The organism is Pseudomonas sp. PA27(2017), from assembly GCF_001945445.1.
Taxonomy (GTDB): domain Bacteria; phylum Pseudomonadota; class Gammaproteobacteria; order Pseudomonadales; family Pseudomonadaceae; genus Aquipseudomonas.
In genome coordinates this window covers 225,675-282,987 of sequence record NZ_MSXW01000016.1, presented here as the reverse complement: position 1 = coordinate 282,987, position 57,313 = coordinate 225,675, and the positions used below count along the sequence as shown (strand labels likewise).

The 57,313-nt window shown below is 64.0% G+C and carries 51 protein-coding genes (1 of these 51 running past the window's edge); 25 read left to right on the top strand and 26 right to left on the bottom strand.

Features of this window, described 5'->3' with window-relative positions; genetic code table 11:
* Positions 1-296: 296 nt before the first annotated feature.
* The 6 genes from BVH06_RS09345 to BVH06_RS09320 form a co-directional block, all read right to left on the bottom strand.
* Positions 297-1,124 carry an ABC transporter permease gene (locus BVH06_RS09345; protein ID WP_075933866.1) on the bottom strand — a complete coding sequence of 276 codons (828 nt, stop codon included), beginning with the start codon at positions 1,122-1,124 and terminating at the stop codon, positions 297-299.
* 159 nt (positions 1,125-1,283) lie between these two features.
* The gene (locus BVH06_RS09340; protein WP_075932221.1) at positions 1,284-2,531 is read right to left on the bottom strand and encodes an ABC transporter permease; all 1,248 of its coding nucleotides are present in this window, start codon (positions 2,529-2,531) and stop codon (positions 1,284-1,286) included.
* Between the two features lie 115 nt (positions 2,532-2,646).
* The gene (locus BVH06_RS09335) at positions 2,647-3,681 is read right to left on the bottom strand and encodes an ABC transporter substrate-binding protein (protein WP_075932222.1); all 1,035 of its coding nucleotides are present in this window, start codon (positions 3,679-3,681) and stop codon (positions 2,647-2,649) included.
* A 44-nt stretch (positions 3,682-3,725) separates the two neighbouring features.
* Entirely contained in the window at positions 3,726-4,835 is a 1,110-nt protein-coding gene (locus BVH06_RS09330) for an ABC transporter ATP-binding protein (protein WP_075932223.1), read from the bottom strand.
* 444 nt (positions 4,836-5,279) lie between these two features.
* Complete coding sequence (locus tag BVH06_RS09325; protein ID WP_075932224.1) at positions 5,280-5,909, bottom strand: response regulator transcription factor; 630 nt, start codon at positions 5,907-5,909, stop codon at positions 5,280-5,282.
* A 12-nt stretch (positions 5,910-5,921) separates the two neighbouring features.
* Complete coding sequence (locus BVH06_RS09320; protein WP_075933865.1) at positions 5,922-8,324, bottom strand: PAS domain S-box protein; 2,403 nt, start codon at positions 8,322-8,324, stop codon at positions 5,922-5,924.
* 133 nt (positions 8,325-8,457) lie between these two features.
* Here BVH06_RS09320 and BVH06_RS09315 point away from each other — a divergent pair, with 133 nt between their 5' ends.
* The gene (locus BVH06_RS09315; RefSeq protein WP_075933864.1) at positions 8,458-9,438 is read left to right on the top strand and encodes an alpha/beta hydrolase family protein; all 981 of its coding nucleotides are present in this window, start codon (positions 8,458-8,460) and stop codon (positions 9,436-9,438) included.
* 5 nt (positions 9,439-9,443) lie between these two features.
* On the opposite strand, the gene BVH06_RS09310 is transcribed toward BVH06_RS09315, so the two are convergent.
* The 3 genes from BVH06_RS09310 to BVH06_RS09300 are packed head-to-tail and all read right to left on the bottom strand — an operon-like array spanning position 9,444 to position 11,897.
* Positions 9,444-10,202 (bottom strand): DnaJ domain-containing protein, encoded by a 759-nt coding sequence (locus BVH06_RS09310; RefSeq protein WP_075933863.1) that lies wholly within the window; start codon positions 10,200-10,202, stop codon positions 9,444-9,446.
* Between the two features lies 1 nt (position 10,203).
* The gene (gene murU / locus BVH06_RS09305; RefSeq protein ID WP_075933862.1) at positions 10,204-10,875 is read right to left on the bottom strand and encodes an N-acetylmuramate alpha-1-phosphate uridylyltransferase MurU; all 672 of its coding nucleotides are present in this window, start codon (positions 10,873-10,875) and stop codon (positions 10,204-10,206) included.
* Entirely contained in the window at positions 10,872-11,897 is a 1,026-nt protein-coding gene (locus BVH06_RS09300; RefSeq protein WP_075933861.1) for an aminoglycoside phosphotransferase family protein, read from the bottom strand. The genes murU and BVH06_RS09300 overlap by 4 nt, the downstream gene beginning before the upstream one ends.
* Positions 11,898-12,021: 124 nt before the next feature.
* Here BVH06_RS09300 and BVH06_RS09295 point away from each other — a divergent pair, with 124 nt between their 5' ends.
* From BVH06_RS09295 to BVH06_RS09245, 11 genes are all read left to right on the top strand, one after another.
* Positions 12,022-14,790: an LPS-assembly protein LptD gene (locus BVH06_RS09295; RefSeq protein ID WP_075933860.1), complete on the top strand. Its 2,769-nt coding sequence runs from the start codon at positions 12,022-12,024 to the stop codon at positions 14,788-14,790.
* Positions 14,771-16,066, top strand: coding sequence for a peptidylprolyl isomerase (locus tag BVH06_RS09290; RefSeq protein ID WP_371915276.1), 1,296 nt, complete (start codon positions 14,771-14,773; stop codon positions 16,064-16,066). The genes BVH06_RS09295 and BVH06_RS09290 overlap by 20 nt, the downstream gene beginning before the upstream one ends.
* Before the next feature lie 93 nt (positions 16,067-16,159).
* On the top strand, positions 16,160-17,158 hold the full coding sequence (pdxA, locus tag BVH06_RS09285) for a 4-hydroxythreonine-4-phosphate dehydrogenase PdxA (RefSeq protein ID WP_075933859.1): 999 nt from the start codon (positions 16,160-16,162) through the stop codon (positions 17,156-17,158).
* A 126-nt stretch (positions 17,159-17,284) separates the two neighbouring features.
* Complete coding sequence (gene rsmA / locus BVH06_RS09280; RefSeq protein ID WP_075933858.1) at positions 17,285-18,097, top strand: 16S rRNA (adenine(1518)-N(6)/adenine(1519)-N(6))-dimethyltransferase RsmA; 813 nt, start codon at positions 17,285-17,287, stop codon at positions 18,095-18,097.
* Positions 18,098-18,111: 14 nt separating this feature from the next.
* Positions 18,112-18,492: a Co2+/Mg2+ efflux protein ApaG gene (apaG, locus tag BVH06_RS09275; protein ID WP_075932234.1), complete on the top strand. Its 381-nt coding sequence runs from the start codon at positions 18,112-18,114 to the stop codon at positions 18,490-18,492.
* 267 nt (positions 18,493-18,759) lie between these two features.
* Positions 18,760-19,584, top strand: coding sequence for a symmetrical bis(5'-nucleosyl)-tetraphosphatase (locus tag BVH06_RS09270; RefSeq protein ID WP_075933857.1), 825 nt, complete (start codon positions 18,760-18,762; stop codon positions 19,582-19,584).
* Positions 19,581-19,910 (top strand): thiosulfate sulfurtransferase GlpE, encoded by a 330-nt coding sequence (gene glpE, locus BVH06_RS09265; RefSeq protein ID WP_075933856.1) that lies wholly within the window; start codon positions 19,581-19,583, stop codon positions 19,908-19,910. The genes BVH06_RS09270 and glpE overlap by 4 nt, the downstream gene beginning before the upstream one ends.
* Before the next feature lie 471 nt (positions 19,911-20,381).
* Positions 20,382-22,304 carry a PrkA family serine protein kinase gene (locus BVH06_RS09260; protein WP_075932237.1) on the top strand — a complete coding sequence of 641 codons (1,923 nt, stop codon included), beginning with the start codon at positions 20,382-20,384 and terminating at the stop codon, positions 22,302-22,304.
* Positions 22,305-22,370: 66 nt separating this feature from the next.
* The gene (locus BVH06_RS09255; RefSeq protein ID WP_075933855.1) at positions 22,371-23,642 is read left to right on the top strand and encodes a YeaH/YhbH family protein; all 1,272 of its coding nucleotides are present in this window, start codon (positions 22,371-22,373) and stop codon (positions 23,640-23,642) included.
* Positions 23,639-25,201, top strand: coding sequence for a SpoVR family protein (locus BVH06_RS09250; protein ID WP_075933854.1), 1,563 nt, complete (start codon positions 23,639-23,641; stop codon positions 25,199-25,201). Before BVH06_RS09255 ends, BVH06_RS09250 begins: the two co-directional genes overlap by 4 nt.
* Before the next feature lie 57 nt (positions 25,202-25,258).
* Positions 25,259-26,494, top strand: a complete 1,236-nt coding sequence (locus BVH06_RS09245; protein WP_075933853.1) for a multifunctional CCA addition/repair protein — start codon at positions 25,259-25,261, stop codon at positions 26,492-26,494.
* Here BVH06_RS09245 and folK read toward each other — a convergent pair.
* Together folK and folB are read right to left on the bottom strand one after the other, a co-directional pair.
* The gene (folK, locus tag BVH06_RS09240) at positions 26,491-27,018 is read right to left on the bottom strand and encodes a 2-amino-4-hydroxy-6-hydroxymethyldihydropteridine diphosphokinase (protein ID WP_075932241.1); all 528 of its coding nucleotides are present in this window, start codon (positions 27,016-27,018) and stop codon (positions 26,491-26,493) included. The two genes, BVH06_RS09245 and folK, sit on opposite strands and share 4 nt — an antisense overlap.
* Positions 27,009-27,365 carry a dihydroneopterin aldolase gene (gene folB, locus BVH06_RS09235; protein WP_075932242.1) on the bottom strand — a complete coding sequence of 119 codons (357 nt, stop codon included), beginning with the start codon at positions 27,363-27,365 and terminating at the stop codon, positions 27,009-27,011. Before folB ends, folK begins: the two co-directional genes overlap by 10 nt.
* A gap of 74 nt (positions 27,366-27,439) precedes the next feature.
* Between folB and plsY the strand changes: the two genes are divergently transcribed.
* Positions 27,440-28,009: a glycerol-3-phosphate 1-O-acyltransferase PlsY gene (gene plsY / locus BVH06_RS09230; protein ID WP_075933885.1), complete on the top strand. Its 570-nt coding sequence runs from the start codon at positions 27,440-27,442 to the stop codon at positions 28,007-28,009.
* Positions 28,010-28,231: 222 nt separating this feature from the next.
* Here plsY and tsaD read toward each other — a convergent pair whose 3' ends face one another.
* Positions 28,232-29,257: a tRNA (adenosine(37)-N6)-threonylcarbamoyltransferase complex transferase subunit TsaD gene (gene tsaD / locus BVH06_RS09225; RefSeq protein WP_075932243.1), complete on the bottom strand. Its 1,026-nt coding sequence runs from the start codon at positions 29,255-29,257 to the stop codon at positions 28,232-28,234.
* Between the two features lie 203 nt (positions 29,258-29,460).
* Here tsaD and rpsU point away from each other — a divergent pair, with 203 nt between their 5' ends.
* From rpsU to rpoD, 3 genes are all read left to right on the top strand, one after another.
* On the top strand, positions 29,461-29,676 hold the full coding sequence (rpsU, locus tag BVH06_RS09220) for a 30S ribosomal protein S21 (protein WP_003290642.1): 216 nt from the start codon (positions 29,461-29,463) through the stop codon (positions 29,674-29,676).
* Between the two features lie 130 nt (positions 29,677-29,806).
* Positions 29,807-31,786, top strand: a complete 1,980-nt coding sequence (gene dnaG, locus BVH06_RS09215) for a DNA primase (RefSeq protein ID WP_075933852.1) — start codon at positions 29,807-29,809, stop codon at positions 31,784-31,786.
* Positions 31,787-31,853: 67 nt separating this feature from the next.
* Positions 31,854-33,701 (top strand): RNA polymerase sigma factor RpoD, encoded by a 1,848-nt coding sequence (rpoD, locus tag BVH06_RS09210; protein ID WP_075932245.1) that lies wholly within the window; start codon positions 31,854-31,856, stop codon positions 33,699-33,701.
* 225 nt (positions 33,702-33,926) lie between these two features.
* On the opposite strand, the gene yjiA is transcribed toward rpoD, so the two are convergent.
* From yjiA to BVH06_RS09195, 3 genes are all read right to left on the bottom strand, one after another.
* Entirely contained in the window at positions 33,927-34,892 is a 966-nt protein-coding gene (yjiA, locus tag BVH06_RS09205; RefSeq protein WP_075933851.1) for a GTPase, read from the bottom strand.
* 84 nt (positions 34,893-34,976) lie between these two features.
* Complete coding sequence (locus BVH06_RS09200; RefSeq protein WP_013793040.1) at positions 34,977-35,180, bottom strand: YbdD/YjiX family protein; 204 nt, start codon at positions 35,178-35,180, stop codon at positions 34,977-34,979.
* On the bottom strand, positions 35,170-37,251 hold the full coding sequence (locus BVH06_RS09195; RefSeq protein WP_075933850.1) for a carbon starvation CstA family protein: 2,082 nt from the start codon (positions 37,249-37,251) through the stop codon (positions 35,170-35,172). Before BVH06_RS09195 ends, BVH06_RS09200 begins: the two co-directional genes overlap by 11 nt.
* Before the next feature lie 246 nt (positions 37,252-37,497).
* Here BVH06_RS09195 and BVH06_RS09190 point away from each other — a divergent pair, with 246 nt between their 5' ends.
* From BVH06_RS09190 to BVH06_RS09170, 5 genes are all read left to right on the top strand, one after another.
* Entirely contained in the window at positions 37,498-38,871 is a 1,374-nt protein-coding gene (locus tag BVH06_RS09190) for a cache domain-containing protein (protein WP_075933849.1), read from the top strand.
* Complete coding sequence (locus tag BVH06_RS09185; protein WP_075932249.1) at positions 38,868-39,494, top strand: response regulator transcription factor; 627 nt, start codon at positions 38,868-38,870, stop codon at positions 39,492-39,494. Before BVH06_RS09190 ends, BVH06_RS09185 begins: the two co-directional genes overlap by 4 nt.
* Before the next feature lie 76 nt (positions 39,495-39,570).
* Positions 39,571-39,942, top strand: a complete 372-nt coding sequence (locus BVH06_RS09180; RefSeq protein ID WP_075932250.1) for a PilZ domain-containing protein — start codon at positions 39,571-39,573, stop codon at positions 39,940-39,942.
* Positions 39,943-40,059: 117 nt separating this feature from the next.
* Complete coding sequence (locus tag BVH06_RS09175) at positions 40,060-41,247, top strand: DUF3142 domain-containing protein (protein ID WP_075933848.1); 1,188 nt, start codon at positions 40,060-40,062, stop codon at positions 41,245-41,247.
* A gap of 37 nt (positions 41,248-41,284) precedes the next feature.
* On the top strand, positions 41,285-43,414 hold the full coding sequence (locus BVH06_RS09170) for a hypothetical protein (protein ID WP_256575154.1): 2,130 nt from the start codon (positions 41,285-41,287) through the stop codon (positions 43,412-43,414).
* Positions 43,415-43,433: 19 nt separating this feature from the next.
* On the opposite strand, the gene BVH06_RS25710 is transcribed toward BVH06_RS09170, so the two are convergent.
* The gene (locus BVH06_RS25710; protein WP_168172898.1) at positions 43,434-43,607 is read right to left on the bottom strand and encodes a hypothetical protein; all 174 of its coding nucleotides are present in this window, start codon (positions 43,605-43,607) and stop codon (positions 43,434-43,436) included.
* 107 nt (positions 43,608-43,714) lie between these two features.
* Positions 43,715-45,082, bottom strand: a complete 1,368-nt coding sequence (gene radA, locus BVH06_RS09165) for a DNA repair protein RadA (protein ID WP_075932252.1) — start codon at positions 45,080-45,082, stop codon at positions 43,715-43,717.
* A 136-nt stretch (positions 45,083-45,218) separates the two neighbouring features.
* Between radA and BVH06_RS09160 the strand changes: the two genes are divergently transcribed.
* Complete coding sequence (locus BVH06_RS09160) at positions 45,219-45,704, top strand: GNAT family N-acetyltransferase (RefSeq protein WP_075932253.1); 486 nt, start codon at positions 45,219-45,221, stop codon at positions 45,702-45,704.
* A 135-nt stretch (positions 45,705-45,839) separates the two neighbouring features.
* On the opposite strand, the gene BVH06_RS09155 is transcribed toward BVH06_RS09160, so the two are convergent.
* Both BVH06_RS09155 and BVH06_RS09150 read right to left on the bottom strand, forming a co-directional pair.
* Positions 45,840-46,076 (bottom strand): YdcH family protein, encoded by a 237-nt coding sequence (locus tag BVH06_RS09155; RefSeq protein WP_075932254.1) that lies wholly within the window; start codon positions 46,074-46,076, stop codon positions 45,840-45,842.
* A 78-nt stretch (positions 46,077-46,154) separates the two neighbouring features.
* Positions 46,155-46,409 carry a DUF465 domain-containing protein gene (locus BVH06_RS09150; protein ID WP_075932255.1) on the bottom strand — a complete coding sequence of 85 codons (255 nt, stop codon included), beginning with the start codon at positions 46,407-46,409 and terminating at the stop codon, positions 46,155-46,157.
* A 287-nt stretch (positions 46,410-46,696) separates the two neighbouring features.
* On the opposite strand from BVH06_RS09150, the gene mscL reads away from it, so the two are divergent.
* The gene (gene mscL, locus BVH06_RS09145) at positions 46,697-47,110 is read left to right on the top strand and encodes a large-conductance mechanosensitive channel protein MscL (RefSeq protein WP_075932256.1); all 414 of its coding nucleotides are present in this window, start codon (positions 46,697-46,699) and stop codon (positions 47,108-47,110) included.
* A gap of 65 nt (positions 47,111-47,175) precedes the next feature.
* Here mscL and BVH06_RS09140 read toward each other — a convergent pair whose 3' ends face one another.
* The 4 genes from BVH06_RS09140 to araD1 all read right to left on the bottom strand — a co-directional run bounded on the left by BVH06_RS09140 (position 47,176) and on the right by araD1 (position 52,760).
* Positions 47,176-48,738, bottom strand: a complete 1,563-nt coding sequence (locus BVH06_RS09140; protein ID WP_075932257.1) for a TerC family protein — start codon at positions 48,736-48,738, stop codon at positions 47,176-47,178.
* Between the two features lie 314 nt (positions 48,739-49,052).
* Positions 49,053-49,826: a ferredoxin--NADP reductase gene (locus BVH06_RS09135; RefSeq protein WP_075933847.1), complete on the bottom strand. Its 774-nt coding sequence runs from the start codon at positions 49,824-49,826 to the stop codon at positions 49,053-49,055.
* A 292-nt stretch (positions 49,827-50,118) separates the two neighbouring features.
* Entirely contained in the window at positions 50,119-51,696 is a 1,578-nt protein-coding gene (locus BVH06_RS09130; RefSeq protein ID WP_075933846.1) for an aldehyde dehydrogenase (NADP(+)), read from the bottom strand.
* A 68-nt stretch (positions 51,697-51,764) separates the two neighbouring features.
* Positions 51,765-52,760: an AraD1 family protein gene (araD1, locus tag BVH06_RS09125; protein WP_075933845.1), complete on the bottom strand. Its 996-nt coding sequence runs from the start codon at positions 52,758-52,760 to the stop codon at positions 51,765-51,767.
* A 113-nt stretch (positions 52,761-52,873) separates the two neighbouring features.
* Here araD1 and BVH06_RS09120 point away from each other — a divergent pair, with 113 nt between their 5' ends.
* On the top strand, positions 52,874-53,818 hold the full coding sequence (locus tag BVH06_RS09120; RefSeq protein ID WP_075933883.1) for a LysR family transcriptional regulator: 945 nt from the start codon (positions 52,874-52,876) through the stop codon (positions 53,816-53,818).
* Here the strand turns inward: BVH06_RS09120 and BVH06_RS09115 are convergent.
* Entirely contained in the window at positions 53,805-54,794 is a 990-nt protein-coding gene (locus BVH06_RS09115; protein WP_075933844.1) for a TRAP transporter substrate-binding protein, read from the bottom strand. The two genes, BVH06_RS09120 and BVH06_RS09115, sit on opposite strands and share 14 nt — an antisense overlap.
* A gap of 311 nt (positions 54,795-55,105) precedes the next feature.
* Between BVH06_RS09115 and BVH06_RS09110 the strand changes: the two genes are divergently transcribed.
* Entirely contained in the window at positions 55,106-56,227 is a 1,122-nt protein-coding gene (locus tag BVH06_RS09110; RefSeq protein WP_075933843.1) for a class I SAM-dependent methyltransferase, read from the top strand.
* Positions 56,228-56,320: 93 nt separating this feature from the next.
* Here the strand turns inward: BVH06_RS09110 and BVH06_RS09105 are convergent, their stop codons facing one another.
* Positions 56,321-57,172: a phosphodiesterase gene (locus tag BVH06_RS09105; protein WP_075933842.1), complete on the bottom strand. Its 852-nt coding sequence runs from the start codon at positions 57,170-57,172 to the stop codon at positions 56,321-56,323.
* On the bottom strand, positions 57,165-57,313 hold the end of the coding sequence (locus BVH06_RS09100) for an ABC transporter ATP-binding protein (protein WP_075933841.1). The gene runs 883 nt beyond the window's last position; the window shows 149 of its 1,032 coding nt (coding positions 884-1,032); the start codon falls outside the window, past its right edge — the gene reads right to left on this strand; it ends in the stop codon at positions 57,165-57,167. The genes BVH06_RS09105 and BVH06_RS09100 overlap by 8 nt, the downstream gene beginning before the upstream one ends.

Sequence of the window (57,313 nt, the reverse complement as noted above, 5' to 3'; positions counted from 1 at the left end):
AGCCGGCCCCCGGAGCGGCGCCGGAGCGAGGGAAGTTTCGCGCAGCGAAACCCGGATGTCGGGGTGCCCTTCTTTGGCACACCTTTCTTGGGCAAGCAAGAAAGGTGTGGCGCCCGTAAGGGGCGCAACACAATGGGTCAGTAGATGCGGTGATGGATAGTGCCAGGCCAGTAAGTGACACGCACACAAACTTGCCAGTCCGGTGTCAGCCCGCACCTTCCCAAACTATGCGAAGAACACAAAAAACCGCCGCCACCCAGAGGGCGGCGGCGGTGACGGCTACGCCGCGAAAACGCTTATTCGCTGACCTGAGTGCGCATCTTCTCGCTACGCCCGCGCAGCCATTCCAGGGTCAGCAGCAGCAGGATCGAGAAGCCGATCAACAGGGTCGCCGCGGCGGCGATGGTCGGGCTGAGGTTCTCGCGGATGCCGCTGAACATCTGCCGTGGCAGGGTGACCTGCTCGGGGCCGGCGAGGAACAGGGTGACCACCACTTCATCGAACGACGTGGCGAAGGCGAACAGCGCGCCGGATATTACGCCCGGTGCGATCAGCGGCAGGGTCACCCGGCGGAACGCGGTGATCGGCGAGGCACCAAGGCTGGCCGCCGCACGCACCAGGTTGTAGTTGAAGCCCTGCAGGGTCGCCGACACGGTGATGATCACGAAGGGCACGCCCAGTACCGCGTGCACCACGATCAGCGACAGGTAGCCGTTGGCCAGGCCCAGCGGTGCGAAGAACAGGTAGCTGGCAACGCCGACGATGACCACCGGCACCACCATGGGCGAGATCAGCAGGCTCATCACCAGCGCCTTGCCGCGAAACTCCGAGCGGGTCAGGCCGATCGCAGCCAGGGTGCCGAGAATCATCGCCAGCACGGTCGCCGCCGGGGCGATGATCATGCTGTTTTTGAGGGCGCGCATCCAGCCGGCCGAGCCGAAGAAGTCCTCGTACCAGCGCATCGAGAACCCTTGCATCGGGTAGATCAGAAAGGTGCCGGAGTTGAACGACAGCGGCACGATGACCAGGATCGGCAGCACCAGAAACAACAGCACCAGGCCGCAGAGCAGGCGCAGACCGTAGTACCAGGCGCGCTCAACAGGAGACATGTAGGGGCTCAGCATTTTCTATTCTCCATTCCATAAGCAGGTCGCTGAAAAACTACCTGCGTTGCCGCTACTTCGTTGAACCTTCCTCGAAATGCTCATGTACAAAAGTACACTCCGCTTTCTCGTCTCGTTCGCCTCGTAGCGGCTGCCTCGCTAACGTTTTTCAATCGACTGCTAACCCAGACGCAACCGACCCGCACCCACCAGCCAGCTGTAAACCACGTAGAGCAGCAGCGTGGCGACCAGCAGCAAGCCGCCCAGCGCGGTGGCCATGCCCCAGTTGATGGTGGTGTTGGTGTAGAAGGCGACGAAGTAGCTGACCATCTGGTCGCTCGGGCTGCCGAGCAGCGCAGGCGTGATGTAGTAGCCGATGGACAGGATGAACACCAGCAGGCAACCAGCGCCGACACCGGCCAGGGTCTGCGGGAAGTACACCCGCCAGAAGCTGGCGAATGGGTGACAGCCCAGGGAAATCGCGGCGCGCATGTAGGTCGGCGAAATGCCCTTCATGACGCTGTAGATCGGCAGGATCATGAACGGCAGCATGATGTGCACCATGGAGATGTACACCCCGGCGCGGTTGAACACCAGCTCCAGCGGCTGGTCGATCAGCCCCAGCTTGATCAGCGCCGAGTTGATCAGCCCGCCGGACTGCAACAGCACGATCCACGCCGCCACGCGCACCAGGATCGAGGTCCAGAACGGCAGCAGCACCATGATCATCAGCAGGTTGCCTTGGCGGGTCGGCAGGTTGGCCAAGAGATAGGCCAGCGGATAGGCCAGCGCCAGGCAGATGGCGGTGATCACCGCGCCCATCCAGAAGGTGCGGGCGAAGATGTCGAGATAAATGGCCTGGTCCGGTGTGGTCTTGACCACGGCGCCGGAGTCGTCGATGCGATGGTCCAGCGCAGCGAGCAGGTAATAGGACGTCCAGGAACTGCTGTTACGGCGAATCACCTGCCAGTAGGCGGGGTCGCCCCAACGCTCGTCGAAGGACTCCAGCGCATCCTTGTAGGAAGCAGGCTCGGCTTCGAACGGCAGCGAGCGGCCGGTCTTGGCCAGCAGGCTGCGGTAGCCGGCCAGCTCCATGTTCAGGCGCTTGGACAGGTCGCCCAGCTTCTGCTGTTCGCGGGCGTCGGCCAGGTCCAGCGCCAGTGCCTTGTAGACGGGCTCTTCGGGCAGGCCGCGGCCGTCCCAGCCGTCGATGGCTTCGACGGTGCGCGGCAGCGAGCCGACCACGTCCGGGTTATCCACGCTGCGGTTGAGCAGCGCCACGATCGGCACCAGAAAGGTGAACACGAGAAACAGCACCAACGGCAGGATCAGGGCCTGGGATTTCAGGCGATTCATCCGCTCGGCGCGCGCCAGCCGCTGCTTGAGCGTAGGGCCGGCGACCTCGGCATTGGGCACTGCTAGGGCCATGGGGATAACTCCGGTGAAGCCAATAAGAATTCGGGGGTAAAGCCGGAGCGCCGATACGCCAGCGCTCCGTGAAGCGAAGGGGCAAGGCGCTCACGCCCTGCCCCGCTGCGCGCCGTTACTTGGCGGCCCAGGCGTTGAAACGCTGCTCCAGCACTTCGCCGAAGTCGGCCCAGAAGGTCACGTCCATGGCCACCTGGTTGGCGATGTTCTGCGGTGCGGTCGGCAGGTCGGCGGCGACCTTGGCGTCAAGCAGGTCGACCGCTTTCGGATTCACCGGGCCGTAGGCGATGTTTTCCGAGTAGGTCTTCTGGTTTTCCGGCTGCAAGGTGTAGGCGATGAATTTCATGGCCTCGTCCTTGTTCTTGGCGCCCTTCGGGATGGCCCAGGCGTCGAAGTCGTAGATGCCACCGTCCCATACCACTTTCAGGCTGCTGCCCTCTTTCTGGGTGGCGGCGATGCGGCCGTTGTAGGCCGAGCTCATGACCACGTCGCCCGAGGCGAGGTACTGCGGCGGCTGGGCGCCGGCTTCCCACCACTGGATGTAGGGCTTGAGCTCGTCGAGTTTCTTGAACGCGCGCTCCTGGCCGTCCTTGCTCGCCAATACCTTGTAGACGTCTTTCGGCGCGACGCCGTCGGCCATCAGGGCGAATTCGAGGGTGTACTTGGCGCCCTTGCGCAGGCCGCGCTTGCCCGGGAATTTCTTCACGTCCCAGAAATCCGCCCAACTGGTCGGCGCGGTGCTCAGCTTGTCGGCGTTGTAGGCCATGACGGTCGACCAGACGAAGAAGCCGACGCCGCACATCGAGGCAGCGCCCGGCACCAGGGCCTTCTTGTCACCGACTACCGCGTAGTCGATCTCTTCGAACAGGTCTTCGTCGCAACCACGGGCCAGCTCGGGGGATTCGACCTCGACCAGGTCCCAGGATACGCTGTTGGTGTCGACCATGGCTTTGACCTTGGCCATCTCGCCGTTGTACTCGCCGGCGATGATCTTGCCGTTACCGGCCGCTTCCCACGGCTGGTAGTAGGCCTTGACCTGGGCGTCCTTGTTGGCGCCACCGAAGTTGATGACGGTGAGGTCTGCAGCGTGAACCTGTGCAGCGCAGACCAGGCCCAGTGTCAGCGCGGAAAGGGAGAATATCTTCGACATTTTTATGTTGGCTCCAAGTGCTGTGGTAATGCGCAAAACGCCGATCATTCCGCCGACAGCGGATCGAGGGCGCGAACGTGCTCGACCTGCCAGCCGAGCGGGATCACATCACCGACCGCGAGCGCAGGATCGAGCTCGGCAATCGGCTGTTTGACGAAGAAGTCGGTCTTGCCACAGACCTCCAGGCGCACACGCACGTGGTCGCCCAGGTAGATGAATTCCGATACACGGCCGGAGAAGCGGTTATCGCAGCCCTCGGCCGCAGCGTTCAGGCGGATGCGCTCGGGGCGGATCGACAGGCTGACGGCGTCGCCGGGCTGGCCGACGTTGACCGCCAGTGCCTGAACCTTCTCGCCCCGGCCCAGTTGCACGGTGCAGGTGTCGCCCGTGCGCTCGACCAGCTCGCCGGCGAAGCGGTTGTTCTCGCCGATGAACTGCGCCACGAAGGTGTTGCGCGGCGACTCGTAGAGCTCGCGCGGCGGGGCGATCTGCTGGATTTCGCCCTGGTGGAACACGGCGACGCGGTCGGACATGGTCAGCGCTTCGCTCTGGTCGTGGGTCACGTACACCACCGTCACGCCCAGGCGCTGGTGGATGTGCTTGATCTCCATCTGCATGTGCTCACGCAGTTGCTTGTCGAGCGCACCGAGGGGCTCGTCCATCAGCACCAGCTGCGGCTCGAACACCAGCGCACGGGCCAGGGCCACACGCTGCTGCTGGCCGCCGGAGAGCTGTGCGGGATAGCGACCGGCGAAGGCGTCCAACTGCACCATGGACAGGGAGCGCTTGACCTTCTCGCCGACGTCGGCCTTGCTCATGCCGCGCACGCTGAGCGGGAAGGCCAGGTTCTCGGCCACCGTCATGTGCGGGAACAGGGCGTAGTTCTGAAACACCATGCCGATGTCGCGCTTGTGCGGCGGCACGTTGTTCAGGCGCTTGCCGGCCAGGGTGATCTCACCGGCGGTGGGCGTCTCGAAGCCGGCCAGCATCATCAGGCTGGTGGTCTTGCCGGAGCCGGACGGCCCGAGCAGGGTCAGGAACTCGCCCTTGCGAATATCCAGATTGAGATCTTTGACGATCAGGTTCTCGCCGTCGTAGCTCTTTTGCACGCCACGAAAGCTGACCAGGATGTCGCTCGAAGAAGTGTCGCCCATCACCGCACCTGCCTGTTGTTCTACCGTGCCCCAAGACTAGAACTGGCGTTTGAAGCTGGAAATCGGGCGTGCTGACACTTTGCTATAAGGCAGGCGGAAAGACGCTTGTAGGGCAATCCCTACAGCGATGTCGCGATTGGATAAGTACCGGCGTGACAGTGATGGTGCCATGCGGCGCCGCGCCGCAGAGCATGTCGCGGATGGATATGCGGCGCGCTCAGAGCCTGTTCAAAGTCTCGCGAGCTAGAGCAATGCAAGGCCTAGGCGGCCCCGCAAAAACAGGCGAGGACCGGTCGGAGTCGCGCTCGACTTTACGAACTGTAAATGAGCAGTACTCGCTTCGCTCGCCCTCCGGGCCGCGCTAAAGCGCGTTAGCCGCAAGCGGCTTGCCGAGCCTGTTTTTAACGCGGCAGTGCCGAAGTGCAGCAGACTTTGAACAGGTTCTCAGACCAGCTTGTGCTCGACCGCGTAACGCACCAGATCCGCCACCGAATGCAGGTTGAGCTTCTGCATCAGACGAGCCTTGTGGGTGCTGATGGTCTTGCTGCTGAGCGCCAGGTGGGCGGCGATCTCGTTGACGCCCTCGCCCTGCACCAGGCGCTCGAACACCGAGAACTCGCGCTCCGATAGCAGCGCATGGGGAGGTCGGGAGTCGGTCAGGCCGACCTCGAAGACCATGCGGTCGGCCAGCTCGGGGTCGATGTAGCGCCCGCCGCCGGCGACCTTTCGGATTGCGGTGAGCAGCAGTGCCGGGTCGCTGTCCTTGGTGGCATAACCCGCCGCACCGATCTTCAGGGCGCGGGCGGCCATCTGCGCCTCGTCGTGCATCGACAGCACCAGAATTGCTGGTGCCTGGCTCAACGCACGAATCCGCGGAATCGCCTCCAGGCCGTTGACGCCGGGCATGGAGATATCCAGCAGCACCACTTCGCACGGCGTGTGCCGCAGGGTTTCCAGCAACTGCTCGCCATTGCTCGCTTCGCCGACCACTTGCAGGTCACGGGCCATGCCGATCAGCTGCTTGATGCCCTCGCGGACGATGGTGTGGTCTTCGGCCACCAGTACTCGGATCACGCGCTCAACCTCCTATTCATCGGCTGCACACTCGTTCAGCGGCACCCGTACGCGCAACAGAGTACCTTCGCCGGGCCGGCTGTCGAGGCTCAATTGCCCGCCGAGCATCAGCACCCGCTCGCGCATGCCCACCAGGCCGAAGGAGTCGGCGCGTATGGCGGCCGGATCGAAGCCGCGACCGTCGTCGCTGATCGACAGGCGCAGGCTGTCGCCCAGCAGCTCCAGGCGCACCGTCACCGTGTGCGCCTGGGCATGGCGCATGACGTTGGTCAGCGATTCCTGAAGGATGCGGAACAGCCCGGTAGCCTTGGCGTCGCTCAGCGGCGGCACGTGCTCGGGCACTTCGACCAGGCACGGGATCTGCGTGCGCGCTTCGAAACGCCGCGCCTGCCATTCGATGGCCGAGGCGATACCGGCGTCGAGAATCGGCGGGCGCAAGGCAGTGGCCACGTCGCGCACCAGTTGGAACAGGTTGGCGATCAGCTTTTTCATGTTGTCCAGGCGCTCGCGCAGGCCGGGGTCGAGGTCGGCGAACCCCAACTCGCACATCGAGGTTTCCAGCTTGAGTACGGTGAGCACCTGGCCGAGTTCGTCGTGCACCTCGCGGGCGATTCGCGCCTTTTCCTCTTCGCGCACGCTTTCCAGGTGCGCGGACAGATCGCGCAGGCGCACCTGGGATTCGGCCAGCGCCAGCTCGTTGCGCTTGTTGTCGCTGATGTCCCAGACCACGCCGTCCCAGATCACCCGGCCGTCGGCCAGGCGCCGGGCCATGGCTTTGATGTCGACCCAGCGCGACTCGCCGGTGTGGGTGAGCATGCGCCCCTGCCAGTGCCAGTCGCTGTCGCTGTCGAAGGCCTGTTCCTGGACGCGATGGTAATCGGCCTTGTCGTCCGGGTGCACCAGGCTGCGCAGGCCGTGATCGGGGGCCAGGAGGGTGGACGCCCGATAGCCGACCAGGCTCTCGCTGCCCTCGCCGATAAAGGCGAACAGCGCCGGATCCCCCGGTCGCGCGCGCTCCAGGCGAAACACCACGCCGGGCACGTTGGAGGCGATACCCTGCAGGCGCGCCTCGCTCTCCTGCAAGGCAGCCAGGGCGCGGCGACGCTCGGTGACATCGGTGATGAACACCACCAGGTACTCGGTATCGCGGTACTGCAGAAAGCTCAACGACACGTCCACTGGCAGGCGGCTGCCGTCGGCGCGCAGGCATTCGGTCTCGAAACTCGGCGGTCGCTCGTCGCCCCTGCGCGCCAGACGCCACAGGTTGAGCCAGCGGTCCATGCTCATCCCCGGTTCGAAATCGCTGAGCGGCCGATCCACCAGGCCGCCACTGCGATAACCGAGCATGGTTTCGGCGGCGTGGTTGGCGTAGCGCACGTGGCTGTCCCAGTTGACCCAGAGGATGCCTACCGTGCTGTTGTCGATGGAGAACTGCGACAGGCGCAGGGCATCGCGGGCGATCTCGCGCAGCTCGACCTCATGGCGCGCGGCAAGCAGGCGAAACTCCAGGGTGTCACGCTGGCGCCGCAGCCACAGCGCCAGCAGCAGCGCAAACACCAACAGCAGACCGAGCAGCAGGCTGATGCCACGCCAGAAGCTCGACGAGCTTTCCTGCTGCAGGTAGCTCGGCGGCAACCAGCGGTTGTGCAGATCATCGAGCTCCCGCGCCGAGACGCTGCGCAGGGCGACGTCGACGATCGCCGACAGCTCAGGCAGATCACGCCGGGTGGCTATCCGCAGCAACTGCGGAAAGCCGATATCGCCAACGATGGCCAGGCCGAGAAACTCCGGTTCCCTGGCCAGGCGCCCCAGCTGGGCTTCGTCGAGCACCGCATAGCTGGCCTGCTGGTTGAGCACCCGCTGCAGCGCCTGGCGCGGTGAGTTGGTGACGTCCAGCTTGAGTTTCGGGTAGCTGCTGCGCAGGTAGTCGAGCACCGCGTCGGAAACCTTCAGGGCAACCGGTGAGCGGGCGTCGAGCTGCTCGAGGTCGACCGCGCCGCCGCTGTCGCGCTCGCCGATCAGCAGATGGGATACACGCAGAAACGGGTCGGAAAACACCCAATGTTTCAGCCCGGCCGGCGTCTGGCTGAGGCCCGCAGCCAGGTCGAGCTGGTCGTTACGCAGCGCCTGCTCCAACTCCTCAAGCGTCTGGAAGGTGCGCCAGCGCACCTGTACGCCCATCAGCGCGGCCAGGGTAGTGACGATCTCCACATTGGCGCCGGTCAGGCGATGCAGGCGGCGGTCGAGCTGGGCATAGGGTGGCTGCAGCACCACGCCGGCGCGCAGTACAGGATGGTCGGCAAGCCAGCGTTGCTGCGTCGTATCGAAGATCGCCGCCGGCGCCGCTGGTGGCTGATCGGCCCACAGCGCCGTGGGCAGGCTCACTATCAATAGAAACAGCCAACGGTGGATCATGCACAGGCACCGGAAAGATTGAGAGGCCGCCGGGCGAGAGGACCGGGGCAGACGCTGCCATTAAGCACCATCAGAATCTGACAAATCCACGACAAGTGATTAGGCTGGCCTCATTCCCCTTGCAGGCCTTGCCATGATCCGTCTTCGCCACCTGCCCCGCTATGCCCTGTGCCTGTGCCTGAGCCTGCTGGCCGGCGCCCTAGTCGTGCATGCCGAACAGAGCCCGCCCGCCGAAGGCGCCGACAAGGGCGAGGCCAAGCCCGAGCAACGGGCGCCGCTGACCGAGCGCAGCGACCTGGAGGCCTCGGCCCTGGAGCGCCAGCTGGCAGCCAGCGAACAGCAGCAGCTCGACGCCGCCGGCTCGACCTTTCTGGCCCTTTGGCGACCGGCCAACGACCCGGCGCCCATGGGCGCGGTGATCCTGCTGCCAGGCGACGATGAAAGCGCCGACGCGCCACCGACCGTCGGGCCGCTGCGCCGCAAAATTCCGGACGCCGGCTGGCATAGCCTCAGCCTGACCCTGCCGGACCCGCAGGGCGCCAACCTGCCCGTGCGCCTCGTCGAGCCAGCCGCGGGCGGCGCCGACAAAGCTGCGCAGCCCGGCGCCGAGAAAGCGCCGGAACCCACCGCGCCAGCGCCCGCCAACGAGGCGCCATCGCCTGACGCCGAAGCGGCCCGCGCGGCTCACGTCGAGCGGGTCTTTGCCCGTATCGATGCCGGCATCGCCTTTGCCGGGCAGCAGCAGGCCAAGGTCGTGGTGCTGCTTGGCCACGGCAGTGGCGCCTACTGGGCGGCGCGCTACATCGCCGAGCGCAAGCCCGCCAACGTGACCCACCTGGTGTTGGTGGACACCCGCCAGCCGGAAGGCTTCGACGCGCCATTCAATGACCTGCTGGCGCAGCTCACTGCCAAGGTCGGCGACTTCTATTACCGCGACAGCGCCAGCGCGCGGCAAGCGGCACTGGCACGCAAGCAACTGAGTCAGCGCCAGAAACAGCCCGCACTGGTGCAGATCAGCCTGGATGCCTTGCCGGGTAATCCCGATGTCGCCCAGGAACAGCTGTTCCGACGCCTGCGCGGCTGGCTGGACAAGCACGCCGGCGGCGCCAAGTAGCCGCCCTAGCGGAAGCCGCGGCGCTGACGAATCAGCGCATAGGCATTGTGCAGCTCGCGGGTCGCCTCGGTGGCCTCGCGCACTTTCTCGGGCGCCGCGCCGCTGCCGGCCATCTTGTCGGGGTGATGGCGGCTGAGCAGGCGGCGATAGGCCTTTTTGATCTGCTGGACGTCACTATCGGCGGTCACGCCAAGCAGGCGCAGTGCCTGTTGATAGCTGTCGGCAGCTGCGGTCGGCGGGCCGCGGCGCGGTGAGTAGGCGTCGCTAAGCGCCTCCTGGGCCTCGACGGCGATCCCCAGCCACTTGCCCCACAACAGGATCAGCTCGCGCTCGGCCTGGCCCACCTTGCCGTCGGCCCAGGCCATACGCCAACACGCGCGCAGCAGTTCCTGGGCCTCGTCACGGCGGCGCAGTAGCGGGCCACGCAGGTTGTCCTGACCGGTCTTGCCCCGCGAGAACGCTTCGATGGCTGCCGCCCTACCGGCTTCGCCTAGCGCCAGGCGCTGCATTTCTGCACGGGCCTGGCGAATGTGCGCCTGCTGAACCACGCCATCGCTCTTGGCCAGACGGCCGAGCATGACGAACAACAAGGCGTCATCGCGTACGGCGGGCTTGCCGACCAGCCGCTCGCCCAGGGTCTTCCAGCCACGCAAGCCGAGGCGTCGATCCAGCACCTGGCCGAGCAGGCCGCCGAGCAGCAGCCCAGGAATGCTCGCCAGGGCGAAGCCGGCCAACGCGCCCACCAAGGTCAGCGGCCAGTACATATCAGCGCTCGCCCTGCAGCAGCGATTCCACCTCGGCCAGGCGCTCGTGGGTGCCGACATCCACCCAGCGTCCGGTGAAGAGCTCACCCGTCACGTGCTGGCAGGTCATCGCTTCCCTGAGCAGCGGCGCGAGCTTGAATGCACCAGGCAGGCAGCCCGCGAACAATGCTGGGCTGAGCACGGCAATACCGCTGTAGGTCAGGCTGGCGTCACCGGCTCCGGCATCCGCCACGAGCCCCTCTGCAAGGCGGAAGTCGCCCGCTGGATGGTGGACCGGGTTATCCACCAGCACCAGGTGCGCTGTTTCGCTGAACGGCCTGCGCAGGGTCGAAAAATCGAAATCGGTGAAGATATCGCCGTTGACTACCACAAATGGCTCGTCACCGAGCAACGGCAACGCCTTGAAAATGCCGCCACCGGTTTCCAGCGGCTCACCTTCAGCCGAGTAGCGAATGCGCATGTCGTAGCGCTCGCCATCGCCCAGATAATCTTCGATCTGCTGGCCGAGCCAGGCATGATTGACCACCAGTTCGGTGAAGCCGGCGCGCGCCAAAGCGCGCACGTGATATTCGATCAGCGGCACGCCGGCAGCGCGTACCAGCGGCTTGGGCGTGTGCAAGGTCAGCGGTCGCAGCCGCTCGCCCTTGCCGGCAGCCAGAATCATCGCCTTCATCGATTGGCCTCCGCGGCGCCTTTCAATTGCCCGATCAGCTGGCCGAGCTCGGCCAACTCCGGGCGCCGCACGAGCACGTCATCTATATAGGCGAAGAAGCGCGGCACGTCGGCCAGGTATCGTGGCTTGCCGTCACGATGGCAGATGCGCGCGAAGATGCCGATCACCTTGAGGTGGCGTTGCACGCCCATCAGGTCACTGGCACGCAGGAAGTCCGCCAGCTCACCGTGTACGGGAACGCCGGCAGCGCGGGCCTTGTGCCAGTAGCCTTCCAACCAGCCCTGCACGCGCGCCTGGGGCCAACTGAGGAAAGCATCCTTGAACAGACTGGTGATGTCGTAGGTGACCGGCCCGTAGACGGCGTCCTGAAAATCCAGCACGCCGGGATTGGGCTCGCTGATCATCAGATTGCGCGGCATGTAGTCGCGGTGCACCAGCACCTTGGGCTGCGCCAGGGCGCTGTCGATCAACAGCGTGGAGATACGCTGCCAGACGGCCTGCTGATCGGCATTCAGGGTAAGGCCGAGCTCGCGGGCAACGTACCAATCCGGAAACAATTGCAGCTCGCGGCGCAGCAGGGCGTCGTCGTAGTGCGGCAAGTCGGCGTCCATCGGCAATTGCTGATAGGCCAGCAAGGCATCGATGGCGGGCGCGAACAGCTGATCGGCATTGTCGCTATCGATCACGTCCAGGTAGGTCTGGCGGCCCAGATCACTGAGCAACAGAAAGCCCTGTTCGAGATCCGCCCCGTGGATCTGCGGCACGTTCAGGTCGGCACGGGCCAGCAGATTGGCCACCTCGACGAATGGCTGGCAGTTCTCCTGCGGCGGCGGCGCGTCCATCACGATCAGGCTGCGTGCGGCCGCCTCCCAGCGGAAATATCGGCGAAAACTGGCATCGCTGCTGGCCGGCTGCAGCACCGCATCCGGCACCTGGCCCCAGCCATTGGTAGCGAACAGAGCCTGCAGCTGCGGCTCGAGCCATTGCTGCAGGCGTTGCAAACGTACATCGTGATCAGGCATTGCAAGGGTCTCCGACGGCGCTAGCCGTTGCGCGGGTCATGCTTTATTATCCAGCATCTTTTTCAGCCCATCGAGAGGCGTGCGGCCCCTGGGCCAAAAGCGCACAGGAAGCCCGGAAAACAAGATGGCAGTAAAATACCCCGCTTTTCGCAAGAAATTCCCGCTTCTGGTAACGGGTGGCCTGTTGGCCCTGCAGCCCTTCGCCAGCCCATTCGCCACCGCTGCCGAACAATTCGACTGCCAGGCATCGCCAACCGGCGGCTGGGCTTGTGCGCCGAAAACCAGCAACGCCGCCCTGCCGAGCCGGCCGACCCACAGCGCCAACTCGGTAAGCGCAGGTACCGCCACGACTGCGGCGGCTGCCAAGCCTGATACCAAGGCCGCGCCGACGCAAGTGACCGAAGCCGGTGGCCGTGCCCTGGCATCGCGCAGTGCCGACTACAGCCACCTGGACTGGGTGCCGCGTGAAAAACTCACCAGCGCGCAGCTGGCAGAGATCGGCCCGGCTTGCTCCGGCGCCTACATCGAGCCTACCCGCCCGGGCATGAACGACACCACGCCGATGAGCGAAGCGCCGATGTTCGTATCGGCCAAGGCGTCGCGCTACCAGCAGGAAGAGCAGGTCGCGACCCTCGCCGGTGACGTGGTCGTACGTCAGGCCGGCATGCAGGTCGAAGCCGACGAAGCCAACCTGCACCAGGCCGAGAACCGTGGCGAGCTGGTCGGCAACGTCCGCCTGCGCGACAAGGGCGCCCTGGTGGTCGGTGACCGTGGCGAGCTGCAGCTCGACAACGGCGAAGCACGCATCGACAACGCCGAGTACGTGATGCACGCTGCCCACGTGCGCGGCAGCGCCGCCTACGCCAAGCGTGAAGAAACCGCGATCATCCGCCTCAAGGATGGCACCTATACCAGCTGCGAACCGGGCAGCAACGCCTGGCATCTGACCGGTAACAACATCACCCTGAACCCGGCGACCGGTTTCGGCACCGCGACCAACGTCACGCTGCGGGTCAAGGATTTTCCGGTCTTCTACACGCCGTACATCTATTTCCCGATCGACGACCGTCGCCAGTCCGGTTTCCTGCCGCCGAGCTTCGGCAGTTCGGGCAGCAACGGCCTGACCCTGCAGACCCCGTACTACTTCAACCTGGCGCCGAACTTCGACGCCACGCTGTACCCGACCTACATGGCCAAACGCGGCCTGCTGCTCGAAGGCGAGTACCGCTACCTGACCCGCAACAGCGAAGGCCAGGTCGGCGCGGCCTACCTGGACGACCAGGAAGACGAGCGTAAACTGCAGTCGGGCTACAAGGACCAGCGCTGGATGTACAGCTGGCAGCACACGCAGGGCCTCAACGACCGCCTGCTGGCCGAGGTCGATTACACCGATATCAGCGATCCCTACTACTTCCAGGATCTGAAGACCGATCTGGGTATCGAAACGTCCAGCTACGTCAACCAGCGCGGTACGCTGACCTGGCGCGGTGACAGCTACACCGCTCGTCTGAACGCCCATGCGTACGAGCTGGCCACCATCACCGATGTCACGCCTTATGATCGCCTGCCGCAGATCACCCTGGATGGCAAGCTGCCGTTCGAGCCGGGTGGCCTGAACTTCACCTACGGCACCGAACTGGTTCGTTTCGAGCGTGACCTGCGCAACGGTAACTACATCGATCAGAATGGCAACGTCGAAGGCCCGTGGAACGATTTCAACGTGCAGGGTCTGGCACGCGCCAACGGCACCCGCCTGCATGTGGAGCCAGGCGTAAGCCTGCCGCTGGACTGGAGTTGGGGCTACGTCAAACCGCAGATCAAGTACCTGCAGACCAACTACGACCTGGATCTAGATCAGCGCGGCAAGCAAACGCTGCTGGCCGACGAACAGTACAGCAGCAGCCAAAGCCGTGGTGTCGGCCTATTCAGCGTCGACAGCGGCCTGTACTTCGACCGCCAGACCTCCCTGTTCGGTCGCGAGGCTCGCCAGACCCTCGAGCCGCGCCTGTTCTATCTCTACGTGCCGGAAGAAGACCAGACCGATATCCCGGTCTTCGACACCAGCGAGAGCACCTTCAATTACTCCTCGCTGTGGCGTGAAAATCGCTTCAGCGGCAAGGACCGTATCGGCGACGAGAACAAGATTTCCCTCGGCGTGACCAGCCGCTGGATCGAGCCGAATGGCTTCGAGCGTCAGCGCTTCAGCATCGGCCAGGCCTTTTATTTCGAAGACCGCAAGGTGCAGATGCCCGGTATCGACTACCGCACCCGCGATGAGGCGCAGTCATCGGTATCGCCCTACGCCCTGGAATACATGTACCGCTACAACCAGGACTGGCGCTTCACCTCGGACTTCAACTGGGATCCGGATAGCCGCCGCACCCGTTCCGGCAGCGCCATGTTCCACTACCAGCCGGCCGACAACCCACGCAAGATCGTCAATGCCGGTTATCGCTACCGCAACGATACCCTCAACTACGACCAGAGCACCGGTCGCTGGGGTTATGGCAGCGATTACGGTACGCCAGGTACGGACACCTTCATCAAGGACTACTACAAGATCAGCCAGCATGACTTCTCGGTCATCTGGCCAATCGGCCCGCAGTGGAGCCTGATCTCGCGCTGGCAGTACGACTACGGTCGCAACCGTACCCTGGAAGCCTTTGGCGGCTTCGAGTACGACAGCTGCTGCTGGAAACTGCGCGTCATCAACCGCTACTGGATCGACTACGACGAGGTCAGCCTCAACCCCTCGCGCAACGACGAACCAGACAGCGGCATCTTCCTGCAGATCGTCCTCAAAGGCCTGGGTGGCGTGACTGGCAACAACGTTGAGACATTCCTCGACCAAGGCATTCAAGGTTATCGTGAACGTGAAGAGCAAGCTCGCTGAGTGCGTGCGCCCGCTGCTGCTGGGCGCACTGTTTCTGGGTACGGCGGCGCATGCCGACGTACAGCCTCTCAACCGCGTGGTGGCGATCGTCGATAACGACGTGATCATGCAGACCCAACTCGACGCCCGGGTGCGCGAGGTGCAACAGACCATCGCCAAGCGCGGCTCCGAAGTACCGCCGGCCAACGTGCTGACCCAGCAGGTGCTGGATCGCCTGATTCTGGAGAACATCCAGCTGCAGATGGGCGAGCGCTCCGGCATTCGCATCAGCGACGAAGAGCTCAACCAGGCCATGGCCACCATTGCCCAGCGCAACGGCATGACCATCGAGCAGTTCCGCGATGCCCTGGCGAAGGACGGCCTGTCGTTCAACGACGCCCGCGATCAGGTTTCCCGCGAGATGATCATCAGCCGTGTGCGCCAGCGTCGCGTGGCGGAACGCATTCAGGTCACCGAGCAGGAAGTGAAGAACTTCCTCGCCTCTGACCTGGGCAAGATGCAGCTGTCCGAAGAGTTTCGCCTGGCCAATATCGTCATCCCGGTCCAGGAAGACGCTTCCTCCGACGCCCTGCAAGCCGCCGAGCGCCGTGCTCAGGATCTCTACCAGCAAGCTCGCCAGGGCGCTGATTTCGGCCAGCTGGCGATTGCCAACTCGGCCAGCGAAACCGCACTGGACGGTGGCGACATGGGCTGGCGCAAGGCCGCGCAGTTGCCACCACCGTTCGACAGCATGATCAGCGCCATGGCCGTTGGCGACGTTACCGAGCCGATCCGCACTCCAGGCGGCTTCATCCTGCTCAAGGTGCTGGAGAAGCGTGGCGGTGAAGCGGCGGCCGTGCGTGATGAAGTGAACGTGCGCCACATCCTCATCAAACCAAGCGAAATCCGTACCGACGCCGAGGCCAAGGTACTGGCCGAGCGCCTGTATCAGCGTATCGAGTCGGGGGAAGATTTCGCCGAGCTGGCGAAGAACTTCTCCGAAGACCCGGGCTCGGCCCTCAACGGCGGCAGCCTGAGCTGGATCGACCCGAATGCCCTGGTGCCGGAATTCCGCGAGGTGATGAACAACACCGCCAGCGGTGAGGTTTCCAAGCCGTTCAAGAGCCAGTTCGGCTGGCACGTGCTGCAGGTCATGGGCCGCCGCGCCACCGATAGCAGCGAGCAGGTTCGCGAGCAACAGGCGCTGAACCTGCTGCGCAACCGCAAGTATGAAGAAGAGCTGCAAACCTGGCTGCGCCAGATTCGCGACGAAGCCTATGTGGAAATCAAGCTGTAACCCAGCCTGAACGCCACCCGAGCCCGGCCCAGCGCCGGGCTTTTTCATTTATGCCCGGACTAGACTCATAGTCGCCCGCCTAGAGACCGAATCATGCCAGACAGCCTGCGCTTCGCCCTCACTCCAGGAGAACCTGCCGGCATCGGCCCGGACCTGTGCCTGTTGCTCGCCCGTCAGCGGCAGGCCCATGCACTGATCTGCGTCGCCAGCCGCGCACTGATGCAGGCGCGCGCGGCAGAGCTGGGGCTGGAGATCGAGCTGATCGATGTAGCAGCCGATGGCTGGCCAACCCAGCCCGCCCCCGCCGGCAGCCTGTACGTGTGGGATACGCCGCTGGGTGAACCGGTGGTCGCCGGCCAATTGAGCAAAGCCAATGCCGCCTACGTTCTGCAAACACTGACCCGAGCGGCCGAGGGCTGCGTGGACGGCAGCTTCGATGGGCTGATCACCGCCCCCGTACACAAGGGCATCATCAACGAGGCGGGCATGGCCTTTTCCGGCCATACCGAATTTCTTGCCGACCTGACCGGCACGCCCCAGGTGGTGATGATGCTGGCGACCCGCGGCTTGCGGGTCGCGCTGGTCACCACCCACCTGCCGCTCAAGGACGTTGCCAGCGCCATCACCGCCGAGCGCCTGCAGCGCGTGACCCGTATCCTGCAGGCCGATCTGCGCGACAAGTTCGGCATCGCCAGGCCGCGCATCCTGGTTTGCGGCCTCAACCCCCATGCCGGCGAAGGCGGCCACCTGGGCCGCGAGGAGATCGAGATCATCGAACCTGCCCTCAAGCAGTTACGCGCCGAGGGTATGGATCTGGTCGGCCCACTGCCGGCCGATACGCTGTTCACGCCCAAACACCTGGAACATTGCGACGCGGTGCTCGCCATGTATCACGACCAGGGTCTGCCGGTGCTCAAGTACAAAGGCTTCGGCGCAGCCGTCAACGTGACCCTGGGCCTGCCGATCATCCGTACGTCGGTCGACCACGGCACCGCCCTGGATCTTGCCGGCACCGGCCGCATCGACTGCGGCAGCCTGCAGGTCGCCTTGGAAACCGCCTACGAGATGGCGCATAGCCGCCTGCTCCCGTGAGCGATCGGCGAGGAGCGGCGAGCGCCGCCGCTCGACGGGCGTTCCCTGCTAAACTGCGCGTTTTCGCCTGACCGCTTTACGCGCTTGCTTGATGCTTGCAGCTTGAAGCCTGGAGCTGCTTTTCAGATGTCCGAGCCTTACCAACACCGCGCGCGCAAGCGCTTCGGCCAGAACTTCCTTCATGACGCCGGGGTGATTCACCGTATCCTGCGCGCCATCCATGCCCGCGAAGGCGAGCACCTGCTGGAGATCGGTCCAGGCCAGGGCGCACTGACCGAAGGCCTGCTCAACAGTGGCGCCCAACTGGACGTGATCGAGCTGGATCTGGACCTGATTCCGATCCTGCAGGCCAAGTTCGCCGACCAGCCGCGCTTTCGCCTGAACCAGGGCGATGCCCTGAAATTCGACTTCTCGAGTCTGCAGGCAGCGCCCAACAGCCTGCGGGTGGTCGGCAACCTGCCCTACAACATCTCCACGCCGCTGATTTTTCATCTGCTGGACAACGCCCACTTGATCCGCGACATGCACTTCATGTTGCAGAAGGAAGTGGTCGAGCGTCTGGCCGCGGGCCCAGGTGGCGGCGACTGGGGCCGGCTGTCGATCATGGTGCAGTACCACTGCCAGGTGGAACACCTGTTCAACGTCGGCCCGGGGGCCTTCAACCCGCCGCCCAAGGTCGACTCGGCCATCGTGCGCCTGGTGCCGCACAAGGTACTACCGCACCCGGCCAAGGATCATCGCCTGCTCGAACGGGTGGTTCGCGAAGCCTTCAACCAGCGCCGCAAGACCTTGCGCAACACCCTCAAGGCACTGCTGCCGGCCAGCGAGATCGAAGCGGCCGGCGTCGATGGCAGCCTGCGCCCCGAGCAGCTGGATCTGGCCGCTTTCGTGCGCCTGGCCGACCAGCTGGCCCTGCAACCCGCGCCTTCGCCCACCTGATTGATCGAGTGCCCATGTCCGACCCTCGTTACCAGATCGACGTCAACATCGTCACCCGCTACCTGCCAGCGCAGTCGCAGCCCGAGCAAAACCGCTTCGCTTTCGCCTACGACGTGACCATCCACAACGCCGGCGAGCTGCCGGCGCAATTGCTGGCGCGCCACTGGGTGATCACCGACGGCAACGGCCAGGTTCAGGAAGTGCGCGGCGCAGGCGTGATCGGCGAACAACCGCTGATCGCTCCGGGCGAAAGCCACCGCTACAGCAGCGGCACGCTGCTGGCCACCCAGGTCGGCACCATGCAGGGCAGCTATCAGATGCTGGCTGACGACGGTCAGCGCTTCGATGCGCCGATCGCGCCCTTCCGCCTCGCCGTTCCAGGCGCCCTGCACTAAGGGTCTACCCCCGTTTCGTTCGTGGCCGCGCCGGAGCCACTATTTGCGCGAGGCAAGGCATGAGGAGAGAAGTTTGGTTATTCCAAATGAACGACGAATAACGCAGCATCGCGCAAAAAGTGGCCCAGCCCTTCGGGTTGCGCGAAAAATTGCACCATGCTGCGTTGCGAGGCTTGCCAAGGGAGCGACCATTACCTGCGCCTCGCGCCTTACCTGGTGCAATTTTTCGCAGCAACGCGGCTCACGACGAAACGGGGGTAGACCCTAATGGCTACCTATGCCGTCGGCGACCTGCAGGGTTGCCTGAAGCCGCTGCAGTGCTTGCTCGAACGCGTGGCCTTCGATCCGGCCCGTGACCGACTGTGGCTGGTGGGTGACCTGGTCAACCGCGGCCCTGCCTCTCTGGAGACCCTGCGCTTTCTGTACGGCATGCGCGATGCGCTGGTCTGCGTGCTGGGCAATCATGACCTGCACCTGCTCGCCGCCTCGCGCAATATCGAGCGCCTCAAGCGAGGCGACACCCTGCGCGAGATCCTCGAGGCGCCGGATCGTGACGAGCTGCTGGACTGGCTGCGCCAGCAGAAGCTGCTGCATTACGATGAACAGCGCGACACCGCCCTGGTGCACGCCGGCATACCGCCGCAGTGGCACATCGGCAAGGCGCTGCGCCGCGCGGCCGAAGTCGAGAACGCGCTGCGCGACGAGGCTCTGTACCCAATGTTCCTCGACGGCATGTACGGTAACGAGCCGGCGCGCTGGGACAAGGAATTGCAGGGCATCGCCCGGCTGCGGGTGATCACCAACTATTTCACCCGCATGCGCTTCTGCAAGGCCGACGGCACCCTGGACCTGAAGAGCAAGGAAGGCCTGGATACCGCACCAGCCGGCTATCTACCCTGGTTCAGCCACAAGCACCGCAAGACACGCGACCAGAAGATCATCTTCGGCCACTGGGCGGCCCTTGAAGGCCACTGCGACGAACCCGGCGTGTTTGCCCTGGATTCGGGCTGCGTCTGGGGCGGCAGCATGACCCTGATGAATATCGATAGCGGCGAGTACCATCGCTGCGACTGTAGCGAGGAAACAGCATGAGCGAGTTCAAACGCATCGCCCCCGAGCAGGCGCAGGCACTGCGCGAAAAAGGCGCCGTGGTGGTCGACATCCGCGATCCGCAAAGCTTCGCGGCCGGCCACATCAGCGACTCCCGGCACCTGGATAACTATTCGCTGGCTGACTTCATCGCCAGGGCAGATCTCGATGCCCCGCTAATCGTCACCTGCTATCACGGCAATTCCAGCCAGAGCGCCGCAGCCTATCTGGTCGGCCAAGGGTTCTCTGAGGTCTACAGCCTCGACGGCGGCTTCGAACTGTGGCGCAGCACCTATCCCCAGGACACCGAAGCCAGCCAGGCCGAGTGACATGGCCACAGGCCATCTTCCGCGCCGCCGCGGCGCCCGGAAGATGGCTCGGCATAAATATTTTCCTTCGCCAGCCCCCCGCCAATGCTGGGCTTGGGTGCCTGCGCGGCGTCGCCATGACGTTTCGCACGGCAATTGCGCCTTGACCTTGCCGATTACCAACTATCCTTGTCTAAGGCCATCCCAATTCAGGTAGCCGGCCAACCGGCCGAACGGGCCATCGGTACTCACCTTCAGCAGCCAGCCAGAGCCACGCGACACAGGGTCAGGCGGGAGAAGGCAGCCGATACGCCTTGCGCGAGACACGCAAGGCGGCTGTCCTCAACCTGCCATGCGACGGACAGCCGACCATGAGGTTCTGACTGACCAAAGGGGTGTTTGGGGGATTCATCTCGGCAGCGCGAGCGCCGAGTCTGCATGCACCCGCTCGACCGATCCCGGCCGGCTCCCAGCATCGAGCGAGGTGAAGTCATGAGCATTTTCAGTCACTTCCAACAACGATTCGAGGCGACGCGCCAGGAGGAGTACTCGCTGCAGGAGTACCTCGAACTGTGCAAGCAGGATCGCAGCGCCTACGCCAGCGCGTCCGAGCGCTTGCTGATGGCCATCGGCGAACCGGAGCTGCTCGATACTTCCCATAATCCGCGGATGTCGCGCATCTTTTCCAACAAGGTGATCCGCCGTTATCCCGCCTTTGCCGACTTCCACGGTATGGAAGAATGCATCGAGCAGATCGTTTCCTACTTCCGCCACGCTGCCCAGGGCCTGGAAGAGAAGAAGCAGATCCTCTACCTGCTCGGGCCGGTCGGTGGCGGCAAATCCTCGCTGGCCGAGAAGCTCAAGCAGTTGATGGAAAAGGTGCCCTTTTACGCCATCAAGGGTTCACCGGTATTCGAATCACCACTGGGCCTGTTCAACGCCGCCGAGGACGCCGCGATCCTCGAAGAGGACTACGGCATTTCCCGGCGCTACCTGGGCAGCATCATGTCGCCCTGGGCCAGCAAGCGCCTGGCCGAGTTCGGCGGTGACATCAGCCAGTTTCGCGTGGTCAAGCTCTACCCGTCGATCCTCAACCAGATCGCCATCGCCAAGACCGAGCCGGGCGACGAGAACAACCAGGACATCTCCGCGCTGGTCGGCAAGGTGGATATCCGCAAGCTCGAGGAATTCCCGCAGAACGATGCCGACGCCTACAGCTATTCGGGCGCGCTATGCCGTGCCAACCAGGGCCTGATGGAATTCGTCGAGATGTTCAAGGCGCCGATCAAGGTGCTGCACCCGCTGCTCACCGCCACCCAGGAAGGCAACTACAACAGCACCGAAGGGCTGGGCGCCATTCCCTACAACGGCATCCTGCTGGCCCACTCCAACGAATCGGAGTGGCACACCTTCCGCAACAACAAGAACAACGAGGCGTTCATCGACCGCATCTACATCGTCAAGGTGCCGTACTGCCTGCGCGTCAGCGACGAGATCAAGATTTACGACAAGCTGCTGGTCAGCAGCTCCCTGGCCAACGCCCATTGCGCCCCCGACACCCTGAAAATGCTCGCCCAGTTCTCCACCCTGTCGCGCCTCAAGGAGCCGGAGAACTCCAACATCTACTCGAAGATGCGCGTCTACGACGGCGAAAACCTCAAGGACACAGATCCCAAGGCCAAGTCGATCCAGGAGTACCGCGACGCAGCTGGCGTGGACGAAGGCATGAACGGCCTGTCGACCCGCTTCGCCTTCAAGATTCTCTCCAAGGTCTTCAACTTCGACCCGCACGAAGTGGCCGCCAACCCGGTGCACCTGCTCTATGTGCTCGAGCAGCAGATCGAACAGGAACAGTTCCCGGGCGAGGTACGTGAGCGCTACCTGCGCTTCATCAAGGAATACCTGGCGCCGCGCTATATCGAGTTCATCGGCAAGGAGATACAGACCGCCTACCTGGAGTCCTACAGCGAGTACGGCCAGAACATCTTCGACCGCTATGTGCTGTACGCCGACTTCTGGATTCAGGATCAGGAATACCGTGATCCCGAGACCGGGGAAATCCTCAACCGCGTGGCCCTCAACGAGGAACTGGAGAAGATCGAGAAGCCGGCCGGCATCAGCAATCCGAAGGATTTCCGCAACGAGATCGTCAACTTCGTGCTGCGCGCCCGGGCCAACAACAACGGCAAGAACCCGACCTGGCTCAGTTACGAGAAACTGCGGGTGGTGATCGAGAAAAAGATGTTCTCCAACACCGAGGATCTGCTGCCGGTCATCAGCTTCAACGCCAAGGCCAGCAAGGAGGATCAACAGAAGCACAACGACTTCGTCAAACGCATGGTCGAGCGCGGCTACACCGAGAAGCAGGTGCGCCTGCTGTCCGAGTGGTATCTGCGCGTACGTAAATCGCAGTAAGCGGCTTCTGCTGCGGGCCACGGTCATCTCGCCGTGGCCCGCATCAGCAGTGCCCGGAGGGCTTGTATGAGCTACGTGATCGACCGTCGCCTCAATGGCAAGAACAAGAGCACGGTGAACCGCCAGCGGTTCATTCGTCGCTATCGCGACCACATCAAGAAGGCGGTGGAGGACGCCGTCAGCCGTCGTTCCATCACCGACATGGAGCACGGTGAGCAGATCAGTATTCCCGGCCGCGACATTGACGAGCCGGTGCTGCACCACGGCCGCGGCGGCAAGCAGACCGTCGTGCACCCCGGCAACAAGGAGTTCGTCGCCGGAGAACGGATTCCACGCCCACAAGGCGGTGGCGGCGGCCAGAGTGCCGGCAAGGCCAGCAACTCCGGCGAGGGCATGGACGAGTTCGTGTTCCAGATCACCCAGGAAGAGTTCCTGGACTTCATGTTCGAGGATCTGGAGTTGCCCAATCTGGTCAAGCGCCATCTGACCGGCGCGGAAACCTTCAAGACCGTACGCGCGGGCATCAGCAGCGAAGGCAACCCGTCACGCATCAACATAGTGCGCACGCTGCGTTCGGCCCATGCCCGGCGCATCGCGTTATCGGGCAGCAGCCGGGCCAAGCTGCGCGAGGTGAAGGCCGACCTGGAGCGCCTGCGCCGCGAAGAGCCGGACAACTTCAGCGACATCCAGCTGCTCGAAGCCGAGATCGAGCGCCTCAGCGCGCGCATTCATCGCATCCCGTTTCTCGACACCTTTGACCTCAAGTACAACCTGCTGGTCAAGCACCCCAACCCCAGTTCCAAGGCGGTGATGTTCTGCCTGATGGACGTCTCCGGCTCGATGACCCAGGCCACCAAGGACGTCGCCAAGCGCTTCTTCATCCTTCTGTACCTGTTTCTCAAGCGGAACTACGACAAGATCGACGTGGTGTTCATACGCCACCACACCAGTGCCAAGGAAGTGGACGAGGAAGAGTTCTTCTATTCCCGGGAAACCGGCGGCACCATCGTCTCCAGTGCATTGAAGATGATGCAGGAGATCATGGCCGAGCGTTACCCGGCCAACGAATGGAACATCTACGGTGCCCAGGCTTCGGACGGCGACAACTGGAACGACGACTCGCCGATTTGCCGGGATATCCTGATCAAGCAGATCATGCCCTTCGTGCAGTACTTCACCTACGTGGAGATCACCCCGCGCGAGCACCAGGCGCTGTGGTTCGAGTACGAGCGAGTGGCCGAAGCCTTCGGCGAAACCTTCGCCCAGCAGCAACTGGTATCGGCGGGTGACATCTACCCGGTATTCCGCGAACTGTTCCAGCGGAGGCTCGCCACATGAGCAGCAACAAGAAACGCCAGCCCCTGTCCACCGGCTCGGAATGGACCTTCGAGCTGATTCGCGACTACGACCGGGAAATCAGCCGGCTGGCCGAGCGCTATGCCCTCGACACCTACCCCAACCAGATCGAGGTGATCACCGCCGAGCAGATGATGGATGCCTACGCGTCCGTCGGCATGCCACTGGGTTATCACCACTGGTCGTATGGCAAGCAGTTCCTCAGCACCGAGAAGTCCTACAGCCGCGGGCAGATGGGCCTGGCGTACGAGATCGTGATCAACTCCGACCCGTGCATCGCCTACCTGATGGAGGAAAACACCATCACCATGCAGGCCCTGGTGATCGCCCACGCCTGCTATGGGCACAACAGTTTCTTCAAGGGCAACTATCTGTTCCGCACCTGGACCGACGCCAGCTCGATCATCGACTACCTGGTGTTCGCCAAGCAGTACATCACCCAGTGCGAGGAGCGCCACGGCATCGATGCGGTCGAGGACCTGATCGACTCCTGTCATGCGCTGATGAACTACGGCGTGGACCGCTACAAGCGCCCCTACCCCATTTCCGCCGAGGAAGAGCGCCGTCGCCAGAAGGATCGCGAAGAGCACCTGCAGCGGCAGATCAATGACCTGTGGCGCACTATTCCCAAGAGCGCAAGCAAGGCCGACGAGAGCGACAACAAGCGCTTTCCCGCCGAGCCCCAGGAAAACATTCTGTATTTCCTGGAGAAACACGCCCCGCTGCTCGAGCCCTGGCAGCGCGAAGTGATCCGTATCGTGCGCAAGATCGCCCAGTATTTCTATCCACAACGCCAGACCCAGGTGATGAACGAAGGCTGGGCGACCTTCTGGCACTACACGCTGATGAACGATCTTTACGACGAAGGCCTGGTCACCGACGGTTTCATGATGGAGTTCCTGCAATCGCATACAAGCGTGGTGTTCCAGCCGTCGTTCGACAGCCCCTACTACAGCGGCATCAACCCCTACGCCCTGGGTTTTGCCATGTACCGCGACATCCGCCGTATCTGCGAGGAGCCCACCGAAGAAGATCGCCGCTGGTTCCCGGACATCGCCGGCAGCGACTGGCTGAGCACCCTGAAATTCGCCATGACCAGCTTCAAGGACGAAAGCTTCATCCTGCAGTACCTGTCGCCCAAGGTGATTCGCGACCTGAAGCTGTTCAGCATTCTCGACGACGACCAGAAAGACGAACTCAGCGTGCCGGCCATCCACGACGAGCCAGGCTATCGGACCATCCGTGAAACCCTCGCTGCTCAGTACAACCTCGGCAATCGTGAGCCCAACGTGCAGATATGGAGCATTGATCGCCGCGGCGACCGCTCGCTGACCCTGCGCCACTTCCAGCACGACCGCAAGCCGCTGGGCAGTTCCACCGAAGAAGTGCTCAAGCACCTGCACCGCCTGTGGGGTTTCGACATTCACCTGCAGACGCTGCAGGGCGATCGGATCGTCAACACCCAGCACGTGCCACCGAGAAACGATGCCGCACAGGATGGCGACCACCCACGTCTGGATCTGCATATCCCTACGCTGTAACCGCGCGACGACAGCCTCCGGCACAGCGGGTATCCTCTGCGCATGACGGAGACTTCTATGCAAATCTACAAAGTCGGTGGCGCCGTGCGCGACCGCCTGCTCGGCCGCCCGGTGACCGAGATCGACTGGGTGGTGGTCGGCGCCACGGCCGACACCCTGCTGGAACAGGGCTATCGCCCGGTCGGCGCCGATTTTCCGGTATTCCTGCACCCGCAATCGGGCGAGGAGTACGCCCTGGCCCGCACCGAACGCAAGAGCGGGCGCGGCTATGGCGGCTTCACCTTTCACGCCAGCCCCGAGGTGACGCTGGAGGAGGACCTGATCCGCCGCGACCTGACCATCAATGCCATTGCCGAAGACCAGCAGGGCAACCTGATCGACCCCTACGGCGGCCAGCGCGACCTCCAGGCCAAGCAACTGCGCCACGTTTCGCCTGCCTTCGCCGAAGACCCGCTGCGCGTGCTGCGCGTCGCCCGCTTCGCGGCCCGCTACGCGCCACTGGGCTTCAGCGTGGCACCCGAGACGCTCGAGCTGATGCGCCAACTGGCCGAGTCCGGCGAGCTGGATGCCCTGACCCCGGAACGCAGCTGGAAGGAGATTTCCCGGGCACTGATGGAGCCGCGCCCGGACGTTTTCATTCAGGTACTGCGCGAGTGTGGCGCCCTGGCCGCCATGCTGCCGGAGGTCGACCGGCTGTTCGGCGTGCCCCAGCCCGCGGCCCATCACCCGGAAATCGATACCGGTGAGCATGTGTTGGCGGTGCTACGCCAGTGCGCCAGGCACGAGCAGCCACTGCCCGTGCGCTGGGCCTGCCTGCTGCACGATGTCGGCAAGGGGCTGACCGATCCCGCCGAGTGGCCGCGGCATATCGCCCACGAGCACCGTGGCATCGCACCGATCGAGGCGATCAACAAACGCTGCAAGGTGCCACGGGAATGCCAGGAGCTGGCCGAGCTGGTCGGCGAATTTCACACCCACGCCCACCGCGCTCTGGAGCTGCGTGCTTCGACGTTACTGGAGCTGATGCAACGCTTCGACGTGTTCCGTCGCCCACAACGCTTCGTGGCCTTCGTGGCGGCGTGTGAAATGGATGCCCGGGGTCGTCATGGCCTGGAGGATCGTGACTATCCCCAGGCGGCCTATCTGCTGGCCGCCATGGCCGCGGTACGCGAGGTGGCCGTGCAGCCGCTGCTGGAGCGCGGCTACAAGGGCGCAGAGCTGGGTGAGGCGCTCAATCGTGAGCGCCTCACCGCGCTGAAAGCCTTCAAGCAGGCCAGCGAGAAAACCCGTTAAGGCGAAGGTAGAAGCTCGGGCGGCGTCAGCTCCACGCCGCGCCATTGGAACGAGACCGGCCACAGTTGCTGCTCGATTCGCGCGTCTCGCCAAAGATCGGCAAAGCGCCGGCCTGCGCCCGGATGTTCGGCCTCGGGCACCAGCAAGGCCAGCGGCCGCAGCACGAAGGCATTCTTGAGGATTTCCGCCCGGGGCAGCACCAGGCCATCGAAATTGCCCACCAGCTCGCCATAGGTCAGTACGTCGATATCCAGCGGCAAGCCCTTGCGGTCCGGCGCATAACGACCGTTGTCGGCCTCGATGAATTTCAACCGCCGATCCAGCTCGGTCAGCGGCAGCGCCGTGCGCCCGGCGATCACCAGGTTGAAGAACGGGCCGCTCTTGATGCCCACCGCCAGGCTTTCGAAGACCGGCGAGCAGCGCATGTCGGTGACGATTTCGGCCAGGGCATCGAGCCCGGCGCACAGGTGCGCCTCGCGCTCGATATTGCTGCCCAGGCCCAACAGGATTGGCGTTAGCGACATCCGCGCTCGATCTCCACACCGACACCACCACGGGCCGCCGGCACAGCGCCCGGCTTGGTCACACGCAAGCGCACCCAGGGAATGTCGAATTCGCTCATCAGCAGCGCCACCAGGCGCTCGGCGAAGGTTTCCACGAGGATGAACTGGGATTCGCTGGCGAAAGCCTGGATGCGCGTCGACAGCGTGGCGTAATCCAGGGCCTTGCTGAGGTCATCGTCCAAGGCGGCCGGACGATTGTCCCAGCCCAGCCACAGATCCAGCTGCAGGCATTGGCGGATGGTGCGTTCCCAGTCGTAGGCACCGATGACGGTGTCGACTTCCAGCCCTGCGATAAACACTGTGTCCAAGCATGCTCTCCACGGCACGACAAGCTCGCCGCACCTCGTTAGAATCGGCCATCCCCCGGCGCGGAATGGATACCATGTTTTGGTTACTGGCGACCCTCGCCTACCTGCTCGGCTCGCTGTCATTCGCTATCCTGCTCAGCCGCATGACCGGCCTGGCAGACCCGCGCGCCAGCGGTTCGGGCAACCCCGGCGCCACCAACATGCTCAGGGTGGCGGGCAAACGCTTAGCCATTCTCACGCTGATTGGCGATCTGTTCAAAGGTTTGCTGCCGGTACTGATCGCCGCCTACCTCGATTTCACCATTCGAGAGCAGGCCTGGCTGGGCTTGGCCGCGGTGATCGGCCACCTCTACCCGATCTACTTTCGCTTTCGCGGCGGCAAGGGCGTCGCCACGGCAGCCGGCATGCTGCTGGGGCTCTACCCACCGGCCGCGCTACTGGCGCTCGGCGCCTGGCTGCTGACCTTCACCCTGACCCGCACCAGCTCCCTGGCGGCACTCACCGCCGCGCCCCTGACACTGCCGCTGCTGGCCTGGCAACAACCGGCGGCGCTGCTGCCGATGTGCGTACTCAGCGGGCTGATCGTCTGGCGCCACCGCCGTAACCTGCGCGACCTGTGGGCCGGCCGCGAACGGCATTTCTGATCAGCGCCTGCTCGTGACAGCACAGGCTTACCATTCGATGAAAAAAAATGATGCAGAGTGGCGAAAGCGGCCTGTCGCCGAGCCACTGCGGGAGCGCGCCATGCGCGCGAAAAATCGCGGGCATGGACTGGGCGTCCCCGCCCGCTCCCACAGATAATGCGCCGATATACGCTTTTGCTTTCTAGCCGCCCCTTCACCCGCACATCACCAACACACCAACTCTCACAACGCCGGCAACTGCTCCATCGGCCAACGGGCCTGTACGGTGATCGCCAATTCCTCATGCTGCCCGGCCAGCAAACGCTGGCAACCGGCGTAGGCGATCATTGCACCATTGTCGGTACAGAATGCCGGACGCGCATAAAACACGTTGCCCTTCAGCGCTGCCGTCATGTCTTCGAGCGACGTACGCAGCGCCCGGTTGGCACTCACTCCGCCCGCGATCACCAGGTTGCTCAGGCCGGTCTGCTTGAGCGCGCGACGGCATTTGATGGTCAGCGTCTCGACCACCGCCTGCTGGAAGGCCAATGCCACGTCGCAGCGGGACTGCTCGCTGTCATCACCGCTGTCCTGACACTGCTGCCAGGTATTGAGGGTGAAGGTCTTGAGGCCACTGAAGCTGAAATCCAGGCCCGGGCGATCGGTCATCGGTCGCGGGAACACGAAACGCCCCGGAATGCCGCGCTCGGCGAGGCGGGCGATTTCCGGGCCACCGGGGTAACGCAGGCCCATCAGTTTGGCGGTCTTGTCGAAGGCTTCGCCGGCCGCGTCGTCCAGGGACTCGCCAAGCAGCTGGTACTGGCCGATGCCGTCGACGCGCACCAACTGGGTATGGCCGCCCGACACCAGCAGGGCGACGAACGGAAACGCCGGCGGCGTCGGCTCGAGCATGGGCGCCAGCAAGTGGCCTTCCATGTGGTGCACGCCAATGGCGGGAATGTCCCAGGCGAACGCCAGGGCCTGGGCGCAGGAGGCCCCCACCAGCAGCGCACCGACCAGGCCGGGCCCGGCGGTGTAGGCGATGGCGTCGATATCCGTGGCCACGCAACCCGCCTCGTCCAGCACCTGGCGGATCAACGGCAGCATGCGCTTGACGTGGTCACGCGAGGCCAGCTCCGGCACCACACCACCATAGGCGCGGTGCAGGTCGATCTGACTGAACAGCGCATCGGCGAGCAGGCCGCGTTCGCTGTCGTAAAGCGCGACACCGGTCTCGTCGCACGAAGTTTCCAATCCCAGAACCAGCATGGTTTCGCCTTCTCTGCCGCTTGCCCAGCGTAAAAGGCCGGCATGATAATCGCCGCTCGGCGGCCCAGACCAGTGCTTTTCGATCAGAGGCTTTGCATTCCGCTTGACGAGGCGGTAACATCCGCAACCCTTAAAAACCTGTGATCTTTCCGTGCCGTTGCCAGGAAGACACAAACCTCCGGTAATAAAGAAGGTAGCCCTGGATGCCAGCCGTCAAAGTTAAAGAGAACGAACCCTTCGACGTAGCTCTGCGTCGTTTCAAGCGCTCCTGCGAAAAAGCCGGTGTTCTGGCCGAAGTTCGTAGCCGCGAATTCTACGAAAAGCCGACCGCCGAGCGTAAGCGCAAAGCCGCTGCCGCTGTTAAGCGTCACGCCAAGAAAGTGCAGCGCGAACAGCGCCGCAGCGTTCGCCTGTACTAATAGCGTACACGCAACGCCCGAATGCCCGGCTCGGCCGGGCATCATCGCCAAGAACTCCGCATCGCCTACTGGCGAAATGGCGGAGTTTTTGCGTTTGTGCCGCTACATCTTCTGGACACCCTGAGCGTCTATGGCCGGCCTGATCCCGCAATCCTTCATCGATGACCTGCTCAACCGCACCGACATCGTCGACGTGGTGAGTTCGCGCATCCAACTGAAGAAGACCGGCAAGAACTACAGCGCCTGCTGCCCGTTCCACAAGGAAAAGACCCCATCCTTCACGGTCAGCCCGGACAAGCAGTTCTACTACTGCTTCGGCTGCGGCGCTGGTGGCAACGCCCTGGGCTTCGTGATGGATCACGACCAGACGGAATTTCCCCAGGCCGTCGAGGAACTGGCCAAGCGCGCCGGCATGGAAGTACCTCGCGAGGACAGCGGCCGCGGCGGCAAACCTCGCCAGGCCACCGACTCGCCGCTTTACGCGCTGCTCAAGTCGGCTGCCGACTATTACCGCCAGGCCCTGAAAAGCCATCCGCAGCGCCGCGCCGCGGTCGAATACCTGAAAGGTCGCGGCCTGTCCGGGGAGATCGCCCGGGATTTCGGCCTCGGCTTCGCCCCGCCGGGCTGGGACAACCTGCTCAAGCATCTGGCCGGTGACAGCCTGCAGCACAAGGCGATGATCGATGCCGGCCTGCTGGTGGAGAACCCGGACAGCGGCAAACGCTACGACCGCTTTCGCGACCGGGTGATCTTCCCCATTCACGACAGCCGCGGCCGGGTGATCGCCTTTGGCGGCCGCGTGCTGGGCGACGACAAGCCCAAGTACCTGAACTCGCCCGAGACCCCAGTGTTTCACAAGGGCCAGGAACTCTACGGCCTGTTTGAGGCGCGCAAGCACAACCGCAACCTCGACGAGATCATGGTGGTCGAGGGCTACATGGATGTCATCGCACTGGCCCAGCAAGGCCTGCGCAACGCGGTGGCGACCCTGGGTACCGCCACCAGCGAAGAGCACCTCAAAAGGATCTTCCGCCTGGTACCCAGCGTGCTGTTCTGTTTTGACGGCGACCAGGCCGGGCGCAATGCGGCCTGGCGCGCTCTGGAAGCCGCGCTGCCCAACCTGCAGGACGGTCGCCGCGCACGCTTTCTGTTCCTGCCCGACGGCGAAGACCCGGACACCCTGGTGCGCAGCGAAGGCACCGATGCCTTCCAGGCGCGCATTCATCAACACGCCCAGCCGCTGGCCGACTACTTCTTCCAGCAACTGAGCGAAGAGGCCGACCCCCGCTCGCTGGAAGGCAAAGCGCATCTGGTCACCCTGGCTGCGCCGCTGATCGACAAGATCCCCGGCAACACGCTACGCGCCCTGATGCGCCAGCGCCTGACCCAGATTACCGGCCTGGATGCCAGCGCCATGGGCCAGCCACAGGCGGCGCCTGCGCGGCAATCGAGCGCGCCCGCCCAGCAAAGCCACGACCATCACGCACCGCCCTTCGAAGCCATCCCGGACAGCGCCTATTACGACGCACCACCAGGCTATGAAGAACATGCCGCGCCCGCCCAGGCGTTTGAACGCCCGGCGCGCAAACCCGGCAAGGGTGAATGGAAGAAAGACGGTGGCAAGTGGAAGAAAGGCCGCGAGGATTACCACCCGCCGCGCACCGCGGTGAGCGTCGAATCGCCCCACCTGAGCGCCCTGCGCAGCCTGCTGCATCATCCAGAGCTGGCGCAGAAAGTCGAGGATGTCAGCAACTTCGCCGCCGAAGACGACACATACGCCCAACTATTGGTGGCCCTGGTGGGCACTTTGCAGAAGCAACCGAACCTGCGTTCGCTGCAGCTGATCGCCCGCTGGCACGGCACCGAACAGGGCCGCCTGCTCAAGGTTCTGGCAGAAAAAGAATGGCTGATCGATCACGACAACCTTGAACGGCAGTTTTTCGACACCATAACTACACTTGCCCGTAGCCAGTCGCTGAGGCGACGCGAAACCGCTCTGCGCAGCATCATGCAAAAAAGCCCGAGCGAACTCACCGACGAGGAAAAGGCTCTGTTACGTGAGCATTACAGCAGCCTGAACTCGCCCAGTAAGACCCCAACTGGCGCCTGAGCGCCGAGCTGAGGTATAATCCTCGGCTTGTTTTCAGCCCGCCAAGACCTTAAGTGGATAGGGTGTTATGTCCGGAAAAGCGCAACAGCAATCTCGTTTGAAAGAATTGATCAGCCGTGGTCGTGAGCAGGGTTACCTGACTTACGCGGAGGTCAATGACCACCTGCCCGAGGATATTTCAGATCCGGAACAGGTGGAAGACATCATCCGCATGATCAACGACATGGGGATCAACGTATTCGAGAGTGCTCCGGATGCGGACGCCCTGTTGTTGGCCGAAGCCGACACCGACGAAGCCGCCGCCGAAGAAGCAGCCGCTGCTCTCGCGGCCGTTGAGACCGATATCGGCCGTACCACCGACCCGGTGCGCATGTACATGCGTGAAATGGGTACCGTGGAACTGCTGACCCGCGAAGGCGAGATCGAAATCGCCAAGCGTATCGAAGAAGGTATCCGAGAAGTCATGGGCGCTGTCGCTCACTTCCCGGGCACCGTCGACAGCATTCTCGCCGAATACACCCGCGTCACCACCGAGGGTGGCCGTCTGGTCGAAGTCCTCAGCGGCTACATCGACCCGGACGACGGCAGCGTGCCTGCCGAAGCTGCGGCACCGGTTCCTGCCTCCTCGGACGACAAGGCCGAAGACAAGGACGATGACGAAGAAGACGGCGACAGCGACGACGAGGAAGAAGAAGGCGATGGCGGCCCGGATCCGGAAGAGGCCCTGCGCCGCTTCACCGCGGTAGCCGATCAGCTGGAAGTCGCCAAGAAAGCGCTGAAGAAGCACGGTCGCGACAGCAAGCAGGCCATCGAAGAGCTGCGCGTACTGGCCGAGCTGTTCATGCCGATCAAACTGGTGCCCAAGCAGTACGACGCACTGGTGGTGCGGGTGCGTGAAGCCCTGGACCGCCTGCGCGGCCAGGAACGCGCCATCATGCAACTATGCGTGCGTGACGCCCGTATGCCGCGTGCCGACTTCCTGCGCCTGTTCCCCGGCAACGAAGTGGACCTGGACTGGGCTGCCAGCCTGGCCAAGGGCAAATCCAAGTACGCCGAGGCCATCGGCAATCTGCAAGCCGACATTCAGCGCTGCCAGCAGAAGCTGATCGCCCTGCAGGATGAAAGCGACCTGACCCTGGCCGAGATCAAGGACATCAACCGTCGCATGTCGATCGGTGAAGCCAAGGCCCGTCGCGCCAAGAAGGAAATGGTCGAGGCCAACCTGCGCCTGGTGATCTCCATCGCCAAGAAGTACACCAACCGCGGCCTGCAGTTCCTCGACCTGATCCAGGAAGGCAACATCGGCCTGATGAAGGCGGTGGACAAGTTCGAATACCGCCGCGGCTACAAGTTCTCGACCTATGCCACCTGGTGGATTCGCCAGGCGATCACCCGCTCGATCGCCGACCAGGCGCGCACCATCCGTATTCCGGTGCACATGATCGAGACGATCAACAAGCTCAACCGCATCTCCCGTCAGATGCTCCAGGAAATGGGCCGCGAGCCCACGCCGGAAGAGCTGGGCGAGCGCATGGAAATGCCCGAGGACAAGATCCGCAAGGTGCTGAAGATCGCCAAAGAGCCGATCTCCATGGAAACCCCGATCGGCGACGACGAGGATTCGCATCTGGGCGACTTCATCGAGGACAGCACCATGCAGTCCCCGATCGACGTAGCCACCGTGGAAAGCCTCAAGGAAGCCACTCGCGAAGTGCTGGCCGGCCTCACCGCCCGTGAAGCCAAGGTTCTGCGCATGCGCTTCGGCATCGACATGAACACTGACCATACCCTCGAGGAAGTGGGCAAGCAGTTCGACGTCACCCGCGAGCGTATCCGCCAGATCGAAGCCAAGGCACTGCGCAAGCTGCGCCACCCGACCCGTAGCGAACACCTGCGCTCGTTCCTCGACGAGTAAGGTTTCACGGGAATGAAAAATGCCGGTCACTGACCGGCATTTTTTTGCCTGCGTTTCGGGGCTCATGGAGCGGCTTTGCGCTCCACCGCATTGATGGATGAACGGAGCGCCCTTGCTCTACTGGGATGGAAACAGGCTGCAGGGCGGACCGGGCGCGTAGTCAACGCGAAGCTCGTCCACCTGAGCCCAGCGACGCAGCCACCGGGCAATCCTCGCAAAGGTAGCTCAGCCCGCCAGCTCGGCAAAGCCTTGACGAATCGCTTCCTCGGGCAGGTTGTCGCCGATGAACACGATCACGCTTTCGCGCTTCTCGTCGGCGCCCCACTCGCTGTCCCAGTCGAAGCCATAGAGCCGCAACACGCCCTGAAAGACCATGCGCCGGTCTTCACCGGCGATGCTCAGCACGCCCTTGTAGCGCAGCAGCGAATTGCCGTGCTGTTCCAGCAGGTTCTCCATGAAGCCACTGAGGCGATCCAGCCCCAACGGCTTGTCGCCCGTCAGCACCAGGGTGGCGATGCGGTCGCTGCTCCTGCCAGGCAGCACCGGCCGCAGGCTCGGCGCCACGTCGGCATTGAGGTTGAAGCCGCGCACATCCAGCAGCTCGCTCAAGTCGATGCGGCCGTGCTCGACCACGCGGATCGGCGCCCGGCGGTTGATGCGTTGCAGGCGCGCGGTAAGCGCTTCACGGGCAGCGTCATCGACCAGATCGGTCTTGCTCAGCAGAATGCGGTCGGCGAAACCAACCTGGGCCTGGGCGATGGTTTCCTGCAGATGGCGCTCGGCATTGGCCGCGTCCACCAGGGTGATGATGCCGTCGAGCACGTAGCGCTCGCAAAGCTCCTCGGTGGCGAAGAAGGTCTGGGCGACGGGCGCAGGGTCGGCCAGGCCGGTGCACTCGATCACCAGGCGGTCGAAATCCAGCTCGCCGCTGTCGCGCTTTTCCAGCAGCACGAACAGTGCCTTCTCCAGCTCGACGTGGATGGAACAGCACACGCAGCCGTTGGCCAGGGTCATCACCTGTACCGGCTCGCTGCCGAGCAGTTGGCTGTCGATGGGCGTTTCGCTGTATTCGTTTTCGATCACCGCGATCTTCAGGCCATGTTCGGCCTTGAGGATATGCCGCAGCAGAGTGGTCTTGCCGGCACCGAGAAAGCCGCTGAGCACGGTGACCGGAATGGGGGAAAAGGACATGAATGCATTCCTCTGAAAGACACACGCCACGACGAGGCGTGGCGTGTGGTGCTTGAAGCGGGCCCCAAGGCCCGCATGCTGATGTCAGCAGCAGCGGATCGGCCGCCCCTTGCCGCCACCATAACGTGCTTCCTGACGCTCACGGAAGAAGGCTTCGTAGCTCATCACTGGCTGATCGGGATGCTTCTTGGCCATGTGCTCGACGTAGGTGTCGTAGTCGGGCATGCCCACCAGCATCCGCGCAGCCTGACCGAGGTACTTGCCCATCCGGCTGAGATCATTGAACACGGGCAACCTCCGGCGCGTCTGCAGGCAGCGCTTCATAGGTGGCCTCACGGTCGGTACGCAGTTCCTTGCGCCAGGCAGCGCGGCCGACCTTGATCGCGTAGAACAGCACGCTCAGCACCACGAACAGGAACAGCACGGTGAGCGTGGCGTTGGTGTAGGCGTTGAAGATAACGTGCTGCATCTGGCCGATGTCCTTGGCCGGGGCGATGACCTGACCGGCGTCAAGCGCGGTCTGGTACTTCTTGGCCAGGGCCAGGAAGCCGACGGCCGGGTTCGGGTCGAGCAGCTTGATCAGGCCGGCGGTGGTGGTGCAGATCAGCAGCCAGGTGGCCGGAACCAGCGTCACCCACACGTAGCGCTCGCGCTTCATCTTGATCAGCACCACGGTGCCGAGCATCAGGGCGATACCGGCCAGCATCTGGTTGGAGATACCGAACAGCGGCCACAGGGTGTTGATGCCGCCCAGCGGATCGATCACGCCCTGGTACAGCAGCCAGCCCCACAGGGCCACGCAGCCGGCAGTGGCGATCACGTTGGCGGTCCAGGACTCGGTTTTCTTCAGCGAAGGTACGAAGTTGCCGAGCAGGTCCTGCAGCATGAAGCGGCCGGCACGGGTACCGGCGTCCACCGCGGTGAGGATGAACAGCGCCTCGAAGAGAATCGCGAAGTGGTACCAGAACGCCATGGTGTTCTCGCCTGGCAGCACGCTATGCAGGATCTGCGCGATCCCTACGGCGAGCGTCGGCGCACCACCGGCACGGGCCAGAATGGTGTTCTCGCCGATATCACGAGCGACCGCCTCGAGCTGCTCGGGCGTGATCATGAAACCCCAGCTGCTGACCGTGGCGGCTACCGATTGAACGTCCGAGCCGACCAGGGCTGCCGGGCTGTTCATGGCGAAGTAGATGCCCGGCTCGATCACCGAAGCCGCGACCATGGCCATGATGGCCACGAAGGATTCCATCAGCATGCCGCCGTAACCGATGTAGCGGGCATGGGTTTCGTTGGCCAGCAGCTTGGGCGTGGTGCCCGAGCTGATCAGCGCGTGGAAACCGGATACCGCGCCACAGGCGATGGTGATGAACAGGAACGGGAACAGCGTACCCTTCCACACCGGGCCAGTGCCGTCGGTGAACTGGGTCAGCGCCGGCATCTTCAGCTCGGGCATGACCACCAGGATGCCGATGGCCAGGGCGATGATGGTGCCGATCTTGAGGAAGGTCGACAGGTAATCGCGCGGTGCCAGGATCAGCCACACCGGCAACACCGCGGCGACGAAACCGTAGCCGATCAGCATCCAGGTGATCTGCACGCCGGTGAAGGTGAAGGCCGGACCCCATACCGGGTCAGCGGCGATCACGCCACCCAGCCAGATCGAGCCGAGCAGCAGGATCACCCCGATCAGGGAAATCTCGCCGATGCGGCCTGGCCGGATATAGCGCATGTAGATGCCCATCAACATCGCGATGGGAATCGTCGCCATCACGGTGAACATGCCCCAGGGGCTTTCCGCCAGCGCCTTGACGACGATCAGCGAGAGCACCGCGAGGATGATGATCATGATCAGGAAGGCGCCGAACAGCGCGATGGTACCGGGGATCTGGCCCATTTCCTCGCGCACCAGCTCGCCCAGGGAGCGGCCGTTGCGGCGGGTGGAAATGAACAGCACCATGAAGTCCTGCACGGCACCGGCCAGCACCACGCCGGCGATCAGCCAGAGGGTGCCCGGCAGATAGCCCATCTGCGCGGCGAGGACCGGGCCGACCAGCGGGCCGGCGCCAGCGATGGCGGCGAAGTGGTGACCGAAGAGAATGTGCTTGTTGGTCGGGACGTAGTCCAGGCCATCGTTGTTGAGCACAGCGGGGGTGGCGCGGGTGGGGTCGAGCTGCATCACCTTGGTGGCGATGAACAGGCTGTAGTAGCGGTACGCGACGAGGTAGATCGCCACGGCAGCGACGACGATCCACAAGGCATTGATCGATTCGCCGCGATTCAGCGCCACGGTGCCTAGCGCGAAGGCGCCCAGCAACGCGACCGCAAACCAGGCGATATGGCTGGCCATTCTGGTCATTTGGACATCTCCGGCCGCAAGCCTCGGCCTGCGACACTCATTGTTATTGTTGTGCTCTGTCGAGCCCCCCAACTATCCATCTAAGTACGCTTTGTAGTAATTCGCAAAACTACCCACGGCCCTCTACGTAGAACTACGTAGAAGCGTGCAGATCGCGTCAGCCGGGTGCTGCAGCTTTGTGTATGCTCTGCCCGCCGTTCATCCGCCACAGCGTTGCCCGCCCAGCCAGGCAGCCCGGAGTGACCCATGCAACTCAAGCACAAGATCGTCGCCCTGAGCCTGCTGCCCATGCTCCTGGCCGTGGCCGTGGTGTGCCTGCTGGTGCTGATCCAGAACCAGCGCCTGGGCAACCAGCAGGCCCAGCTGATCGAGCACAGCATCCTGGGCAGCAAGCAGGCCGAGCTCAAGCACTACGTGGAAATGGCCATGAGCACCATCGCGCCGCTTTACGACACCGGCCGCGACGACGAGGAAACCAAACGCCAGGTGCTGGCATTACTTGCGCGCATCAATTTCGGCAGCGACGGCTACTTCTTCGTCTACGACCGCAGCGGCAAGAGCCTCATGCACCCGCGCCAGGCCACACTGGTGGGCAAGGACCTGTGGAACATGACCGATCCCCACGGCCTGCTGGTGATCCAGGCACTGATCCGTAGCGCCACGCAAGGTGATGGTTTCCAGCGCTACGGCTGGCAGAAACCCTCCACCGGTCAGGTCGCTGAAAAGCTCGCCTACGTGAACATGCTCGACCGCTGGGGCTGGATGCTCGGCACCGGCATCTACCTGGAAGACGTCGACAACGCCATCGCCCAGGTTCGTCACGACGTCGGCAGCGGCATTCGCACCACCATGCTGGCCATCGCCATCGTCGCGCTGATCGCCGTGCTACTGGTGTTCGCCAGCGGCCTGACCCTCAACGTCAGCGAACACCGCCTGGCCGACCGCAAACTGCAGCAACTGACCCAGCGCATCATCACCTCCCAGGAGGAGGAGCGCTCGCGCCTGTCGCGAGAGCTGCACGATGGCATCAGCCAGTTGCTGGTATCGATCAAGTTCAAGTTCGAGCTGGCCGGCCACGAGCTGGAAGCCGGCAAGACCAGCGCCGCGCAAACCTTGCGCCAAGGCATCGAGCGCTTGGCCGGGGCGATTGGCGAAGTGCGGCGCATCTCCCACGACCTGCATCCCTCGCTACTCGACACCCTCGGCCTGGCCTCGGCGATCGGCCAGCTGGCCAGCGAGTTCGAGCAGCGCAGCGGACTGCGCGTGGCCTACGACAACAGCCTGGGCGATACCCGCCTGAGCGACGACATGAACGTGGCGCTGTTTCGCATCCTCCAGGAGGCGCTGACCAACATCGAGCGCCACGCCGGCGCCGGCCAGGTGACCATCCAGCTGACCGGCAACCCGCGGCGGGTCAACCTGCGCATCAGCGACGACGGCACGGGGTTCAGCCCACGCCAGGCCGAGCAGAGTGGCGGCATCGGCCTGCGCAACATCCGCGAGCGGGTGGAGCATTTCGGCGGCGACTTCAACATCGCCTCCACATCCGCCGGCACCGTTCTGACCGTCGCCCTGTTACTCTCCGCGGACGCGACACAATCCCGGACCGAGCCCGCATGAAGACCATCCGCATCGCCCTCGTCGACGACCATATCCTGGTGCGCGAAGGCATTCGCACCCTGCTGTCGATGGTCGACCACTTCGAGATCGCCGGGGAAGCCGGCAGTGGCAGCGAGGCGCTGGAACTGGTGGCCCGCGAACAGCCGGACATCCTCCTGATGGACATCGGCCTCAAGGACATCAACGGCCTGGAGCTGACCGGCATCATCAAGAAACGCCACCCGGCCACCAAGGTGCTGATCCTCAGCATGTACGACAATCAGGAATACGTGAGCAGCTCGCTGCGCATGGGCGCCTCGGGCTACGTGCTCAAGGAAGCGCCGTCCCAGGACATCATCTCCGCCATCGACGTGCTGGCGGTCGGCGGGCGTTTCTACAGCGGCGACGTGGCCCACAAGCTGGCCCAGGAAGAAACCGAGGAAGGCGAGCTCACACCGCGCGAACGCCAGGTGCTGCTGATGATGGCCCAGGGCCTGAACAACAAGGCCATGGCCCGCGAGCTGGCGATCAGCGTGCGCACCGTGGAAACCTACCGACTGAACATTCGCCGCAAACTGGACATCGAAAAGCCCGCCGACCTGGTCAAGCACGCCATGGAGTACGGCTGGTCGCCGCAAAACTGACAACCACGCCAGCGCGCTCGGCGACGCCGCCCCGCGCCTTGGCTATAGTGGACTAAATCATCAGAGGACAGCTTCCATGAGTGACAACCACGAACGTCGGCGCTTCCAGCGCATCGCCTTCGACGCGCCCGCCGAGATCATTCAGGGCGAGCAGAGCTGGCAAGTGGAGTTGCACGACATCTCGTTTCGCGGTGTGCTGGTGCGCAGGCCGTGGAACTGGGAGGGCGAGACCGGCCAGGATTACCTGCTGCGCATCGCCCTGGACGACAATCTGCAAGTGACCATGCAGGTCGAGCTGGTACACCGCGAAGAGCGCGTACTGGGCTTTCTCTGCCACCACATCGACCTGGATTCGATGAGCCACCTGCGGCGCCTGGTGGAACTCAACCTGGGCGACGAAGCCCTGCTCGAACGCGAGCTGACAGCGCTTTGCGAAGACGATAACTGATTCTTCGCATCCAGAGGCCTGCGACCTCACGAGACGTGGCTTCACAAAATCAGCGCGCAGCTAATTCGGGCGAGGCGTATCGTTTACACCGCCCCGCTGCGCGACGATACCGACCGAATGCATCAATTACTTAACTGTTTGTGCCTGTCGCTGCTGACGCTGCTTTGCGTTGCCTGCTCGCCGCCGCCATCAGCACCACTGGAGCAGCAAGTCTACATCTGGCAACGGCAATGGCAGCCCGTCCATCATCACGTACTGGCTCAGACCAAGGATGACTTCACCGCCTTACGCGTACTGGCCCTGCAGTTTCACCCCAAGGCTGGCTGGGCCAGAGCCTACCCCAACCTGCAGCAGTTGGTCGCCGACGGTCGGCCGGTGATGATGGTGATACGACTCGATGGACAGTTGCCACAACTGAATCAGGAGCAGATTCTCAACCAGACAAAGAGCCTGCTAGATGAATGGCAGGCCCGCGGAATCAATCTGCAAGGTGTGGAAATCGATCACGACTGCGCAAGCGCGCGCTTGCCCGCCTATACAGAGCTGCTGGCAGCACTGCGCTCCGCGTTGCCCACCGGCCTGGCACTGAGCATCACCGCCCTGCCCACCTGGCTGAATAGCCCGCACCTGAAAGCCCTGCTGCGCCAGGTCGACAGCTCGGTACTACAGGTGCACGCCATCAACGATCCACGCGACGGTTTGTTCGACCCACAGCAGGCACAACGTTGGGCCGAGGCTTATGGCAAACGCAGCGAGAAAGCCTTCATGCTGGCGCTGCCCGCCTACGGCGTCGCCATGATCGACTCCTCACGACAAGTCGAGAGCGAAGCCCCGCTGGATGTTGGCGGAAGCCGCCGTGAGCTGCTTGTCGATCCCCAGCAAGTTGCCAACCTTCTGACGACCCTGGACGAGCGCCGGCCGAAAAATCTGCACGGCATTATCTGGTTCCGCCTGCCGCTGCCAGGGGACCGTCGTGCCTGGCCGCTGGCGACTTTACAAGCGGTGCTACACAGGCAGCCCCTGAGCGCCTCGATCACCGTGGATGTGAAGCAGGCCGGCCCGCTGCGAGAGTTGACGCTGGTGAGCAATGGCAATCGCGACGTTGAGCTGCCAGTACGGATAAGCCTTCGTGGCAGCCACTGCGAAGCGGCCGACGCCATCGCAGACTATCGCCTGGAGCAGAGCGAAAATGGCCCGACTTTCCTTCGCAAGCAAACTGCACGCCTCGCTGCGGGGCAACGCCAGGCACTGGGTTGGGTACGCTGCAGCCTGTTCGAACAAGGAGCAATTCATGTATCACCCTGAGTGGCAACGCCGACTGTTCAGTGCCGGCATTGGCCTGTTGCTGCCGCTGTCCCCTGCCATCGCCTGCGGACCGGATTTCCCCTACCTGCTGCTCAATGATCGCCAGAACGCGCTGGCAAAAATGCCCGAAGGCAGCTTCGTTCAGGAAATTCGTAAACTCGGCGCCACAATCCCTGGCCTGGGTAGGGCCAGTGAAGCGACGCTCCAGCAGTACCCGGGCACCAACGACCGACTGCCGATTCAGCGAGAAGAGGTGGAAAAATCACAGCTACAGGACGGTCTCTTCGAGCGAGTTCAACAGTTGCGTGCACTCACCGAAGCGGCCCAGGTAGAAAGCCAGGGCGCCGAATTGCCAGCCGAGCTGCGCCTATACACCGCTGGCGCCGTGGCCTTCGCCCAAGGTGATCACTGGCAGGCTGCAGAACACTTCCAACGCGTACTGGCCTTGCCGGCCGAACAACGCAAGTTGCGCAGCACATGGGCGGCTTACTCTCTGGGCCGTAGCTTGGCCCTTATGAGCGGTGAGGCTAGCGACACCAATGAGCCCAACCTGCCGCGACGGGCGGCCGCGGCCTTTGAGCTGACGCGCCAGCTAGCGATCGAGGGCTTTGACGATCCGCTCGAACTGGCCTTGGCCAGCCTCGGTGAGCAGGCGCGACTGTATCTGCACGCCGGCGAATGGAGCCAAGCCATCGCGCTCTATGCCAGCCAGGCCATCCATGGTTCCGAAACCGGCACCAGTTCACTACGCGAGGTCGGCGCATCGCTCGCGGCTCTGGATGACCAGCACCTGCGGCCGCTGCTGCATCAGCAAGCGGTGCGCCAGTTGCTCAGCGCCATGTTGCTGGCTGGCATCCAACATTCGTCGCTTCCCGCAGAGCGCCTGCTGACGCTGATCCAGCAGACCGATATCCAGCAGTTGGATGATGCCGACCGCCTCGCGGCCATCGCCTACCGCGAAGGCAACTACGCCTCAACCCAGCGTTTTCTCGACCGCGCCACCGATAGCGGTCTGAACTGGTGGCTGCGCGCCAAGATGGCGCTACGCGCAGGCGACAGCGAAGCCGCCAGCCAGGCCTATGCCGAAGCGGCCAAAGGTTTTCCGGAAGACGAGAACTGGGGCTGGCGACGTAACGGCGATTGGCTGAACGAAACCCTGAAGCCCAAGTGCCGCATCGAAGGTGAGTCGGCGATTCTCGCCCTCGAGCGTGGTGACTACCTGCAGGCCTTCGAGCAGCTTTATCGCGGGGGAGATATTTACTGGCAGGACGCCGCGGCTGTGGCTGAACGCGTACTGACAACCGATGAACTCAAGGGTTACGTCGACAGCCAAGTTGCCAGCGCTCCGCAGCCTGTGGACAGCGAGCCATGGAATTACTGGGACCGTCCAACGGCAATGCGCCTGCGGGAGCTGCTAGCACGCCGCCTAATGCGCGACGGCCGTTACGACGAGGCGCGTGGCTACTTTGCCCAGGCCGAGCAACAGCAGGCCGCGGCCGACTATCAGCAAGCGCGCGAGCGGGCGCAAAGTGCCTGGACCGACATTGGCCGCGCCGAGGCCTATTTCGAGGCAGCGAGCCTCCTTCGCCGCCAAGGCATGGAACTGCTGGGCTACGAACTGGGGCCGGATAACTACGTTTATGCAGGTAACTATCCAGAACGCTACAACAGCGCTCAAATGATCTCGGATGCAGAGCCCATTGAAACTGGTGGCCTGCTATCGGCAGCCGAGGCACAGCGCTGGAACGCCACTGCTGCCGCCCCCTATCGACGCTTTCATTACCGCTGGATAGCGGCGGATCTGGCCAGCAGCGCGGCAGACCTGCTGCCGGAGCGCAGTCAGGCGTTCGCCAGCACCTTGTGTGCGGTCACCGACTGGATGATCAATGTCGATCCGCAACGTGCACAGAGCTACTACCGTCGTTATGTGGAACAAGGCGCTCTGCGCCTGCCGCCTGCTCCGGCCTTCGTGTTCGGGGTGGGCGCCTGCGAGACGCCGGATTTCCGGGCAGCCCGCAAAAGGCAATGGATCGAACGCGGACAGGCCGTCAGGCAAGTCGCATACGAACACCAAGGTGCGCTGACCGCACTCTCGATAGCCGTGGTCGGCGTCGCCATCTACTGGCGCCGCCGCGCCAAAAAAGCGGTTGCCAAGATGAAAGAGTGAGGGGCAGTGCTCACACTGCTCAGTGGCCGATGCCAAAATCGCAGCAGGCCGCATCGGCCTCGCGGCGACGGGCACGGCGCGCCTTCACCAGTTGCGGCAGCACATCGAGTAGCGGCTGACGCTTGCGCTCGACGCCCAGGCGGTCGACTGGCGAGAAACTGGCTTTGGCGATGATGTCGTAGAACAGCAGCATGATGGCGACTCCTCTGTGGGTACGCCTTCATCCTGCGACTGCCGCCCTGCCCACCCATTGACGCGGATCAATGGCCGCCAGGCGCCCCTAGCGGCAGAACGCCGCAGCTACTCGAACAGCGCGTCGAGCGCCTGCTCCAGCCGCGTCACGGCAACCACCTGAAGGCCCGACGGCGACTCTTTCGGCGCATTGCCCTTGGGCACGATGGCGCGCTTGAAGCCGTGCTTGGCTGCCTCTTTCAGGCGCTCCTGACCACTGGGCACCGGGCGGATTTCGCCGGACAGGCCCACCTCGCCGAACACCAGCAGATCGTGGGGCAGCGGCCGATTGCGCAGGCTGGAAATCACCGCGGCCATCAGCGCCAGGTCGGAGGCGGTTTCCAGCACCTTCACGCCGCCTACCACGTTCAGAAACACGTCCTGGTCATAGGTGGGGATGCCGCCGTGGCGGTGTAACACCGCGAGCAGCATGGCCAGACGGTTCTGATCCAGGCCCAGGGTCACGCGGCGCGGGTTGGCCATATGGCTGGTGTCGACCAGCGCCTGCACCTCCACCAGCATTGGCCGGGTGCCTTCCCAGGTGGCCATGACGATGCTGCCCGGCACTTCCTCCTGGGCGCGGGTGAGAAAGATCGCCGAAGGGTTGCTGACTTCCTTGAGGCCCTTGTCGGTCATGCCGAACACGCCCAGCTCGTTGATCGCGCCGAAACGGTTCTTCACCGCACGCAACAAACGCAGGCGACCATCGGGGTCGCCCTCGAAGTACAGCACGGTATCGACCATGTGCTCGAGCACCCGTGGACCGGCCAGGGCGCCCTCTTTCGTCACGTGGCCGACCAGGAAGATCGCCGTGCCGCTCTGCTTGGCAAAGCGCACCAGCAGCGCCGCACTCTCGCGCACCTGGGCGACGCCGCCGGGCGCGGACTGCAGCTGTTCGGTGAAGATGGTCTGGATCGAGTCGATCACCATCACCTTGGGCTTTTCATGGCGGGCGGTGGCGATGATGCTTTCGATGCAGGTTTCGGTCATCACCTTGAGTTTGTCTTCCGGCAGGCCCAGGCGCCGAGCGCGCATCGCCACCTGCTGCTGGGATTCCTCGCCGGTGACGTACAGCGCCGGAAAACGCTGGGCGACGTTGCACAGGGTCTGCAGCAGGATGGTCGACTTGCCGATACCCGGGTCGCCGCCGATCAGCACCACCGAGCCATCCACCAGACCGCCGCCGAGCACGCGATCGAGCTCGGCCGACGCGGTGGAAAAGCGCGCAACTTCCTCGACGCTGACTTCGGCCAGGGTCTTCAACTGCGCCTGCTGCCCGGCCCAGCCGGTTCGCCCGCTGGGAGCCGCAGCGCCGCCGGCTTCGATCATGGTTTCGGTGAGGGTGTTCCAGGCGCCGCACTCGCCGCATTGCCCGGCCCACTTGGGAAAGGTCGCGCCGCACTCGGTGCAGCCGTACAAGCGTTTGGCCTTGGCCATGGGGGTCGTCCTGCCTGATCGATCGAGGCCGAACGATACCGAACAACTGGATAAATTTACAGACCTGCGCACACGGCCTATCCCTGCCGGGCCACCCAGGTCGATAATGCGCCGCTCCCCTGCCCCGAGGCCCAGCATGTCCATCGAACTGATTCCCGCCAGCGCCGAGCAGTTGCCGCTGATCCGCAACCTGTATCAGTTCTATGCCTACGAATCGTCAGGCTGGGAGCAGGAAGACGTCGAGGTCGACGGCCGCTTCTACGTGCACGAGCCGCACCTGCAACGCTACTGGCAGGACGCCGGCTGGAGCGCCGGGCTGATTCTGGTCGACGGGTTCATTGCCGGTTTTCTGCTGCTGGAGGCCTGCGAGGACCAGCGCCTGGCCGACATGGAGTTCGCCGATCTGTTTCTGCTCAAGAAATACCGGCGCCTGGGCATTGGTCGCGCGCTGCTGCAACAGACGGTCAGCGACGGGCGTCGTTGGCTGCTGTGCTGTTATGCACAGGATGAGCTGGCGAACGCCTTTTGCCGGCAGGCGCTGAGCGAGCTGCCATTCGTGGTGCGTGAGCTGGAAGACGACGGCGCTGAACCGGGGCTGCAACGATTCGTGGTGCAGGCCTGAAGGTTGACGGGTAGCAATAAAGAACCCGGGTTACGCCTGCGGCTAACCCAGGCTACGCAAAACTCGTAGCCGGCGTTGGGCGCAGCGATACCCAGGAATCCGTCACACATCGCTGCACCCAATATCGACTGAGGCTCAGCGCTCGGTGAGCTCCTGCACGATCTTGTCCTTGAGCAGCACTCGCTCGCGGCGCAGGCGGCCCAGGGTTTCGTCATCGAAGGACTGGTTGCCGGACTCGAGTTCGACGATGCGTTTGTCCAGATCCTGGTAGCGGCCCACCAGGCCGTCGAACCCCGGATGGCTTTTGCGACGCTCGGTCAGGGCGTCGCCGAACTCACGAAATTCTTCGCGCAGATTGTGCTCGGCGGTCATGGGGCGCTCCTCTGTGTTGGGGTGATGATGCATTGACCTTAGCCCACCGCCGCCGACCCGACCGCCCGACGAGCTGCATCAGCCGCCGCAGTTATTGCCGCAATTGCAGCACCCGCCCTCGGCCTTGCGCTGCTGGCGCGCCAGATCCTCGCGCAAACCGGAACGACGCAGCTTCAGAGCCGCCAGGCTCAGCCCTTCAGGTCGCTCCAGGCCACTTTCGATACGGGCGATGCGGCGATCGACGTCATCGTGCTGCTCCACCAGCGCGGTGTAAGCAGGGTTGCTGCGCAGCAGCGAAACGGCGTTGGATTGGGCGCAATAGTCGATATGCATGGCCGAACTCCCGATAGATGAATAAGCGCACTCTAGTCGGGTGTAGCGCCCTGGCCGTTGATCCCCGTCAATGCTGGACGGCGCCCCGCAACCGCCTATCGCCGGCACCCAAAGCCTCGCCGTAGAGCTCCGTGATGGAGCGGCCCTGAATGATTGGCCGGTAATAAATTTGGACAATGCCGCCGCACGGGGGTCACAGACCTTGTGCCAGCCAAACGGCAGCACATGGCAGATCGACAGCAGTGCTTTACACTTCAGCGCACCAAATCAGATCCAGGGGGTTGCATATGAGCATCATCAACGAATTCAAGGCGTTCGCGGTCAAGGGCAACGTCGTCGACATGGCGGTCGGTATCATCATCGGCGCGGCCTTCGGCAAGATCGTCTCGTCCTTCGTCGGCGACGTGATCATGCCGCCTCTGGGGCTGCTGATCGGCGGGGTGGACTTTTCCGACCTGGCCATCACGCTCAAGGCCGCGCAAGGTGATATCCCGGCAGTGGTGCTGGCCTATGGTCGCTTTATCCAGACGGTGATCGACTTCGTGATCGTGGCATTCGCCATCTTCATGGGCGTCAAGGCGATCAACCGCCTCAAGCGTGAAGAAGCCGCGGCGCCTTCGGTACCGCCGGCGCCTAGTACCCAGGAAGTGCTGCTGACGGAAATCCGCGACCTGCTCAAGAGCGGGCAGCACAAGGAATGACCGGCACACGCCGGACATGAAAACGGCGCCCCTAGGGGCGCCGTTTTCGTTTCACTGCCGCGCCGTTACGCAGCCGACTCGCTGCCCGGCTTGAGCAGCACGCGGGTGATGCGGCGCTCCTTGACCTCGATCACCGTCAGCTCCCAGCCCAGGTACTCGACCTTGTCGCCGATCAGCGGCAGGCGGTCGAGCAGGCTCATGGCCAGGCCGGCCAGGGTCTGGTAATCGTCGGTCGGCTTGGCAGCGAAGTTCATCCGCTCGCGCAACACCGCCAGATTGACCGCACCGTTGACCCGGTAGCCACCGTCCACTTCCTCGACGTCCGGGCCATCCACTTCGCTGGCGTCCGGCAGCTCGCCGGCAATCGCTTCGAGGATGTCGGTCAGGGTCAGCAGGCCTTCGAAGCCGCCAAACTCGTTGACCACGAAGGCCACGTGGGTCGAGCCCTGGCGCATCTGCTCGAGCGAGCTGAGCACGCTGGAGCTGTCCGGCAGGTTGATCGGCGCCCGCACCAGGCTCTCGATATCCGGCTGCTGGCCCTTGAGCAATTCCTTGAACAGCTCCTTCTTGTGGATGTAGCCCAGGGGCTCGTCACGCGAATCATTGCGAGTCACCACCAGACGCGAGTGCGGCGAGTCGAGCAGCGCCTGCTGGATCTTCTCAGGCTCGTCATCGAGGTTGATGCGGTCGACTTCCATGCGATCGGTCATGACCTTCTGAATCGACATCTCGGCCATGTTCAGCACGCCGCTGATCATCACCCGCTCACGGCGGTCGAACAGCGCGGTTTCGCCCTGTTCGCCCTCGAGCATGTCGGCGATGTCCTCGCCGACTTCATCGGCCTGCACCTTGCCGCCGAGCATGCGCATCACCGCATGGGCGGTTCGGTCACGCAGGCCACGCTGGCCCTGCAGGCTGCGCTTACGGCGCGAACGAGCGACTTGGTTGAACAGCTCGATCAGGATCGAGAAGCCGATGGCGGCGTACAGGTAACCTTTCGGGATGTGGAAGCCCAGGCCTTCGGCGGTCAGGCTGAAGCCGATCATCATCAAGAAGCCCAAGCACAGCATGATTACCGTCGGGCGGGCGTTGACGAAGGCGGTCAGCGGCTTGCTGGCGACGATCATCAAGCCGATGGAGATGATCACCGCGATCATCATCACTTCCAGGTGCTCGACCATGCCGACGGCGGTGATGACCGCATCCAGCGAGAACACCGCGTCGAGCACGATGATCTGCGCGACCACCGGCCAGAACTTGGCATAGGTGCGCGCGCCGCCGGGCTGGTGCACGCGGCCTTCCAGGCGTTCGTGCAGCTCCATGGTGGCCTTGAACAGCAAGAACACACCGCCGAACAGCATGATCAGGTCACGCCCGGAGAAGGACTTGCCAAATACTTCGATCAGCGGATCGGTGAGGGTCACCAGCCACGCCATACTGGCCAGCAGGCCCAGGCGCATGATCAACGCCAGGCTCAGGCCAATCACCCGCGCGCGGTCGCGCTGATGTGGCGGCAGCTTGTCGGCAAGAATGGCGATAAACACCAGGTTGTCGATGCCCAGGACGATTTCCAAGACGATCAGGGTCAACAGGCCCAGCCAGGCCGTCGGATCAGCCATCCATTCCATTTAGTGTGTAGCTCTCTCTAGGGGAAAACGAAGACGGCCGAATGCGCCACGCATGCAAGAAGCAGGCGCGTGGAAACTCGGCTGTCGGAAAGAAGGTGCAGCTGGGTGCTGCACGTTAAGCGCACGCCGGGCGGCGTGGCCTTTGGGAAGTACCGCCCTCGTCCATAACGGCGAGGGCGATCGTCTACTGTCGCTGTCCATGAAGACCGGATAATGGGAAACAGACCACGCAATCTACTGGAGCGCGAGTCACACTGAAAGCGGCAAGTTTGTAACCGTGCTTTACATGGTGATGAGCGCGTCAGGTTGCAGGTTTACCAGTAGTTCTCCACGGCCACTTGCCCGGGCCGCCGGGTCAGGCTCAGATTCAACCCGCGGGCCTTCAGGCGCTGGCGAATGTCGTCGATCATCTGCGGGTTGCCGCAGATCATCAGGCGCGAATACTCGGGCGTGAGTTGCAGACCGGCGGCACGCTCCAGCTCGCCATTTTCGAGCAGTTCGGTGATACGCGCGTTCAGGCAACCGGGTGCCTGCTCACGAGTGACCACCGGCAGATAGGTGAGCTTGTGAGTGAATTCGGCCAGGTGCTCCAACTCGGAAAAGCCGTGGATCATCTCCTGATAGGCCAGCTCGGCCACAGTGCGCGCGCTGTACACCAGCACGATGCGTTCGAAACGCTCCCAGACCTCGAAATCCTGCAGCATGGACAGAAAAGGCGCGATACCGGTGCCGCTGCCCAGCAGCCACAGGTCGCGGCCATCGACGAAGCGATCCAGGGTCAGGTAACCGGTGGCCATCTTCTCCACCAACAGCGTGTCGCCGACACGTAGACGGCTCAGTTCGCTGGTGAACTCGCCGCCGGGCACCACGATGGAAAAGAACTCCAGGTGCTCGTCATGGGGCGCGGAGACCAGCGAATAGGCGCGCCAGACCACCGAGCCATCGGCCTTCTCCACACCCAGGCGCACGAACTGCCCGGCGCGAAAGCGAAACCCGGCATCACGGGTGGTACGCAGAGTGAACAGCGTGGGCGTGAGGGTCTGTACGTCGAGAAGGGTCTGGCGGGTGAATTTGTCTTCGCTACTCATCGGCGGCTCCAGCAAGGCTCATGGGCCTAGTGTGGCGCAAAGCGGCAGCTGGAAACACCGGTAAAGATCAGGGGAAAACGCGCAGCTCACCGGTGGAGGCGCCGACCTCGGCGCGATGGGATGGTGGCCAGTCAGCAGAACCTGCGGTGCACCTGCCTTTCACCGCGGGTCGCGGTTCCCACAGTTCGGTAGCCCGGGTCGAGCGCAGCGACACCCGGGAAAACACCGCCGCCTACCGCCCATAAGAAAGCCGACCCTGAGGTCGGCTTTCTCGTCGCAGCGAAACGGGCGCTTACAGCGCGTCGCGGCTGCTGGCACCGTCCACCAGACGGGCGATGCCCAGCGGGTTGGCGTTCTTCAGGGCGTCGGGCAGCAAGGCGTCCGGGCAGTTCTGGTAGCACACCGGGCGCAGGAAACGGTCGATGGCCAGGGTGCCGACCGAGGTGCCGCGGGCGTCGGACGTCGCCGGGTACGGGCCGCCATGCACCATGGCATCACAGACTTCCACGCCGGTCGGGTAGCCGTTGAACAGTACGCGGCCGACCTTCTGTTCGAACAGCGCGAGCAGTTCCTCGCTGCCGGCCAGGTCGCCCGGTTCGGTGATCAGCGTGGCGGTCAGCTGACCGTGCAACCCCTCGATGGCCTTTAGCAGCTCGCCCTTGTCAGCCACTTCGACGACGATGGTGGTCGGCCCGAAGACTTCTTCCTGCAGGCGCTCGTCACCATCGAGCAACAGGCTGACATCGGCCTTGAACAGTTGCGGGCGCGCCTGCTTGCCTTCCTGCGCGGCACCAGCCAGTTGAGTGATACCCGGGTGTGCGGAGAGCGCAGCGATGCCTTTGCCATAGCCCTCCAGGCCGCCGGCATTGAGCAGCGTCTGCGGCGGCTGCTCGGCCATCTTGGCGGTCAGGCTGTGCAGGAAGGTGCTGAACTCCGGCGAGCGAATACCAAGCACCAGGCCAGGGTTGGTGCAGAACTGCCCAGCGCCGAGCACCACCGATGCGGCCAACTCGCCGGCAACCTTCTCGCCACGAGCCTTGAGGGCTTCGGGCAGGAGGATGACCGGGTTGATGCTGCTCATCTCGGCGAACACCGGGATGGGCTGTGGGCGCGCCGCGGCCATGTCGCACAGGGCACGACCGCCACGCAGCGAACCGGTGAAGCCGACCGCCTGAATGGCCGGGTGCTTGACCAGTGCGGCGCCGACGATGCCGCCGTAGATCATGCTGAACACGCCTTTGGGCATGCCGGTTTTCTCCGCTGCGCGCAGCAGCGCCGCGCCCACCAGGGCGGTGGTGGTCATGTGACCGGGGTGGGCCTTGAACACCACCGGGCAGCCGGCAGCCAGGGCCGACGCGGTGTCCCCCCCCGCCGTCGAGAACGCCAGCGGAAAGTTGCTGGCGCCGAACACGGCGACCGGGCCGAGGCCGATGCGGTACTGGCGCAGATCCGGGCGCGGCAGCGGCTGGCGATCCGGCAGGGCGCGGTCGATGCGCGCGCCGAGGAAATCGCCGCGGCGCAGCACCTGGGCGAACAGGCGCATCTGCCCGCTGGTACGCCCGCGCTCGCCCTGGATACGCCCGGCCGGCAGCGCGGTTTCCCGGCAGACGACGGCGATGAAGTCCTCGCCCAGGGCGTCCAGCTCGTCGGCGATGGCATCGAGAAACTCGGCGCGCCGGGTCGCCGGCAGGCTGCGATAAGCCGGGTAGGCGGCAGCGGCGGCGTGGGCAGCGGCATCGACTTCCTCGGCCGTGGCCTCGACGAAGTCGTGGGGCAGCGCTTCGCCCGTGGTGGCATCGACGCTCTGCAGCTTCACACTGCCGCGGGCACTGTAGGCGCCGCCGATGATGTTGTGGCCGTTTACGGACATGAATATTTCCTCCTGGTCAGAACCAAGCGGGGCCAAAACTGGCCCCGGCATGGATAAAGGTGGATGGTTCAAAGGGCAGTGACGCCACCCGGCTCGAGCGGCTCATCGGCCGCCACCAGCCCGTTGCGCAAGGGCGCACCGAACTCGCTCATCTCGATCTCGAAGGTGTCACCGGGCTGCGCCCGGATACCGTCGGCATAGGACAGCGTAGCGGTTCCGAAGTAATGCACGTGCACATCGCCCGGGCGCAGGAACTGCTGGTACTTGAAGTGGTGGAACTCCAGGTTCTCCAGGCTGTGGCACATGTTCTCCTCGCCGCTGAGAAACTCCTTCTCCCAGATCACCTCGCCACCCCGATGAATGCGGCTGGTGCCGGCCAGGTGCGCCGGCAGCTCGCCGACGCGCAGCTCCGGCCCGTAGGCGCAGGCGCGCAGCTTGGAATGCGCCAGGTACAGGTAGCTGCGACGCTCCAGCACGTGGTCGGAAAATTCATTGCCCAGGGCATAGCCGAGACGATACGGCTTGCCGTCGTCACCGATCACGTACAGGCCGACCAGCTCGGGCTCCTCGCCGCCGTCTTCGGCGAACACTGGCACCGGCAGTTCGGCGCCAGGGCGCACGACGATGCTGCCATCGCCCTTGTAGAACCACTCCGGTTGCGCGCCTACCTTGCCGGCACCCGGCTTGCCGCCCTCCAGGCCCCAGCGGAACATGCGCATGGTGTCGGTCAGCGCGGCTTCGTCCTGGCCTTTCTGCTGGTGCATCTTGTCACGGGTCGAGGCGCTGCCAAGGTGCGTCAGGCCGGTGCCGCTGATCAGGCAATGGGCCGAATCTTCATGATCCAGCGGCGGCAGGATGCGCCCACCCTGCTGCAGTTCGGCGTAGGCCGGGCCGGCGTCGCTGCCGCGGCTCTCGACTTCGCCCTGCAGGCTGCGCCCGGCGCGGATCGCCGCCAGCGCCAATTCGCGGGTGCTGGCCACGCCACGCACGGTACGGATGGCATCGCCTTCGACAACGCCGACCTGGCGCTGGCCGCCGGTGGATTCGAACTGGATCAATCGCATGGCTTATCTCTCTTGTCAGTCTTGCCCGAACGGGTACAGGGCAGACTTTACGAACTGCGCGCCAGCCTGCCTAATGACAGGCTCTGATCAAGCAATAACCGATGGTTATCACCATGCTCGCTTCCCTGCCCGCCCTGGTTTCCCGACTGCGCCTGAAACAGCTGCGCCTGCTGATCGCCCTCGACGAACAGGGCTCGCTGCACAAGGCCGCCGACGCCGTGGCGATCAGCCAGCCAGGCGCGACCAAGGCGCTCAACGAAATCGAATCGGCATTCGGCACGCGGCTGTTCACCCGTACCAGCCAGGGCCTGGAAGCCAACGACCTGGGGCGCTGCGCGATTCGCTATGCGCGGCTTATCCACAGCGACCTGGCGCACCTGCGCGAAGAAATGCTCGGCATTCTCCAGGGCCAGGGCGGCCGCCTGGTGGTGGGCGTGATCATGGGTGCGGTGCCGCATCTGACCCGCGCGCTGTCACGCCTGCGCGCGCGCCAACCGGAGCTGTCGGTGGAGATCGTCGAGGACACCAGTGCGCGGCTGCTCAGCCTGATCGACCAGGGCCGCGTGGACCTGGCGATCTGCCGCACCAGCGTGAGCCGCCGGCCGGACGATTACGACTGCCTGAGCCTGCATGACGAACAGCTGAAAGTGGTGGCCAGCCCCGCCCACCCGCTGGCCAGCACGCCGGGCCTGAGCCTGGCGCAACTGGCGGCCTACAGCTGGGTAGTGTTTCCGGCGAACATGCCGATGCGCCTGGTGCTGGAGCGGGCGTTCAGCGACGCCGAGCTGGAGTTTCCTCGCTACCCGCTGGAAACCGCGTCGACCTTCGCCACCCTGATGCTGCTGCAGGAAGACCCGAACCTGGTGGCGCTGATGCCACGGGAGACTGCCCAGTCAGCGGCGCGCGCCGGCCAGCTGGCGTGCCTGGAGCTGGCCCAGGTGCTGCGCAGCGAGCCCTATGGGGTGATCAGCCGACGCGGCTCGCCGCTATCGGCGCCGGCGCGTCTGTTGCTCGAAGAGCTGCGTGACGAGCCAGCAGAGGTGCTCAGCGGCGGTTGACCGTCTGCGCTGCACGCAGCACGTCAGCACCGATCTCCGCCTCGAAGCGCTGCCACACCGGGCGCATCGCTTCGCGCCAGGCATCGCGCTGCTCGGGCGTCAGGGTGATGATCTGCGCACGGCCGGCGGCGACCAGTTGCTCGCGGCTCTTGCGGTTCAGCTCCTCGGCGTCCTGATTCACCTTGAAGCTGACCTCTTCGATGATCGCTTCCAGCTGGGTGCGCACCTGATAGGGAATGCTGATCCAGAACTTGGAGTTGCTGATCAGCATGTAGTTGAGCGAACCGTGGTTGGTTTCGGTGATGAACGGCTGAACGCTGTCGAGCTTCTGGCTGGCCAGGTTCGACCAGGGGTTTTCCGCGCCCTGCACGGTGCCCTTCTGCAGTGCCGCCAGGGTTTCGCTAAAGGCCAGCTTGCTGGTGCTGGCACCGATCTGGGCGAACTGCGCTTCCAGTACCGGCGACGGCTGGATGCGGAAATTCAGGCCCTTGGCATCGGCCGGCGCCTTCAACGCACGGGTGGCGGAAAGCTGCTTCATGCCGTTGTTCCAGTAGGCCAGACCGTAGATGTCCTGGTTGGCCATGGAGCGCAGCAGCTCGCGGCTCTTCTCGCGCTTCTGGAAGCGTTTCACCGCTTCCAGGTCATCGAACAGGAACGGCAGGTCGAACACCTGCAGTTGCTTGGTGTAGGCATCGAACTTGGACAGCGACGGCGCCAGCAACTGTACCTTGCCGTCACGCAGCGCCTGCAGCTCGTCATCGTCACCGAACAGCGTGGAGTTGGGGTACACCTCGACCTTCACCTTGTCGCCGAGGCGCTGCTCCACCAGCTCCTTGAACAGCTGCGCACCGCGGCCCTTCGGGGTGTCTTCGGCAACCACGTGGGAAAATTTGATGACGATGGGCTCGGCGGCGAAGGCCGGCGTGCAGATCAGCAGCGCTGCTGACAGGACGGTGGTAACAACGGACTTGAACATGCAGATACCTTGGCAATGGCAGCACGGCAGGCGCACGGGGCACCCACCTGAAAAAAGGGACTCATCTGGATTGGCCTCGGCGAGGCGCTGGCGACGCGTTGTCGGCTGGGCCCGCAGCGGGTGCGGAAGGGCCGACTATTATTGGAGGGGCTGCGGATATGACCGGTGGGTTGGCAAATGACCGGCAGGGCAGCGGCCGCGATTCTTCGCGATTGGCACCTGCCGAACAAGCCGCAAATACGCCAACTGCCGCACAACCTGAAGATTTCCCGTGGCAGAATGCGCCCCGCCACGCCCACCACGAGATCAGCATGTCGTCGTCCTTCGTCACCCCGTTCGCCACCCTCGACCTGCAGCGCCAGCCCGAGCAACCCGGCATGCCGCTGCAGGCCTTCGATGCCGCCGATGCCTATCTGCTCGAACAGGTGCAGGCCCTACCGGCCGACGCACGCGTGCTACTGCTCAACGACAGTTTCGGCGCCCTGGCCTGCGCCCTCGCCGGCCGCGCCCGGGTAACCAGCAGCGGCGACTCGCACCTCGGCCACCTGGCGCTGCGCCTCAACCTGGCGCGCAATGGTCTCGCCGAAGACGCGGTGACCTTCATCCCGGCCAGCGAGACGGCGCATGGGCCGTTCGACCTGGTGTTGATCCGCATCCCGAAAACCCTGGCGCTGCTGGAAGAACAACTGATCCGCCTGCACGGCCAGCTCGCGCCTGGCGCCCAGGTGATCGCCGGCGCGATGATCAAGCACCTGCCCCGCGCTGCCGGCGACCTGCTGGAGAAGTACATAGGCCCGGTGCAGGCTTCGCTGGCGGTGAAAAAGGCCCGTTTGCTGCACGCCACGCCCGAAGCCAAGCCGGCAGCGCAGTCGCCCTATCCGACCCGCTACCGTCTCGACAAACCGGCGCTGGAACTCGGCAACCACGCCAACCTGTTCTGCCGCGAAGGCCTGGACATCGGCACCCGCGCCTTCCTGCCGCACCTGCCGCGCCACCTGGACGACCGCCGTGTGGCCGACCTGGGCTGCGGCAACGGCGTTCTGGGCATCGTCTACGCCCTCGGCAGCCCGCAGGCCGAGCTGACCTTGGTGGATGAGTCCTACATGGCCGTAAAGTCCGCCCGCGAAAACTGGCAGGCCGCGCTGGGCGAGCGTCCGGTGGCCGTGCGCGCGGGCGACGGCCTGGCCGAGCAGCCTGCCGACTCGCTGGATCTGGTGCTGTGCAACCCGCCCTTCCACCAGCAGCAGGTGGTCGGCGACTTTCTCGCCTGGCGCATGTTTCAGCAGGCGCGCAGCGCGCTGGTCACCGGCGGCGAACTGTGGATCGTCGGCAACCGCCACCTGGGTTACCACGCCAAGCTGGCGCGGCTGTTCCGCGGCGTCGAGCAGGTGGCGGCCACGCCGAAGTTCGTGGTGCTGAAGGCGACCAAGTAATCCAGATGAACCCGGGTGTCGCTTCGCTCGACCCGGGCTACCAGAGCGGCCCGTAGCTCGGTTGAGCGCAGCGATACCCAGGAACACCCTCTCTCAGTCGATCAGGCCATTGGCGTCATAGAACGGATACGGGCCCGGGTATTCGCCGAACACCCCGGTGTGGGTGACCAGCCCATGCTCAACATGCCAGCGGTGCAGCAGGTAGCCAGGTGGCTCCAGATTGAAATGCGCCGGTGCGCTGGGCTGCAGGTCGAGCACGATCTGGTGGGAAACACCGGGGCACACACAGCTGAGGCTACCGGCGAAGCGCCGCTGGATCGGGCGATGCAGGTGCCCGCAAAGCAGCCGTTCCACCTGCGGGTGGCCGCCAATCAGCCATTCCAGCGCCGCCGCATTGCGAAACGGCTCGCGGTCCATATGGCCGATGCCGCTGATGAACGGCGGGTGATGCAGAACCAGCACCGTCGGCACCTGCGGGCGCAGCGCCAGCTGAGCATCCAGCCAGCGCAACTGGCTGTCTTGTAACTGCCCTCCATGGCTGCCAGGAATCGTCGTATCGAGACCGATCAGGCGCACGGGATGGGTATCGACCACCCAGTCCAGCGGCGCCTCGGGCGATTGCGGGAGATAAGCATGATCGGCGAAGGCTGCCAGCAGATGCCCGCGATCATCATGATTACCCGGCACCAGGTAATAAGGCATGGCCAGGCGCTCCAGCTCGGGGCGCAGCACGGCGTATTCGTCGGGGTGGCCGAAGTCCACCAAGTCACCGCTGATGACCATGATGTCCGGGCGCGGCTGGCTGGCGTTGAGGTGGTCGACCGCACGGCGCAGCGCCGCCAGGGTATCGACCACTCCGTAACTCAGCTTGCCGCCGGCCTTGAGGTGCAGGTCGCTGATCTGCGCGATCAGGAAGGTCGAAGCGTTGGGGATGACATCAGGCATTGAGGCTGAACACACGTTGAGGCTCGACGGCCAGGTTGATCCAATCGCCAGGGGCGTGCACGCGGTCGTCGCTACTGTCCACCGACAACGGCTGCGCGCCGCCCACGTCCACCAGCAGGCGGCTTTGCGCGCCCTGGAAGA

Bases quoted from the DNA above. Each gene is read 5' to 3' on its own strand.
- BVH06_RS09345 (WP_075933866.1), bottom strand. From the start codon at position 1,124: ATGCTGAGCCCCTACATGTCTCCTGTTGAGCGCGCCTGGTACTACGGT.
- BVH06_RS09340 (WP_075932221.1), bottom strand. From the start codon at position 2,531: ATGGCCCTAGCAGTGCCCAATGCCGAGGTCGCCGGCCCTACGCTCAAG.
- BVH06_RS09335 (WP_075932222.1), bottom strand. From the start codon at position 3,681: ATGTCGAAGATATTCTCCCTTTCCGCGCTGACACTGGGCCTGGTCTGC.
- BVH06_RS09330 (WP_075932223.1), bottom strand. From the start codon at position 4,835: ATGGGCGACACTTCTTCGAGCGACATCCTGGTCAGCTTTCGTGGCGTG.
- BVH06_RS09320 (WP_075933865.1), bottom strand. From the start codon at position 8,324: ATGATCCACCGTTGGCTGTTTCTATTGATAGTGAGCCTGCCCACGGCG.
- BVH06_RS09315 (WP_075933864.1), top strand. From the start codon at position 8,458: ATGATCCGTCTTCGCCACCTGCCCCGCTATGCCCTGTGCCTGTGCCTG.
- BVH06_RS09310 (WP_075933863.1), bottom strand. From the start codon at position 10,202: ATGTACTGGCCGCTGACCTTGGTGGGCGCGTTGGCCGGCTTCGCCCTG.
- murU (WP_075933862.1), bottom strand. From the start codon at position 10,875: ATGAAGGCGATGATTCTGGCTGCCGGCAAGGGCGAGCGGCTGCGACCG.
- BVH06_RS09300 (WP_075933861.1), bottom strand. From the start codon at position 11,897: ATGCCTGATCACGATGTACGTTTGCAACGCCTGCAGCAATGGCTCGAG.
- BVH06_RS09295 (WP_075933860.1), top strand. From the start codon at position 12,022: ATGGCAGTAAAATACCCCGCTTTTCGCAAGAAATTCCCGCTTCTGGTA.
- pdxA (WP_075933859.1), top strand. From the start codon at position 16,160: ATGCCAGACAGCCTGCGCTTCGCCCTCACTCCAGGAGAACCTGCCGGC.
- rsmA (WP_075933858.1), top strand. From the start codon at position 17,285: ATGTCCGAGCCTTACCAACACCGCGCGCGCAAGCGCTTCGGCCAGAAC.
- apaG (WP_075932234.1), top strand. From the start codon at position 18,112: ATGTCCGACCCTCGTTACCAGATCGACGTCAACATCGTCACCCGCTAC.
- BVH06_RS09270 (WP_075933857.1), top strand. From the start codon at position 18,760: ATGGCTACCTATGCCGTCGGCGACCTGCAGGGTTGCCTGAAGCCGCTG.
- glpE (WP_075933856.1), top strand. From the start codon at position 19,581: ATGAGCGAGTTCAAACGCATCGCCCCCGAGCAGGCGCAGGCACTGCGC.
- BVH06_RS09260 (WP_075932237.1), top strand. From the start codon at position 20,382: ATGAGCATTTTCAGTCACTTCCAACAACGATTCGAGGCGACGCGCCAG.
- BVH06_RS09255 (WP_075933855.1), top strand. From the start codon at position 22,371: ATGAGCTACGTGATCGACCGTCGCCTCAATGGCAAGAACAAGAGCACG.
- BVH06_RS09250 (WP_075933854.1), top strand. From the start codon at position 23,639: ATGAGCAGCAACAAGAAACGCCAGCCCCTGTCCACCGGCTCGGAATGG.
- BVH06_RS09245 (WP_075933853.1), top strand. From the start codon at position 25,259: ATGCAAATCTACAAAGTCGGTGGCGCCGTGCGCGACCGCCTGCTCGGC.
- folK (WP_075932241.1), bottom strand. From the start codon at position 27,018: ATGTCGCTAACGCCAATCCTGTTGGGCCTGGGCAGCAATATCGAGCGC.
- plsY (WP_075933885.1), top strand. From the start codon at position 27,440: ATGTTTTGGTTACTGGCGACCCTCGCCTACCTGCTCGGCTCGCTGTCA.
- tsaD (WP_075932243.1), bottom strand. From the start codon at position 29,257: ATGCTGGTTCTGGGATTGGAAACTTCGTGCGACGAGACCGGTGTCGCG.
- rpsU (WP_003290642.1), top strand. From the start codon at position 29,461: ATGCCAGCCGTCAAAGTTAAAGAGAACGAACCCTTCGACGTAGCTCTG.
- dnaG (WP_075933852.1), top strand. From the start codon at position 29,807: ATGGCCGGCCTGATCCCGCAATCCTTCATCGATGACCTGCTCAACCGC.
- rpoD (WP_075932245.1), top strand. From the start codon at position 31,854: ATGTCCGGAAAAGCGCAACAGCAATCTCGTTTGAAAGAATTGATCAGC.
- yjiA (WP_075933851.1), bottom strand. From the start codon at position 34,892: ATGTCCTTTTCCCCCATTCCGGTCACCGTGCTCAGCGGCTTTCTCGGT.
- BVH06_RS09195 (WP_075933850.1), bottom strand. From the start codon at position 37,251: ATGACCAGAATGGCCAGCCATATCGCCTGGTTTGCGGTCGCGTTGCTG.
- BVH06_RS09190 (WP_075933849.1), top strand. From the start codon at position 37,498: ATGCAACTCAAGCACAAGATCGTCGCCCTGAGCCTGCTGCCCATGCTC.
- BVH06_RS09185 (WP_075932249.1), top strand. From the start codon at position 38,868: ATGAAGACCATCCGCATCGCCCTCGTCGACGACCATATCCTGGTGCGC.
- BVH06_RS09180 (WP_075932250.1), top strand. From the start codon at position 39,571: ATGAGTGACAACCACGAACGTCGGCGCTTCCAGCGCATCGCCTTCGAC.
- BVH06_RS09175 (WP_075933848.1), top strand. From the start codon at position 40,060: ATGCATCAATTACTTAACTGTTTGTGCCTGTCGCTGCTGACGCTGCTT.
- BVH06_RS25710 (WP_168172898.1), bottom strand. From the start codon at position 43,607: ATGCTGCTGTTCTACGACATCATCGCCAAAGCCAGTTTCTCGCCAGTC.
- radA (WP_075932252.1), bottom strand. From the start codon at position 45,082: ATGGCCAAGGCCAAACGCTTGTACGGCTGCACCGAGTGCGGCGCGACC.
- BVH06_RS09160 (WP_075932253.1), top strand. From the start codon at position 45,219: ATGTCCATCGAACTGATTCCCGCCAGCGCCGAGCAGTTGCCGCTGATC.
- BVH06_RS09155 (WP_075932254.1), bottom strand. From the start codon at position 46,076: ATGACCGCCGAGCACAATCTGCGCGAAGAATTTCGTGAGTTCGGCGAC.
- BVH06_RS09150 (WP_075932255.1), bottom strand. From the start codon at position 46,409: ATGCATATCGACTATTGCGCCCAATCCAACGCCGTTTCGCTGCTGCGC.
- mscL (WP_075932256.1), top strand. From the start codon at position 46,697: ATGAGCATCATCAACGAATTCAAGGCGTTCGCGGTCAAGGGCAACGTC.
- BVH06_RS09140 (WP_075932257.1), bottom strand. From the start codon at position 48,738: ATGGAATGGATGGCTGATCCGACGGCCTGGCTGGGCCTGTTGACCCTG.
- BVH06_RS09135 (WP_075933847.1), bottom strand. From the start codon at position 49,826: ATGAGTAGCGAAGACAAATTCACCCGCCAGACCCTTCTCGACGTACAG.
- BVH06_RS09130 (WP_075933846.1), bottom strand. From the start codon at position 51,696: ATGTCCGTAAACGGCCACAACATCATCGGCGGCGCCTACAGTGCCCGC.
- araD1 (WP_075933845.1), bottom strand. From the start codon at position 52,760: ATGCGATTGATCCAGTTCGAATCCACCGGCGGCCAGCGCCAGGTCGGC.
- BVH06_RS09120 (WP_075933883.1), top strand. From the start codon at position 52,874: ATGCTCGCTTCCCTGCCCGCCCTGGTTTCCCGACTGCGCCTGAAACAG.
- BVH06_RS09115 (WP_075933844.1), bottom strand. From the start codon at position 54,794: ATGTTCAAGTCCGTTGTTACCACCGTCCTGTCAGCAGCGCTGCTGATC.
- BVH06_RS09110 (WP_075933843.1), top strand. From the start codon at position 55,106: ATGTCGTCGTCCTTCGTCACCCCGTTCGCCACCCTCGACCTGCAGCGC.
- BVH06_RS09105 (WP_075933842.1), bottom strand. From the start codon at position 57,172: ATGCCTGATGTCATCCCCAACGCTTCGACCTTCCTGATCGCGCAGATC.